47 protein-coding genes, 2 tRNA genes, 1 other RNA gene and 1 pseudogene (1 of these 51 running past the window's edge) are annotated in these 57,671 nt (G+C 35.9%); 19 read left to right on the top strand and 32 right to left on the bottom strand.

The features are described 5' to 3' along the window. The 9 genes from murD to U736_RS0104135 all read right to left on the bottom strand — a co-directional run. On the bottom strand, positions 1-1,253 hold the 5' portion of the coding sequence (gene murD / locus U736_RS0104170; RefSeq protein WP_015856643.1) for a UDP-N-acetylmuramoyl-L-alanine--D-glutamate ligase. The gene continues 142 nt to the left of window position 1, outside the view; the window shows 1,253 of its 1,395 coding nt (coding positions 1-1,253); it begins with the start codon at positions 1,251-1,253; the stop codon falls past the left edge of the window. 4 nt (positions 1,254-1,257) lie between these two features. Further along, complete coding sequence (gene mraY / locus U736_RS0104165) at positions 1,258-2,328, bottom strand: phospho-N-acetylmuramoyl-pentapeptide-transferase (RefSeq protein ID WP_015856644.1); 1,071 nt, start codon at positions 2,326-2,328, stop codon at positions 1,258-1,260. Between the two features lie 21 nt (positions 2,329-2,349). Further along, positions 2,350-3,771: a UDP-N-acetylmuramoyl-tripeptide--D-alanyl-D-alanine ligase gene (locus U736_RS0104160; RefSeq protein WP_026500340.1), complete on the bottom strand. Its 1,422-nt coding sequence runs from the start codon at positions 3,769-3,771 to the stop codon at positions 2,350-2,352. Further along, positions 3,768-5,219 (bottom strand): UDP-N-acetylmuramoyl-L-alanyl-D-glutamate--2,6-diaminopimelate ligase, encoded by a 1,452-nt coding sequence (locus tag U736_RS0104155; RefSeq protein WP_015856646.1) that lies wholly within the window; start codon positions 5,217-5,219, stop codon positions 3,768-3,770. The genes U736_RS0104160 and U736_RS0104155 overlap by 4 nt, the downstream gene beginning before the upstream one ends. Before the next feature lie 22 nt (positions 5,220-5,241). Continuing rightward, a complete protein-coding gene (locus tag U736_RS0104150; RefSeq protein ID WP_015856647.1) occupies positions 5,242-6,984 on the bottom strand; it encodes a peptidoglycan D,D-transpeptidase FtsI family protein in 1,743 nt (580 codons plus the stop codon). Further along, the gene (ftsL, locus tag U736_RS0104145) at positions 6,984-7,388 is read right to left on the bottom strand and encodes a cell division protein FtsL (RefSeq protein ID WP_015856648.1); all 405 of its coding nucleotides are present in this window, start codon (positions 7,386-7,388) and stop codon (positions 6,984-6,986) included. The genes U736_RS0104150 and ftsL overlap by 1 nt, the downstream gene beginning before the upstream one ends. Then, on the bottom strand, positions 7,385-8,383 hold the full coding sequence (gene rsmH / locus U736_RS0104140; protein ID WP_015856649.1) for a 16S rRNA (cytosine(1402)-N(4))-methyltransferase RsmH: 999 nt from the start codon (positions 8,381-8,383) through the stop codon (positions 7,385-7,387). Before rsmH ends, ftsL begins: the two co-directional genes overlap by 4 nt. 262 nt (positions 8,384-8,645) lie before the next feature. Next, an RNA gene (rnpB, locus tag U736_RS11550) (RNase P RNA component class A) lies at positions 8,646-9,036 on the bottom strand. 83 nt (positions 9,037-9,119) lie between these two features. Beyond that, positions 9,120-9,629, bottom strand: a complete 510-nt coding sequence (locus U736_RS0104135) for a lytic transglycosylase domain-containing protein (protein ID WP_015856650.1) — start codon at positions 9,627-9,629, stop codon at positions 9,120-9,122. Between the two features lie 1,040 nt (positions 9,630-10,669). Between U736_RS0104135 and U736_RS12175 the strand changes: the two genes are divergently transcribed. Then, entirely contained in the window at positions 10,670-10,825 is a 156-nt protein-coding gene (locus U736_RS12175) for a hypothetical protein (RefSeq protein ID WP_114647959.1), read from the top strand. 112 nt (positions 10,826-10,937) lie between these two features. On the opposite strand, the gene U736_RS0104130 is transcribed toward U736_RS12175, so the two are convergent. The 4 genes from U736_RS0104130 to ettA form a co-directional block, all read right to left on the bottom strand. Next, entirely contained in the window at positions 10,938-11,315 is a 378-nt protein-coding gene (locus U736_RS0104130; protein ID WP_015856651.1) for a hypothetical protein, read from the bottom strand. 1,648 nt (positions 11,316-12,963) lie between these two features. After that, a complete protein-coding gene (locus tag U736_RS0104120) occupies positions 12,964-13,224 on the bottom strand; it encodes a hypothetical protein (RefSeq protein ID WP_026500339.1) in 261 nt (86 codons plus the stop codon). A 651-nt stretch (positions 13,225-13,875) separates the two neighbouring features. Then, positions 13,876-14,814: an ArsR/SmtB family transcription factor gene (locus tag U736_RS0104115; protein ID WP_015856652.1), complete on the bottom strand. Its 939-nt coding sequence runs from the start codon at positions 14,812-14,814 to the stop codon at positions 13,876-13,878. Between the two features lie 671 nt (positions 14,815-15,485). After that, positions 15,486-17,135: an energy-dependent translational throttle protein EttA gene (gene ettA, locus U736_RS0104110; protein ID WP_026500338.1), complete on the bottom strand. Its 1,650-nt coding sequence runs from the start codon at positions 17,133-17,135 to the stop codon at positions 15,486-15,488. Between the two features lie 162 nt (positions 17,136-17,297). Here ettA and U736_RS0104105 point away from each other — a divergent pair, with 162 nt between their 5' ends. Next, positions 17,298-17,834, top strand: coding sequence for a hypothetical protein (locus U736_RS0104105; protein WP_015856654.1), 537 nt, complete (start codon positions 17,298-17,300; stop codon positions 17,832-17,834). Positions 17,835-17,880: 46 nt separating this feature from the next. After that, positions 17,881-18,489, top strand: coding sequence for a bifunctional nicotinamidase/pyrazinamidase (gene pncA, locus U736_RS0104100; protein ID WP_026500337.1), 609 nt, complete (start codon positions 17,881-17,883; stop codon positions 18,487-18,489). Between the two features lie 460 nt (positions 18,490-18,949). Here the strand turns inward: pncA and U736_RS0104095 are convergent, their stop codons facing one another. Beyond that, positions 18,950-20,002, bottom strand: coding sequence for a DUF475 domain-containing protein (locus U736_RS0104095; protein ID WP_026500336.1), 1,053 nt, complete (start codon positions 20,000-20,002; stop codon positions 18,950-18,952). A gap of 361 nt (positions 20,003-20,363) precedes the next feature. Between U736_RS0104095 and U736_RS0104085 the strand changes: the two genes are divergently transcribed. After that, positions 20,364-20,903, top strand: coding sequence for a helix-turn-helix domain-containing protein (locus U736_RS0104085; RefSeq protein WP_026500335.1), 540 nt, complete (start codon positions 20,364-20,366; stop codon positions 20,901-20,903). A gap of 392 nt (positions 20,904-21,295) precedes the next feature. Continuing rightward, entirely contained in the window at positions 21,296-21,475 is a 180-nt protein-coding gene (locus U736_RS0104075; RefSeq protein ID WP_015856658.1) for a YegP family protein, read from the top strand. A gap of 507 nt (positions 21,476-21,982) precedes the next feature. Here the strand turns inward: U736_RS0104075 and U736_RS0104070 are convergent. The 3 genes from U736_RS0104070 to U736_RS0104060 form a co-directional block, all read right to left on the bottom strand. After that, positions 21,983-22,165: a hypothetical protein gene (locus U736_RS0104070; protein ID WP_026500334.1), complete on the bottom strand. Its 183-nt coding sequence runs from the start codon at positions 22,163-22,165 to the stop codon at positions 21,983-21,985. 53 nt (positions 22,166-22,218) lie between these two features. Beyond that, entirely contained in the window at positions 22,219-22,530 is a 312-nt protein-coding gene (locus U736_RS0104065; protein WP_026500333.1) for a hypothetical protein, read from the bottom strand. Positions 22,531-22,837: 307 nt separating this feature from the next. Next, positions 22,838-23,086 carry a hypothetical protein gene (locus U736_RS0104060; protein WP_026500332.1) on the bottom strand — a complete coding sequence of 83 codons (249 nt, stop codon included), beginning with the start codon at positions 23,084-23,086 and terminating at the stop codon, positions 22,838-22,840. Between the two features lie 759 nt (positions 23,087-23,845). Between U736_RS0104060 and U736_RS0104055 the strand changes: the two genes are divergently transcribed. Beyond that, positions 23,846-24,160 (top strand): helix-turn-helix domain-containing protein, encoded by a 315-nt coding sequence (locus U736_RS0104055; RefSeq protein ID WP_007347852.1) that lies wholly within the window; start codon positions 23,846-23,848, stop codon positions 24,158-24,160. Here U736_RS0104055 and U736_RS12740 read toward each other — a convergent pair. Together U736_RS12740 and U736_RS0104045 are read right to left on the bottom strand one after the other, a co-directional pair. Continuing rightward, positions 24,084-24,266: a hypothetical protein gene (locus U736_RS12740; RefSeq protein WP_015856659.1), complete on the bottom strand. Its 183-nt coding sequence runs from the start codon at positions 24,264-24,266 to the stop codon at positions 24,084-24,086. The genes U736_RS0104055 and U736_RS12740 overlap by 77 nt on opposite strands. A gap of 1,690 nt (positions 24,267-25,956) precedes the next feature. Next, positions 25,957-26,033 (bottom strand) — tRNA-Ile (locus tag U736_RS0104045). A 172-nt stretch (positions 26,034-26,205) separates the two neighbouring features. Here U736_RS0104045 and U736_RS0104040 point away from each other — a divergent pair. Then, positions 26,206-26,949, top strand: coding sequence for an SIMPL domain-containing protein (locus U736_RS0104040; RefSeq protein WP_015856660.1), 744 nt, complete (start codon positions 26,206-26,208; stop codon positions 26,947-26,949). 28 nt (positions 26,950-26,977) lie between these two features. Here the strand turns inward: U736_RS0104040 and U736_RS0104035 are convergent, their stop codons facing one another. The 3 genes from U736_RS0104035 to dnaG all read right to left on the bottom strand — a co-directional run bounded on the left by U736_RS0104035 (position 26,978) and on the right by dnaG (position 32,373). Next, entirely contained in the window at positions 26,978-27,439 is a 462-nt protein-coding gene (locus U736_RS0104035; RefSeq protein WP_015856661.1) for a YcgN family cysteine cluster protein, read from the bottom strand. 591 nt (positions 27,440-28,030) lie between these two features. After that, positions 28,031-30,046: an RNA polymerase sigma factor RpoD gene (gene rpoD, locus U736_RS0104030; RefSeq protein ID WP_015856662.1), complete on the bottom strand. Its 2,016-nt coding sequence runs from the start codon at positions 30,044-30,046 to the stop codon at positions 28,031-28,033. A 389-nt stretch (positions 30,047-30,435) separates the two neighbouring features. Beyond that, complete coding sequence (dnaG, locus tag U736_RS0104020) at positions 30,436-32,373, bottom strand: DNA primase (RefSeq protein WP_015856663.1); 1,938 nt, start codon at positions 32,371-32,373, stop codon at positions 30,436-30,438. 135 nt (positions 32,374-32,508) lie between these two features. Here dnaG and U736_RS0104015 point away from each other — a divergent pair, with 135 nt between their 5' ends. The 4 genes from U736_RS0104015 (at position 32,509) to ubiC (ending at position 38,193) form a co-directional block, all read left to right on the top strand. Continuing rightward, positions 32,509-33,726, top strand: coding sequence for a mechanosensitive ion channel family protein (locus tag U736_RS0104015; protein ID WP_015856664.1), 1,218 nt, complete (start codon positions 32,509-32,511; stop codon positions 33,724-33,726). Between the two features lie 70 nt (positions 33,727-33,796). After that, the gene (locus U736_RS0104010) at positions 33,797-35,488 is read left to right on the top strand and encodes a Na/Pi cotransporter family protein (protein WP_015856665.1); all 1,692 of its coding nucleotides are present in this window, start codon (positions 33,797-33,799) and stop codon (positions 35,486-35,488) included. 862 nt (positions 35,489-36,350) lie between these two features. After that, positions 36,351-36,602, top strand: a complete 252-nt coding sequence (locus U736_RS0104005; protein ID WP_015856666.1) for a GlsB/YeaQ/YmgE family stress response membrane protein — start codon at positions 36,351-36,353, stop codon at positions 36,600-36,602. Between the two features lie 1,081 nt (positions 36,603-37,683). Then, positions 37,684-38,193 carry a chorismate lyase gene (ubiC, locus tag U736_RS0104000; RefSeq protein ID WP_015856667.1) on the top strand — a complete coding sequence of 170 codons (510 nt, stop codon included), beginning with the start codon at positions 37,684-37,686 and terminating at the stop codon, positions 38,191-38,193. A gap of 675 nt (positions 38,194-38,868) precedes the next feature. Here ubiC and U736_RS0103995 read toward each other — a convergent pair. After that, the gene (locus U736_RS0103995) at positions 38,869-39,321 is read right to left on the bottom strand and encodes a GatB/YqeY domain-containing protein (protein WP_015856668.1); all 453 of its coding nucleotides are present in this window, start codon (positions 39,319-39,321) and stop codon (positions 38,869-38,871) included. Between the two features lie 257 nt (positions 39,322-39,578). On the opposite strand from U736_RS0103995, the gene carA reads away from it, so the two are divergent. Continuing rightward, positions 39,579-40,775, top strand: a complete 1,197-nt coding sequence (gene carA / locus U736_RS0103990; protein WP_015856669.1) for a glutamine-hydrolyzing carbamoyl-phosphate synthase small subunit — start codon at positions 39,579-39,581, stop codon at positions 40,773-40,775. Between the two features lie 971 nt (positions 40,776-41,746). On the opposite strand, the gene U736_RS0103980 is transcribed toward carA, so the two are convergent. Next, a complete protein-coding gene (locus tag U736_RS0103980; protein ID WP_015856670.1) occupies positions 41,747-42,967 on the bottom strand; it encodes a tetracycline resistance MFS efflux pump in 1,221 nt (406 codons plus the stop codon). Between the two features lie 770 nt (positions 42,968-43,737). Between U736_RS0103980 and U736_RS0103975 the strand changes: the two genes are divergently transcribed. Further along, positions 43,738-44,574, top strand: a complete 837-nt coding sequence (locus U736_RS0103975; RefSeq protein ID WP_015856671.1) for a DUF1460 domain-containing protein — start codon at positions 43,738-43,740, stop codon at positions 44,572-44,574. A gap of 1,248 nt (positions 44,575-45,822) precedes the next feature. Here U736_RS0103975 and U736_RS0103970 read toward each other — a convergent pair. Continuing rightward, positions 45,823-46,731 (bottom strand): cation diffusion facilitator family transporter, encoded by a 909-nt coding sequence (locus U736_RS0103970; protein WP_015856672.1) that lies wholly within the window; start codon positions 46,729-46,731, stop codon positions 45,823-45,825. 761 nt (positions 46,732-47,492) lie between these two features. On the opposite strand from U736_RS0103970, the gene U736_RS0103965 reads away from it, so the two are divergent. Then, a complete protein-coding gene (locus U736_RS0103965; RefSeq protein ID WP_015856673.1) occupies positions 47,493-48,302 on the top strand; it encodes a TrmH family RNA methyltransferase in 810 nt (269 codons plus the stop codon). Positions 48,303-48,574: 272 nt separating this feature from the next. On the opposite strand, the gene mnmA is transcribed toward U736_RS0103965, so the two are convergent. Together mnmA and U736_RS12585 are read right to left on the bottom strand one after the other, a co-directional pair. Beyond that, positions 48,575-49,804, bottom strand: a complete 1,230-nt coding sequence (gene mnmA, locus U736_RS0103960) for a tRNA 2-thiouridine(34) synthase MnmA (RefSeq protein WP_015856674.1) — start codon at positions 49,802-49,804, stop codon at positions 48,575-48,577. A gap of 139 nt (positions 49,805-49,943) precedes the next feature. After that, a complete protein-coding gene (locus U736_RS12585) occupies positions 49,944-50,147 on the bottom strand; it encodes a hypothetical protein (RefSeq protein ID WP_026500329.1) in 204 nt (67 codons plus the stop codon). Positions 50,148-50,192: 45 nt separating this feature from the next. Between U736_RS12585 and sciP the strand changes: the two genes are divergently transcribed. Further along, the gene (gene sciP / locus U736_RS0103950) at positions 50,193-50,468 is read left to right on the top strand and encodes a CtrA inhibitor SciP (protein WP_015856675.1); all 276 of its coding nucleotides are present in this window, start codon (positions 50,193-50,195) and stop codon (positions 50,466-50,468) included. A 146-nt stretch (positions 50,469-50,614) separates the two neighbouring features. On the opposite strand, the gene U736_RS0103945 is transcribed toward sciP, so the two are convergent. Beyond that, the gene (locus U736_RS0103945; protein ID WP_015856676.1) at positions 50,615-51,001 is read right to left on the bottom strand and encodes a hypothetical protein; all 387 of its coding nucleotides are present in this window, start codon (positions 50,999-51,001) and stop codon (positions 50,615-50,617) included. A 564-nt stretch (positions 51,002-51,565) separates the two neighbouring features. Here U736_RS0103945 and ctrA point away from each other — a divergent pair. Next, positions 51,566-52,267, top strand: coding sequence for a response regulator transcription factor CtrA (ctrA, locus tag U736_RS0103940; protein ID WP_015856677.1), 702 nt, complete (start codon positions 51,566-51,568; stop codon positions 52,265-52,267). Positions 52,268-52,491: 224 nt separating this feature from the next. Here the strand turns inward: ctrA and chpT are convergent, their stop codons facing one another. Continuing rightward, a complete protein-coding gene (gene chpT, locus U736_RS0103935) occupies positions 52,492-53,130 on the bottom strand; it encodes a histidine phosphotransferase ChpT (protein WP_015856678.1) in 639 nt (212 codons plus the stop codon). Between the two features lie 216 nt (positions 53,131-53,346). On the opposite strand from chpT, the gene U736_RS0103930 reads away from it, so the two are divergent. Both U736_RS0103930 and U736_RS12735 read left to right on the top strand, forming a co-directional pair. Next, complete coding sequence (locus U736_RS0103930; protein ID WP_015856679.1) at positions 53,347-53,943, top strand: DUF1134 domain-containing protein; 597 nt, start codon at positions 53,347-53,349, stop codon at positions 53,941-53,943. Positions 53,944-53,970: 27 nt separating this feature from the next. Continuing rightward, positions 53,971-54,613: pseudogene (locus U736_RS12735) on the top strand (hypothetical protein). Positions 54,614-54,939: 326 nt separating this feature from the next. On the opposite strand, the gene U736_RS0103915 reads toward U736_RS12735, so the two are convergent. Together U736_RS0103915 and U736_RS0103910 are read right to left on the bottom strand one after the other, a co-directional pair. Further along, positions 54,940-56,058, bottom strand: coding sequence for a DegT/DnrJ/EryC1/StrS family aminotransferase (locus U736_RS0103915; protein WP_015856680.1), 1,119 nt, complete (start codon positions 56,056-56,058; stop codon positions 54,940-54,942). 49 nt (positions 56,059-56,107) lie between these two features. Continuing rightward, complete coding sequence (locus tag U736_RS0103910) at positions 56,108-57,064, bottom strand: Gfo/Idh/MocA family protein (RefSeq protein ID WP_015856681.1); 957 nt, start codon at positions 57,062-57,064, stop codon at positions 56,108-56,110. Positions 57,065-57,227: 163 nt separating this feature from the next. On the opposite strand from U736_RS0103910, the gene U736_RS0103905 reads away from it, so the two are divergent. After that, positions 57,228-57,304, top strand: a tRNA-Met gene (locus tag U736_RS0103905). Positions 57,305-57,498: 194 nt separating this feature from the next. Here the strand turns inward: U736_RS0103905 and U736_RS11760 are convergent. After that, positions 57,499-57,671, bottom strand: a 173-nt coding sequence (locus tag U736_RS11760) for a DnaB-like helicase C-terminal domain-containing protein (protein WP_280939966.1), incomplete at its 5' end; no start/stop codon positions are given.

Raw genomic sequence — 57,671 nt, 5'->3', positions numbered from 1 at the left:
CGCACCGCATTTTTCAAAGTTAAGCTCATAGAAAAGGGAAAAGCAGATCCAATAGTGCGAGCAAATTCTTCCGCCGCGCTCCCAATCAAATAGGCTTTACGAATTTTAGGAAAAAATTTTCTAAGAGACTCTATTCCTCCCTTTTTTGCCTGTCCCCCAACAATCCAAAAAATATCATTAAAGGTGGAAAGCGCAGGAGCTGTTGCATCTGCATTAGTCGCCTTGCTGTCATTGATAAACAAAACCGCCCCCATTTTACGCACCTGCTGCATACGATGATCCAGCCCTTTATAACTTGCTAAATGCTTGTTCATAGAAGGATCGGTTATTTTTAAAGCCTGCAACGTTGCTAATGCCATAAGGGCATTTTGCGCATTATGACGTCCGCGCAAAGCAGTCATAGACGTCAGATCTGCAAGCATATGACGCTGTCCTTGATAAACAGCAAAGAGCTTAGTCCCATCTGCATAAAAACCATTTTCAACAAAATGATCCTTGGAAATTGCCCCAATTTTCTTCCCTTCATGAAGCAACTGTTGATATAAAAACCTACAAGCTGCATCATCAACTGAAATAAAAGCCTGTGAAGCCTGAGCAATCAGATGCCTTTTGGTTTGCACATAACAGGCAAAACTCCCATGTCGATCAATATGATCAGGTGTTAAATTCAATAAAAGTCCAATGGTCGGCTGAAGAGAGGGTGTAAGATCAATTTGAAATGATGAACATTCAATCACATAGATACGTTTTTTAACAAATGGCTTAAGCGTCAATATTGCCTTTCCGATATTCCCCCCCACCTGCACATCATAACCCATTTTTTCCAACAAATGCGCAAGTAAAACCGTTGTGGTTGACTTTCCATTCGTCCCCGTAATCGCAATGAAAGGAACATCTTGGTCACAAAAACCATAATGCTGTAAAAAATGCTGGCGCGCACGAACAAATAATTCAATATCACCGATAATTTCTATATTTTTTTTTCGTGCTTTTTCAACAACCCAATGGGGTTGAGGATAATTTAAAGGAACTCCAGGAGCTACAATCAATGCAACAAATTCTGACCAATCTTCATAACGGAGATCTCGCGTTGGAATATTGTGCCGGAAAGCCATCTGCACGCTTGAAGGACTATCATCCCACGCCACCACTTCTGCACCGCCACGCATCAATGCTTGTGCCGTTGCTAGTCCAGACTTTCCTAATCCAAATAAAGCAACTTTTTGTCCTTTATAACACGCAACAGAAATCAAAATCTCACCGCAATTTAAGTGTTGAAAGACCAATAAGAGCAAGAACAATTGAAATAATCCAAAAGCGTATCACGACTTGGCTTTCAGTCCAGCCTTTTTTCTCAAAATGATGATGTATCGGTGCCATAAGAAACACTCGTTTTCTTGTTAATTTGAAATAACCAACCTGAATAACGACCGAAAAAGCTTCCACAACAAAAAGCCCACCAATAAGAGCCAAAACAATTTCGTGCTTCGTAGCGACTGCAACAGTCCCCAATAATCCTCCAAGAGCCAACGAACCAGTATCTCCCATAAAAATAGCTGCAGGTGGTGCATTAAACCATAAAAAACCAAGCCCTGCCCCAACAACAGCTCCCAGTAAAACAGCCAATTCACCTGCTCCCGATACATAATGGATTTGGAGATAATCAGCAAAATTCATATTACCAGAAAGATAAGCAATCAGAGCAAAAGATAAGGCTGCAACCATCACAGGAACAATAGCAAGGCCATCAAGTCCATCCGTCAAATTAACCGCATTACCCGTCGCGACAATAACAAAAGCAGAAAAAGGAATAAAAAACCAGCCCAAATTGATAAGATAATCTTTCAAAAAAGGCAAAGCGAATCCAGATGAGCCAATTTGTAGGATGACAAAAGCAGCAATTGCGGCAACACAAAACTCCAAACTTAACCGTGCTTTCCCAGAAAATCCTTTGTCTGTTTGTTTTGTGACCTTAAGATAATCGTCATAAAATCCAATTGCCCCAAAAGAAAGCATAACCAATAGCGATACCCAAAAATAAATATTCGATAAATTACACCACAAAAATGCCGATACCACAATGCCGGTTAAAATCATCAATCCACCCATTGTAGGTGTTCCAGCCTTTTTAAAATGTGTTTGAGGACCATCCGCACGAATCGGTTGCCCCTTACCCTGCCGCAATTTAAGAGAAGCAATGATGCTAGGTCCAAACAAAAAGACGATGAGCCCCGAAGTAAGCATAGCCGCTATCGTGCGAAAAGTAATATAACGAAATACATTCACACCTGGAAGCCAATCACTAAACGAAGAAAAAAACAGCATCATGGTACAAAAAACCTCTTAAAATTATGAAGAAACCGCTTTATAGCGGTCAAGCAATGCAGTCACAATATTTGATGAACAAAGGCTATTGGATGATTTAACCATAAGCAGATCCCCAGAAGAAATTTCTGCTAAAAGGAGAGATAAAATTTTCTCAATATTTTCAGCATAATGAACCTTAACACCAGCAGACAAATCACTAACTAAAGATTTCATCGCCTCACCAAATAGAAAAACCGGATTAGCACCGGAAAGACGTATTGGCTTTATTAAATCACGATGAAGCTTTTCACTATACTCCCCTAACTCTAGCATATCTCCTAAAATAGCAATTCGCCGCCCCTCTTCCCCGACTGGTCCTGTAGCAAGAAGCTCAAGCGCAGCACGCATAGAAGCAGGATTTGCATTATAGCTTTCATCAATGAGATAAAATTCACCCCCATTTGATAAAGACAGTCGATAACGAACACCTCGCCCCTTTTGAGAAGAAAAATGGCGAAAAGAAAGAAGAACAGGCTCTAACTCAACTCCCATAGCATCACAAGCAGCAATAACCCCTAAACTATTTTGCACAATATGGCGTCCGGGAGCACCAATTTGAACCTCCCTATCCCGTTCCCTAATACGTACAATCATAGAAGAACGATCAGTTAGAAGACGTATATCTCGCGCTTGATAATCAGCATTTTTGCTCTCACCAAAGCTTAAGATATTCTTTACACCGCATTTCTTTGCTTTTTGAACGAGATAAGAAAAAAAATCACTATCCGCATTTAAAATGGCAATGCCTTTCTCATCTAATCCTTCAAAAATTTCAGCTTTTGCCTTTGCTATTTCTTCAAGATTTTTGAAAAAACCCATATGTCCTGCACAAATATGCGTAATGAGAGCAACATGCGGACAAACCAGTTTGACCAGAGGGCGAATTTCATCTCTATGATTCATGCCAATTTCAAAGATACCATAATCACTCTCTATAGGCATCCGCGCTAAAGTGAGTGGAACCCCCCAGCAATTGTTTAAAGAAGCAAGATTCGCATGAACGTTCCCAGTCATTGCAAGTGCTTGTTTCAAAGTTTCTTTTGTCGTTGTTTTTCCCACCGATCCTGTTATCGCAATAATCTTAGCTCTTGAACGTTTCCGTGCAGCTTGTGCAAGTTTTTCTAGGGCTTGCAAAACATCAGGAACAACAATAAGTGGAGCAGATATTTTTTTCATATCCCTCAAACGGTGTTCCGCAACGATAAGAACGCCTGCACCTCGTTCATAAGCTTGCGCAGCAAAATCATGACCATCAAGATGATGCCCCTTAATGCAGAAAAAAATATCACCTTCCGCAAGAGTACGGCTATCAATGGAAACCCCAGAAAAAGTTTCTGGCATGCTTCCCATTACAACACCATTAATTGCAGCAACAAGTGCTTTCTTATCCCATAAAGCTGTCATTTCTTTCGGTCCTCTAGAGCTTCTATCGCTTTCAGACGATCTGAAAAAGGATAAGTTGTCTGCCCTATAATTTGGCCATCCTCATGACCTTTTCCAGCAATGATTAATGTATCACCAGCTTTCAAAAGCTCCACCGCGTAAGAAATAGCCTCACCACGATCTGCTATCTCTATTGCTGTTGGCACTGCCTGTAAAATATCCTTGCGTATTTTTTCTGGCATTTCTGTGCGAGGATTATCATCCGTTACAATAACAATATCCGCTTTATCCGCCGCAATTTTTCCCATCAAAGGTCTTTTTCCTTGATCACGATCTCCTCCACAACCAAAAACAACGATCAAACGCCCTTGTGTAAAGGGACGAACAGAAAGCAAAACCTGCTCCAAAGCTTCTGGTTTATGGGCATAATCAATATAAACAGGCGCATTATTTTCTGTCTTTCCGACAAATTCTAACCGCCCAGGTGCCCCCTGCAAAGTTTCAAGCGCAGAAAAAACCTTACGAGGTGAAACACCCGTTGCAATTGCTAACCCCGCTGCCATAAGCGCATTGGCTACCTGAAAATCTCCAGCCAAAGGCAAATCAAATGTATAAATATTATTTTCCACACGACACTCAATACACTGTTTTGAGCGTTGATGTTCAACACGATTAATCGTGATAAATTGCCCCTTACGACCAATTGTCAAGACACGGCGGCGCGCTTGTGTAACAACATCAATAACCTTTTGTGAATAGACATCATCAGCAAAAATCAAAGCGGGAGCAGATACAGGCAAAAGTGTATCAAACAACTTCATTTTAGCCCGCAAATAATCCTCTACCCCCGTGTGATAATCCATGTGATCTCGCCCTAAATTGGTAAAGGCACCAGCCGTTAAACGAACTCCATCAAGTCGTCCTTGATCAAGCCCATGCGAAGATGCTTCAAGGGCTGCATGCGTCACACCTTCATGAGAAATTTCACAAAGAAGACGGTGCAAGGCAACCGGATCAGGTGTTGTGAGAGAACCATAAACATTCTGTTTAGGAGAAACAACACCAACTGTTCCTATACTCGCAGCACAAAATCCAACATGAGTCCAAATTTGCCGAATAAAAGAGACAACAGATGTTTTACCACTTGTACCAGTCACAGCAACGACCGTTTCAGGCTGAGAACCGTAAAAACGTGCAGCTGCCAACGCTAAACTATGACGAACATTAGAAACACGTAAAATGGGAACAGGTAAATCCTCAAGAACAGCATGACAATCTGTAACAATTGCTCGTGCACCACGCTTTATCGCATCATCTATATAGTGTCTTCCATCACTTTTTTTTCCTTGAACAGCGACAAAAACATAGCCTGGCAAGACTTGTCGAGAATCTGCACTGATTCCTGTTATTTCCATTGAAGAAAGATTCTGATCTTCAAGACATTCTGTAAAAACTGTTCCAAACAACATAACGATGCACCTTTTATTCATTTTACCGTTGTTTAACGAAACTTGAATTGCTCTTTTTACTTAAAAGAGGCTCATATTCTTTTTTAAAATCGGGTTTTACACCAAGAAAACTAGCTGTGCGACGAACAATATTAGCAAGCATTGGTCCAGCATTCATCCCCGCTGTTGCTGAACGCTGTCCTTCTGCAGGCTTTGGTTCATCAATAATTGTTAAAACAACGTAAACAGGATCATCAATAGGAAAAGCAGCAAGAAAACTATTGAAATTTTTTGTTTTAGAATATTTTCCATTTTCAACTTTTTCAGCTGTTCCTGTCTTACCACCTACACGATAACCTTCGACTTTTGCATTACGTCCAGAACCAATATCACTATTTAATTTATAAAGGTAACGCATATTTTGACTTGTTTTAGCCTGCAAAACCCGTTTTGCATGGTGCAACGTTTGTCCTTTTGTACGTTTTAAAAATGTCGGAGCAATTAACCAACCACCATTCATTAAAGCAGCAGCCCCAACAGCTGTTTGCAAAGGTGTTGTTGCCATACCATGCCCAAAAGAAATCGTCATAGAATGGATATCCTTCCAATGATGTGGCACAATAGGATGGGCAACTTCAGGCAACTCTGTTGTAAGACGATCCAGTAACCCAAGTTTTTGCAAAAAACCACGATGTTTATCAATCCCTATCGCCAATGCCTCTTTAGCAGAACCAATATTGGAGGAATAAATAAAAACCTCCCATAACGTTAAGGGACGATTTTTCCCATGAAAATCATGAATAGTATACCCACTACTTGCTTTTATTGGCTTTGAAGCATCAATAATACTGTTTAAATGAAAAATATCAGAATCAAGAGCCATGGCTGTCGTAAAACTTTTAATGATCGATCCCATTTCAAAAGCTCCTGCCGTCATCCGATTGAGACGATCACTTTTTAAAGCTTCAATAGGATTTCCAGGATCAAAATCTGGTAGTGATGCCAAAGCCAAAACTTCCCCCGTATGTATATTTAAAATAACAGCTCCTGCAGCAATTGCCCTATAACGCTTCATAGCCTGAATAAGTTCATCATGAACAATTGCCTGAACACGCACATCAATCGAAAGTTGAACTTGTTTTAATGATTCTTCCATGGCAAGACCAGCGGCACGTAAAGCACTCAACCCCGCATCATCAATATATTTTTCCATACCTGCAATGCCCTGATTATCAACATTCACCATACCGAGAATATGGGAAGTTACAGGTCCATCAGGATAAAAACGACGAATTTCAGTTCGAAAACCAATTCCTGGTATACCAAGAGCCATAATTTGCGTCTTCTGCATTGGTGTTAACCCACGCTGTATCCAAGAAAAACCAGATTTTCTTTTTAAGCGCTTATAGGTTTCCTGCCAATTAAGATCAGGCAAAACTGTTGAGAGCAATTCAATTGTTTCATCCACATCAATAATACGTCGTGGCTCAGCAAAAAGTGAATAAGTTTTAATATCTGTTGCCAATAAACGACCATTACGATCAACAATATCAGGCCGTGCCATCAATTGAAGAACTCCTGGCCCCTTTGCTTCTTCAATCTGTCCACCTTCCAACCCGTAAGAAATAAGGCAAGCCCCCATGATGCCATATAAAATTAAAAAGCAGAACAACGAAAAAAGCAAACGTGGACGACTAGAATAAGGACGACGAACAGAAACATTATGATTATTCAACGAATTCTTTAAGTGCTTTTTCTTCTGTGAGAATAAAAAAGTCGATTTCATTACTGCGCGCCTTTTTGGACAACACCATTTATCTGAGAAGCCCGATTATTTGTCAAAATATCCTGATTATCTTCCAAGATATTTTGTTTAATCACTTCTTCAATTTGATCATGTATCCGTACCGGAATATCTTTAAACGCCACGATTTGACGCGGCTGTATAACCTCTAACTCAAGTTCTTTTTGATAACGTTTTGCAAGTTTTTGCATGCGTGAAGGCCTTATCATCACAGCCCACTCAGCACGAAGCAAACTTACCGTATTTTTTGCTGCAGCAATTTCATGCTCAAGATGACGAACTTCGTTCATTCGTTTTTGAACATCATATTTTACTTTATAAGTAAGACCTGCCATACAAATCATAATCATCACTAAGATCATATCAAATGTACGAAAAACTGTCATTTCTTGCCGCCTTCAAAACTGGCAATCTCTGCTAAACCAAATAATTTCATATCTGCTGCAAGAGCCTCTGCTTCAGTTCGTACACCAATACGCAACCGCGCAGAACGTGAACGAGGATTTTGCTGTAACTCCTCTTCACTTGCAGTTATCCCCCCTTTAAACAAAGGGAAAAATGTTGCTGGAGCCGTTTTTATTTCAGGAAGATAGCGTGATCTCATACACTCTCCTGAACGAAAAGAAAAAAATCTTTTGACCATACGATCTTCAAGAGAATGAAAACTGACAACACCCAAACGACCACCCGGTTTCAAAATGCGTTCAGCAGCAAATAAGCCACGTGCAAGTTCACCAATTTCATCATTAACATAAATGCGAAGAGCCTGAAATACACGTGTTGCAGGATGAATACGATCTCCCGGCTTACGTCCTATCAACGCTTCGATAGCATACGCCAAATCACCTGTACGCAAAAAAGGCTGAACAACACGACGCTTTTCAATCATCCGTGCAATTCGCCCCGCATAACGCTCTTCTCCTAATATCTTAAAGATACGTGCCAAATCCCTTGCTTTTAAGTGATTTACAACATCCCCAGCAGTAAAACCAGTCTGAGCCATTCGCATATCTAATGGACCATCTTTTTGAAAAGAAAATCCCCTTTCAGCTTCATCAAGCTGCATTGAAGAGACACCAATATCCAAAATAACAGCGTCTACCTTCTCTTCAACAACGCGATCCAACTGTGAAAATTCCATTTGCACCAAACGAAGTCGTGGAAAAAATTCTTCAACAAGCGATTGTCCCGCACTAATAGCATGAGGATCACGATCAAGAGCGATCACCTCCGCCCCTGCCTTTAACAAAGCGCACGTGTAACCACCAGCACCAAAGGTGCCATCAATCACTTTTGCTCCAACCAATGGCATAAGCCCAGCCAAAACTGGCTGCAACAACACTGGAATATGGCGTTCAGCTCTTTGATCCTGCTTTATCAAAATAATCCGTCTTGAAGTTATGCTGTCTCAAATCAACAGCTCTCTCATAGCAACTGATTTTAGAGTAACCTAGCCTTCAACTTTCATATTAATCACAATGAACGAAAAAACTAAAGTTATCCCAAGACAGATCCTAACGCATTATACTTAAAGAAATGTTATAATTTTTTAAAATACTCTTTGCTCAAGTGTCCATTTCAAACACATAGACTCCATAAAAGATCATATAATCGATCTTATAAAATATCGCGTATCATCATGAAATATCAGTCGGCCTATAAGCCGGGTTCTGTAGAGTAAAGCTTACACTTTACATGGCAACCATTCATCTGGGACGGATGTTACCATCCGCCTCGTGCAACCTACCCGAATGACTCGCCCGGAAATCGGCTGCAAATTAAATTTTGCACGTCATTTCTATTTGGTCTTGCTCCCGGTGGGGTTTACCTTGCCACATTCATTACTGAATGCGCGGTGGGCTCTTACTCCACCCTTTCACCCTTACCTATAAAAATAGGCGGTTTACTTTCTGTGGCACTTTCCCTAGGGTCACCCCCGCCGGGTGTTACCCGGCACCGTCTTTCCATGGAGCCCGGACTTTCCTCACCTGCCGCATTTTAGCATTAGACAAGCGCGGCTGCCCAGCCGACTGACGCATTAATTTATAAAACATTTTCTGCTCCGTGAAAATAGCCTCTTAAAATATTTTACAACAAACCTGTCTAAAAAGATGTTTTTATTTTAATGAAGCCAGATAAGTTTTCACTTTTGCGCAATATTTCGCCGAAATGGAATTCATTTTTTTTGCAGCATGACCTGCGTTATATTTAAGGATTGTACCACACGTACTTCCACCACTGAGTTTATACGCCCGTGCCAAATAACGCATACCATATTCAAGGTTGGTCGCAGGATCGTACAAATCCTGTACAGAACCACTAAAGCCCAACCCTCGTGCCGTAGAGGGTTTAATTTGCATCAAACCTATTTCGCCAGCAGCCCCCTTTATACCTGCCTTATAATTACTTTCAACTTTTACAACAGCATGTGCTAAATTAACGGGAACATTATATTTATTCGCAAGTTTCTGAATAAGAAACTCATAAGGACGATCAGAAATCTTAGAAGCAACAATTACTGAAGCTTCTCCTGATTCCGCAACATTTAAGACACTATGAGTCCAACTTATATCAATTACAAAAAATACAGCACACGCTGTATTTAACAAGATTTTCAAAAATTGCATTTTCTCTCTCTTCACTCAAACATTCTCAAATTCTAGCTGCAAATAATTTGCAAATGTATTGTACAAAAAAAGAAAGCAAAAGAACGGCTTGAAAAAGGAAAGAGTAAGACAATTTCAAGATAAAATTCTGCAACAAAAGAAAATCTCTTTATGCACAAATTATAGATTTATCTATATCATAAAATAAAAAAAATAAAGAGACTATAATTAATCTTATAGCGTATTAAATAAAATGATATAATCTGTAAATTTCTGCTATCACTATTGTATCACTCAATTTTTATATTAAAAAAATAGCATCTTAAAGAGAGACAAGAACATCTTTTTACCGAAGATCCTCAATATCAAAAAAGTTTCACAAAAAATATAAACTGTTATCAACACTTCTCTCTGGTTAATAAACACCCACAGCACTCTTTATGTCCGATAAAACCCCAACAAATCATAAAAAAATCCCCACTCCCATCATTGCGCATAAAAAATTCATAAATATACTAAAACCATCATACTCTTTACTAATTCAAAAGATTGCAACAGACTTTTAGCTCTCAAGATGCCTCAAAGAAGCTTTTTACTTCTTCTTTTGAAAGAGCTTTTATCCACACAAGCCTCTCACTTGTAGTGCACAAGAAACTAATTTTGATTTTTTCACCATGAATAAATTTAAAACGAGAGAATTTTACAATTCTTAAGATTCTCACTCAATATGAAAATGACAAATTATCATTATAAAACAATATGCTAAAAAAACTATATCCGTCTTTGTCCCTACAACAAAGCTTAACAATTACTTTTGTCTGTTTTTTGAAAAATGTTAGAAAACTCAATACCCCCAAAGCCCTTTAAATAAAAATAAACCCTCATCTTCATTCAAATATTTTTTTCTTTGTCACAAACTATCACCTTATCAGCCTTGCACCTCATTTTCAGAAATCATACAAATGAACAAATATCCTAAAATCCGTAGAACAAAGGAAGCCTAAATCCCTTAAAATTTTTTTATTTACCCATATCAAATAAAAAAACAACTGGCATATAAAATGCGATTAACGTGTTTTATTATAGTCAATACTGCTTTTGTCATTGTAGCGATTGATAATGCAATTAACTTGACCAATACCCTTGACAGACTTGCTTTCACTCCTGCAATGATTGCAACATTATCCTTATACTCCGATTGCCTATCTTTTGAGTAAGATAAACTTTGCTAATTATCTTACAAATTGATTATCTCCTCGGACTTTTCAACAATTCATGAAAAGCTCTTGCTGCTTAAAATAAAATCCAAAAGCGCGATTAAAAAAACAGCTAAAAATAAGCATTAGCAATGGAAGGACGAGAAATCGCTTTTGAAAGAGCCATAGCAACAGTTTCACCAGATTTGTGAGCCTGCTCACGACTCTGACCACTTTTAAAAGCAAGCGCAATTACATCACGACGCAGCTGCGCAATAAACAACTCTTGCTGTTGAGGACTCATCTTAGAAAGATGCTTGATAATATCTGGAAAAGATACAGACAATCTCTCTAACAACTCCTCCTCTGTTACATCAAGCTTCTGAGAAGAAAAAGAAGAGCGACCGGAAAAAAACTGATAAACAGCACTACTTTGAGAAGCAAAAAATACAGCGCCAAAAATAAAAAATACAAATAAAATAAAAACAATACGACGCGAAAAAGATTCCATTATCTCTTACCTAAAGATCACAGAACACAAACATAGATTCCTTTTATGATTCTCCTTATAGCATTCAACGATGCCTCAATAAAGAAAAATCAAATTATTGAAAATGAATACGCTAACACTATCTGCCCAACAAGACCTGCCCCCCATGTATTTAGGTAGTATAGGCGAAACAATAACAGATCTTACACTTCCCCCTAATAACACGCTACAACATCCCCTAAAACAATTATAAAAAGCCTGACTGAGGAAATCCTCAGTCAGGCCAGACAATCTAGGGGATCCACGCGGGGGGGGGGGAGGAGGTTCCCCGATCGTCCTCTCACATCAACCACTAAGATAGCCGATGCAATATTCTTGCTATGGAATAAAATTCTTTAAACAACAAGAAATTCTTATCATCTTCTACGCAAAAAAACATAAAAGAGTTATAAATTGTTTAAAAATGTTTAAATTTAGGCAAAAAAAGTTTAAAATGACCCAATTTGAAGCAATTTTATTTCAAGAAGCATCAATTAGAATCTACGATCATTATAACTTTTAAATAGTTTCTTTCATAATTCTGATGATCATAATTAAAAAAACCGTAATTTCTACGTATCCACCCTATAAAAATCAAACTATGTAAAAGTAGAATCACTTTTCCAACAGCAATCACCACAAAAAGAAAAATGTAGATTTTTAAAATCTTACATAAATAACCGTAAAAAATGAAAAACATCTTCTTGCAAGAAAACAATAAATTTAGAGAAATAAAATCTTATCTATCTTCATAAAAAATTTTGTAAATGATTATTAAAATATTGTCGCATCTCTCATGTAACAATCAATGAAGAATTTAAACAGCTTAATTTTATGAAAAAATGAGAACTCTGAAGATATTTGTTTCGAATCACGTCCTATAATCATTTCAAATAACGATAAACTATTTTACAATAACCAACAGGCTCTAACGCATTTTAACATAATAAACCGAGATCAATGCAGACAGTTTCTCTTAATCTCTATCATTTAAATGATCCCGTAAAATAATACACACAGTAGTTTCTATGCTCAAAAATTGTTATAGTCTGTTCTTCTAACGTAAATAATGCATTGATTTACAATCATAACTCATCATTTTACAACTTACATGAGAGATCTCAAGAACGTAAGATTCCCTTATTTTAAATCTTCGTCCATTGAATCAATGAATAGCCATACTATGGCACATCACAAACAAGAAAAAGCATATGGATAAAAAACATAAAACGATGATGCCCTATCAATTTTACGCTATACTAACGGGCTGCGTCATAAAATGAGCGGTAAGCATAAAAAGAAAAAATCACTTTTGGCAAGAAAAATGGACTTATTTAATAACCTTTTTAATAACCTTCATACTTCTCATGATAAAGAGATACGAAACTTTAGTGTAATATTACGCTTTTCTTTTCTACTTTCAGCCACGGACTATCCATAGATTATCGTCAATCTTATTTTTATGAATATAATGAAAAACACATAGACGAACGCCATATATGAATGCTTGTAAGAAGAAATAAACGTAAAGTCAGATACGCTATTATAACCATTGTTGTACAAAATGTTTTTAAAATTCAGAATATCACTCCAATCCATTACTAATTTATGAGTAATTTTATGGCGTCATCTACCAAGCTTTTACGTTTGCTATTACTTGTAAATCAACACCTGCTCCTAACATGGCAATATGCTTGAGGTAAAGACTAGAGCAAATGAGAACCATGTAAACAGTCCCAGCTTTTATATGCCCAATTAGAGTAAAAATATTTACGTCTGTTTGAGTAATATTAAAAAAACCATCATTTATTTTGAATGAAACATAAAAGCCCAAAGATAAAAACCTATTGCCATCTTTACCATCCCTTTCATTTGCCTTTACGACTTTCAAACACGCTCATAACGCTGTGTTTTAAATAATGAAAATCATGCATTGTCTTACCCTTTTACCCCTTCGTCTTTTTAGGGCATCTTTTTGCACCCCTCACTAAAAATTCCAAGGTACTTCTTATCTAAGCACCTGTTTTAAAGAGACATCGTAAGATCTATTGGGTACCACCATTTTTGACATTTATGAAGGTATGAGTCATCACTATATTATATTGTGCGCTACTACATCATATCGCCGCCGCTCTCATATTTAGAAATATGTATTTCCTTTTACAAACGGTATTATTTAGATAAATATCTTCTCTTGTAACAGACAAACAGACTCTTTTGGATTCTGAAACAGGAAATTTGAAATGAAAAAATATTCCTATATTCGAGCCTCTCATTGAAGTCTAAAAAATCAATATATTGGCTAATAAAACAAATATGATATCAAGACACCTTAAATAACGATCCTCATAGGCTTAACTCTATAGAAGGTGCTTTCATTACACAGTACATAGCCACCAAGCCCCTGTAAAACACCAATACTCTCATATAAAAACATAATACAAATGTAAAAAACAATAGATTATCAATGATTGAATAAAGTTTTATCTCTACGCTATTCCTTAAGAAAAATCAGAGAATAAAGCAGGTTAACAAACGCGATTTATGCAAAATCGACTTGTTTATCTTTGATATCGTCAACTAATAAACGCGGATCACGAGCAAGCCAAAGCGTAACCATACCCTTCTCACTGTTTTCATTTTGTATAGGAGTAAGACAAACCGTTTGTTCTGGAACAAGTCCCGTATTTTTAAGCCATTGTTCTATTTGTAAAGCCGAAAATCCAAAACGTATATGTGCTTGATCAGAATATGAAGACTCAATTTCATGATAACCAAAATCCACAATCAATAAACGTCCATGAGGACGCAAAACACTTGATATCTCATGAAGAAACATTTCAGGATTTTCAAGAAAATGTAAAACCCAATGAAGAATAACTAAATCAAAAGTTGTATCTCCAACAGACAAGTGAAAAACATTGCTATCAAGCACAACTTCAACCGCATCCGTATAAAGATTAGAAAACAATTTTAAGACAGAGTCTCCACCTATTCCAATATTCAGCATCGTTTGAAATGGTTTATCGCCAATGATTTCAAGTAAAGCGTTTTCCACACCATGATCTGCCATATAGGATGACCGTAATACATCCCATTGCAACGTATTTTGTAAAAAATGCTTCTTCCTCGTTTTTTGACGCTGCTTTTTAACATCCTTCAAACGTTCTAAATCATGCGCTAACAACATATCATGCTTTGGCAAAGCCGAAAGAACACCCATCACAATGTTTTTACCCCAAAAATCATGACAAAGCTTAAAATAAAGGCTATCTCCCTTCTGATAACGCTCAATCAATCGTGCTTCGTACAACAAACGTAAATATCGTGATATACACGCTTGCGACTGATCAAGAATAAAAATAAAATCAGAAATTGTTAAATCTTCATGACGCAAGAGCGTAAGAACACGTAAATGGTTTATTTCTGCGACCGCATTTAGCAGCACAATCATTGCATCTAAACTTGCACTTTTTTTCATAATTATCCCTTAAACATTCCTATAAACATTTGTTTACAGAAAAAAAAGTCAAGCATAAAACGCATATTCTCATCTATTTTGTTCTCTCTATTTTATTATACTATGAAAAAAATAGGCTACTGTAAAAAACGAACAGATTATCCCCCTGCTTCTCGTTATAATGATAATGCATTGATTTATAATAACAATTCATCATTTTCAACTTGAATAAAACATCGGAGTACCGTAAATTTTTCTCATTTCAAACCTATTCATGATAAATCAATCCAAATTATTCTCTTACAGCTCATAAACAGAGGAGACATATGGATAAAAATACTTTTTATAGCCATCTCAAAACAAGAACTGCACACTATTGAGAGAAAATAAATAACATGATGGTGCCAGCTTGCATTTTTATTAAGTAAAGATGATAATGCTCAATGACTAGAGCATTTGTAGAAATAGTGCTACACTCTTCATCTCCTCCTTTTCATTGCAATTTTACAAGCAATAGTCGGTTATATATCATGAGTAGAATAACCCTATCTAGGTCGTAATTTCATAAAGTATCTCTTACTATTTTCAATGAATAAAAACTTCCACAGAGTACACACACACTTTATTTATGAAATAACAAATGCAATAAAATACACCATTTTTTCAAAAACGTTGAGATAAGATAAGAAATTCTAGCGTGTAAGAGGTTTATAATTTGCATGCTTAGAATTAAGAGATTCCACCCCAAGACGACGAACTTTATCAGCCTCATATTCAGCAAAATTACCTTCAAACCATTCTACATGGCCATCACCTTCAAAGGCTAAAATATGTGTTGCCAATCGATCAAGAAACATACGGTCATGCGATATGATAACTGCACAACCAGCGAAATTTTCCAATGCATCTTCCAATGCACCCAATGTTTCAGTATCAAGATCATTTGTCGGTTCATCAAGAAGAAGCACATTCCCCCCCTCTTTTAGAAGTTTCGCCAAATGTACGCGATTGCGCTGCCCTCCTGATAAATTTGCCACCTTCTGCTGTTGATCTGCCCCCTTGAAATTAAAAGCCCCGCAATAAGCGCGACTATTCATCTCATATTTGCCTAATTTAATAATGTCATTTCCACCAGAAATTTCCTCCCAAACAGTTTTATTCCCCACCAAGGAATCGCGACTCTGATCCACATAACTCATGTGAACTGTTTCACCGATACGTATTTGACCTGAATCGGGCTGTTCCTGTCCCGTCAACATTTTAAACAAGGTCGACTTTCCCATACCATTGGCCCCAATAACGCCGACAATACCACCAGCAGGAAGTTTAAAAGAAAGAGAATCAATCAATACACGCTCACCATAAGCTTTAGAGAGATTATCAACTTCAATAACAACCTGTCCTAATCTTTCTCCAATAGGGATAATAATTTGTGCCTCTCCAGGACGACGCTCACGTGCTGCTTGAACCAACTCATCATAAGCCTTAATCCGAGCTTTTGACTTTGCTTGTCGCCCTTTTGGACTAGAAGCGATCCATTCTTGCTCACGTGATAAAGCACGTTGACGCGCTGCCTCTTCACGTCCTTCTTGAGCCAAACGCTTGGCTTTAGCCCCCAAATAAGCAGAATAGTTCCCCTCATAAGGAATACCTCTCCCGCGATCTAACTCTAAAATCCAACCCGTTACATTGTCGAGAAAATAACGATCATGGGTTATCAAAAGCACAGCCCCAGGATATTCACGTAGATGCCTTTCAAGCCAAGCCGTCGTTTCAGCATCTAAATGGTTTGTCGGTTCATCCAAAAGTAACAAATCAGGTTTTGACAAAAGCAATTTACAAAGTGCAACACGCCGCTTCTCACCACCCGAAAGTTTTGTTACATCCCCATCGGCTGGCGGACAACCAAGAGCAGCCATAGCCATTTCCACTTGACTTTCTAAATCCCAAAGATTCTGACTATCAATAATGTCCTGAAGCCGTGCACTTTCATCAGCCGTTTCCTCGCTATAATTCATCATCAATTCGTTATAACGCTCAAGAATTTCTTGTTTATCTGCAACACCTTCCATCACATTGCCACGCACATCTTTGCTCGCATCAAGCAAAGGTTCTTGTGGTAGATAGCCACAGCGTGCTCCTTCAGAAATCCATGCTTCTCCCGTATATTCCTTATCTAGCCCAGCCATAATACGTAAAATAGTTGACTTCCCTGCACCATTCGGCCCTAAAATACCGATCTTCGCATCTGGATAAAAAGACAAATGAATATTTTCTAGAACTTTTTTATTGCCGTAAGACTTGTTAAGCCCAGCCATATGATAGATAAATTGACGTGCCATAAATTTCTCTTTATATTGTGCGATATTAAAGATTAGAATTTTGAAAAAAACTGCTTTTGCTTTTTGAAACTGTACAGTAAATAGCACTTACATCGTATCAAAAGCTTTTCACTTTATATTGGTACATTTTTTCTAATCTCACAAGCCCCAGTATGGTCCTGAATGCAAAAAAACATCCCCCAAAAAAGCAAAAAGCAAATCTTTTTAGCTGTACCTGAAACCTGTTATCAAACATTGCCTCTCTTTTCCATACCAGATATAACATTGTATTTTTATCGTATTAAACCAACTTATCAATGTAATATGGTACCAAAAAGAAAAGCAATTCTCTATGCGCCTTCTTTTTTCGCTTTATGGGCTTTATATTACGCAGTAAAAAATCCTTCCCTTTTTTCATCGATTTTTTGCTACGGGAAACAATGGTCTTCCCCCCTTGCCTTGACATGGCTTAAATTACGTTTACAAAACGATCGCCGCCTTATGGGATCTGACGTCCCAAGCCCAATGATCATGAAAGCTTTGCATCAACACATAGCAACAAATGACTACAGTGCACTTCCCATTGGTACGTGGTTACAATTCGTAAAAAACTATAAAACCAATTGTAAAAACTTATCCATCCCCCTCTTTTGGCTTGATAATTATAAAAATAATATCAATATTCAGCAAATCATTTCAAAACTTCAAGACGAAATATAGCTTTTTAAAAATACGATAAAAGATCATCTCATATAGGAATATATTTATGGAAAAAAAAGCCTTAATCGTCATTGATGTTCAAAATGACTTCTTACTAGGTGGAGCACTTGCCGTACCACAAGGTGATGCTATTTTACCCGCCGTCAATAATCTCATAAATCATTTTGACCACGTTATCTTAACCCAAGACTGGCACCCAAAAAACCATTGCAGCTTTGCTTCCTGCTATCCTGAAAAAAAGCCCTATGATACCATCATTCTTGACTATGGTCCTCAAATACTCTGGCCTGATCATTGCATACGAGGAACAAAAGGAGCAGAATTTCATCCATCTCTTAGAGTAGAAAAAGCACAACTTATCCTTAGAAAAGGCTATAATCAAAAAATGGATAGCTATTCTGCTTTTCTTGAAAATGATCAAAAAACACCAACAGGTTTACAAGTTTATCTCAAAGAACATGGTTTTACCAAGCTTATTATGTGTGGCTTAGCAACTGATTTTTGTGTCGGATTTTCTGCTCTTCACGCTATACAATGCGGTTTTAAAGTCAGTGTTTCATTAAATGCCTGTGCTGGTATTGATGTAAACGGATCACTAAACACTATGCTTAAAACTATGAACGAAGCTGGTATAGAGCTTTTAATGGTCTCTTAAAATATTCTTCTCTAATCTACTACTATAATATACTGATTTATAAAGGATAAATTATTTTTCACATATTTAAGTGAGAGTCTAGAATATCGTAAATTCTCTCATTTCAAACCTGTTTCAAAACCATTCTCCTACACGTTACAAAGAGAATCAATGTATGAATAAAAATCATTCAAAAAAACAGTAAAAACACTTCTTATGAACCATTAGATGCAAGAGCTTGTCATACTATTGAAAGCTAGTAAAAAGTATAGCATCAGCTTTCTGTCTTAAATTTAGGTCAAAAAGCACCTTAGAGATTGTACACTATTCCCTTCATGAGTAGTATCATGCGATGGACTCAACTTTAAAACAAAAACGCAAATAAGCAATAAAATAGAATAGTATTTTATTTTGCATAAAAGACCTCTTTCTATTCAAAGATATGCGATAAACAAAAGCCTGAGAAAAGAAGAAATCTCCATTACTTAGACACAACATGTTTATCCAATTGACGATGCTTAAAACGAATCGAAGAATATAATGCCATTCCAATAATACAGACTCCTACAAGTCCTGTTAAAACTTCAGGAACCGATATAATCGTTTGCAGATACATAATCACTGCAAGAACCAAAATTGCATAAAAAGCCCCATGCTCCAAATAACGATAATGCAATAATGTTCCTGATTCAACCAACATAATTGTCATAGAACGAACGTAAAATGCACCGATACCAAGACCTATCGCAATAATAAAAAGGTTGTGTGAAAAGGCAAAAGCACCAACCACGCCATCGAAAGAAAAACTAGCATCAAGAACTTCTAAATAAAGAAACGCCCCTACTCCCCCGTGAGTTACTGTTGTTAAAGTCTTTTGAGGGGTATCCAAGAGATGACCGACAACTTCAACACCGATAAAGGTCAAAAGTCCATAAAGGGCTGCCAATAAAAAAGTTATTTTATCTTCTGTGTCAATCTGAGCTGAAACAAATAAGATCAAAATCAAAACAATTGCAATATCAATCCCAACAAGCGCCCCAAACTTTTGAGCAGGTCTCTCTATAACATTAAGCCAATGTACCTCTTTTTCAGAATCAAAAAAATATTTTAAGCCAACCATCATAAGGAAAGTGCCTCCAAAAGCAGCAATCCCCATATGTGCATCGGTTAAAACTTCAGCATATCGGTGTGGTTCCCATATCGCTAATTTGACTGCCGCAATTGGATTAATCCCAACAGCAACGACAACCACCAATAATGGAAAAACAATTCGCATCCCAAATACAGCTATCAAAATGCCCCATATAAGAAAACGACGACGCCACAACGGATCCATTCTACTAAGAACACGCGCATTGATAATAGAATTATCAAAAGATAAAGAAATTTCTAAAACTCCTAAAACAAAGCAAATAAAAAAATATTTAAGAAAACCAGTAATACTTTCCGTTTCAAACCAACCAATAACCCCTCCTAAAAAGACACCAATAATCGTGAAAAAAAAAGCAAACCCAAAATAGCGTAATAGGGCCATGATCATTCCTCAAAGTTTATTTTCTCATTCATCTAAAACACACCCAGTCCAAATTCAAAGTTTGCATCTCTTTAAAGTTGCATCTATTGATGCAGAAGTGTATAGAATATATATGGTAAAGTTACATGAAAATTCTCTCAAAAAAAGCAAGAGACAAATGTAGCAAACAGAGAATTTTGTTTTGAAATGAATATCAATTGTCAATACAACAAGCGAAAGATTTCTTTCTATCCACGAAAATAAAAAAATAAAAAGAAATTAAAGCTATAAATATTGACATTATATCATAGAATATTAATACATAGTGTGCTTTTATTATTTAATGATTTATACCATGATGATTTACTGAGGGAGATAATTCGTGGCACGTCCTGAAACTGAATCAAAAACCATATTTGGAAAACGTTTACGTTATGTACGTCTTGCTTTAGGCGATCCATCACGTGAAACCTTAGCTAAAAATTTTAGCATGACAAAAAATTCCATTGCTTTTTATGAGCGTGGAGAGAGAGAACCCAATCTTAGTGTCTTACAAACATACCGCACGTTATATGGTGTCAATATTAATTGGCTTTTAACTGGACAAGGAAAAATGTTTGACACCGAATATACAAAAGGTGATTTTGACTGGAATTATTTTATTAAAAAAATCGAAGGACTAGAAGAAACTCTTGCCAATAGTGATCGTAATGAAAAACCGAATCAAGAAAAAATCGACAGTTCTTATGAAAAATTGCAGCAATATTTGTCAAGACAAGGTTTATCAAATGGACTTAACCCCAAGACTACAACCTCTCTGATCGATATGAAAGCTAAAATGGCCAATTCTTATACTCTTAGCTTATTCATTGATTTACTCATTCGAAGCGTATCCCAAAAAGAGGTTATAGCTAATCAATAAACGTCTGTTTCAAAAGAAAAAGCAAGAAATGATAAAACTCTACCAGTATGGAGAAGAGTATTTTTTACTTTATCCATGCTGGTGAAATTTTGTATAATTTATAAAATTTATTTCTGTAATGACAATAAAAACATTCGCATTTTAAATGAAATTATAGTGTCTTTAAATTAAAAAAAATAATTTTATAGTATAAAATTCTCATTCATATCTTATTGACAAGATTTTTTTTCTTGTTAAAAGAATAATAGCTCTCATAGAAATTATTTTTTAAGGTCAGAAAATTTAAGGGGAATATATTGACGACTTCCTATAGAGACATACATTAGTGTTCACAGACGGATTAGTTAAATATTTATCCTGAAAATTATCAGCTATTTTATGAGGTGGGAAGCATGTATTTTGAGGTGTTTCAAGGAGTTCACAATCAATGGTACTGGCGTTTAATCTCAGGAGATGCACAAAAAATTGCTTTTTCTAGTAAAGGTTATCCAACAAAACAAGATATTCTAGTCAATATTGAACAAATCAAAGAAATTACACATAAGGCTCTTATTAGAGAACTACAGTCCTGACGTTCTTTACCATTAAAACAAACGTTTATTTTGTGTAATGGTATGGTGAGTTGCTTTTGTGACAAATAAAAAGTGATCGTTTTTCCCTCAGCGGGAGGAGGTTTTTGTGTTATTTCTGATACTCACAAATAACAATCACATTCTTGCAGTTTATTATGTTTGTTTTCAATCATACTTAAGTTTCTATAGCATTTATCAAAAAGAAAGTCTCTTAAGTCTTGTATTTTTCATAAAAAATAAACACACATGAAGAAAAGATAATTTATCAATGAGAATATAATTACTTTACAAGATATTAATATCTTTTATGCTCATATTCCTCTTCTGCATTTGATAATCATAACTGACTTACCCATTTCATCTTCATAAAAAGCAAATATCTCTTTCTTTCTATTATCATGCAATTTTTTAGACATATTAGCTGAAACTATCGTAGCATTTATACCTTATATCTAAAAGGAACGTGCAAAATTGTTTCCAGCATACTGGATTGTATAGACGCGCTTTTTAATAACCAGCATACCTATAAACTGGTTTATCACCATAACCTCTTATTTTATAATCAAAGGCGCTCTGTCTTATAAACTTAAATGTTTTCATAAAATCAGAGTAAACTTGAATATTCTCTTTCAATACAATCTCTCCATCAGCACCATAATTGGCTTCATTAAAGTTTATCTCTCTCGTCATTCCAATCTTCCTAACACATTTCCAAGCCCTTTAATGCAAAATATGAATACATATCACTCTTTATCATATTCAGATTTAAGCATTTTTTGATATTTCTTTTCATTTTTTTCATATTGTTTAATTTGTTTTTTCAGTTTTTCAATTGCTTGGTCTCGTCTTTTAATCACCATACTTTGCTCTCTAATAGCTCTATCTCGTTCTTCAGTCATCTTCATAGAATCTCTTAAAAACTCATGCTTTATTCTTCTAGATTCATCTTTTAAAACTTTCACTTGACTGCGATAATATAAAGAAAACCGAAATATAACCCCGCTGCACAACAAAACAACAACCATTGCTCCCAATAAAATTTCGTTTACACTCATTTGGATCTCCCTTAATTGTCGCTCAAGTGATCATCTTGACCAATTTGTTTCATCCTCAATCAAAAAAAGAATGCAATAAACCGCATGTTCCAAGTGTGAACAATCACTCTCGGCATTCTTATTTTCTCCATTAAAGTCATTGATAAATGACGCAAAAAAATCTCTGAAAGCAGCTAAATCTACACGCTTACACCAATTATTTGCGACACATTTATTGACACAAAAAACAAAAATAAGGAACGTCAAATAAAACTAACGACGCAACGCAATCGTACAAGCCTTGCCCAAATCGTTCCTATCTTCCTTTTTACGCCATGGGGAATGCGGCTATATATGAAAGTTTTTCATTATTACAAAAATCATCAGTGTCACAAAGCACAGCATTTCTGTAAAATTTTGCCTTCCCAAAAATCTTTACATCACCATAAATTAAAGCATCACTATAAACTCGAGCCTTTCTATAATCACGAGTATCACCATAAAATTCAATACATTGAGCATTCAAAACTTGATCAAAAAAGACCGCATTAGCGTAAACATATGCATCTCCACTCATATTCGAATAACTATAAAATTCTTATCTTTCATAAACATGCAAATTCTTACGAACGACTACACAACCATATGTTAATGCATTGTTATAAATAACAATATCATTGTAAACACAGACTTCATTATAAACTGCAGCTACCTTAAAACACACCTATCCCCGTAATGGCATTGATCGAATGTATACACCCTACCAAACAACCACCTATGTGACTCAGATTACCTTCCTGTTTAATAAAATATCCAAGATCACTTTTTTGATATTTCTCAAATTTTTTAACGCATATATACAATATACCATCTGATAGTGATCTAATTTATTACAATAAAGGAGAAATCAGTATTCTTTGCCTATGAATTTACATTTTTTCTACAGCCATTATCCTATCTCTTAAGGCTCTAAAGCTTCGTTATACTCACACACCACCTCAACACAGAATTTTTTTTACAAATTCTGATGTTGGGGTATATCTTGATTTATAATGCTGCTACGTATACTATCACAGTGAAATCTCATAAACATACGAGTGTGTATCGCCATTTCTGGTATACACGTTTATTTTTTCACAACCGTGGAACCAAGCAACCATTTTTTATTGATTCGAATCTGAAAGTGTATGGGGACATTTTGTTATTAGTTAAAAACAACTCTATATGCTTCATTAGCGAAGAGCTACACATGGATATTTTCACGCTCCTTGTATCATATATTCTGGATTCGCAACGCAATATTAACGCTATAGCGTAAATATGTAAAGGTCTAAAAATGACAAAGACTGAAAAAGATTGGTTCCAACGCTTAGTTGAATTGATTAAAAGTGACGGACGAACAATGATTGAAATAAGCAGAGCTGCAGGCTGTGGACAAAATTACGTCCAACAAATGATAAATGGAGGAAAGAGGCCTTCAGTAGATAAACTCATGGCTATTTTGAACACACTGGGAAATGCTAGTGCCATATATGTAATAACTGGTTTCAACATCTCCGATGAAGACTTAAAACTCATAACTTTGATTTCGTCTGGAGATAAAAAGAAGATTGAAGCCTTAAATGTTCTGTTGAATGAGCAGAATCTGTAGAATTTTCTACTCTATCCAATATCGCTTGCTTTTGAGACGTCGACAAAGACTCCCATTTCACAATAATATCAGATAAAGTTGTTTCAAATTTTTTATCATTCTTCATAGTCATACTCCATGTAGTCAAACTATATAACGCTAAAGCGTTTAAATATATCTCATACCTTAGAAAAAAATATTTGCAATAGGCAGTATGGAAGCAATTGTGTACAAACTTATTTTACAAAATCAGATGAAGTTCTATTAGTCATGTACCATGGTGAAACAGAAAGCATCACGCGATCCAGATCTTCTTACGAAAATTGGTATGATCTATCAAAAATGCGAATAATGTTACGCATATCTTGTGATTCGGACCAATAACAAACTAATGTGAAAATATCCCTGAAGACACTCCTGAACTCTATATAAGAGAACACGAAAAAGCTTTTTTGAAAAAAAATATATCACAATTTTATTCTACATAGCACCATCTATGTTTTTTAAACAATATTGCAAAGCAAGAATATAACAATGTTATAGGAATAAATTCTTATAAACAGAGCCACACTACCTAAAACTCTGTAACACGTTTATAGGTAACCTCCCCTCTAAACGCACCTTGTAAATACTAATATAAGTCTCTACCATAAGCAAAAATGATACTATTAAAAAATAAAACGAATCACCACGCATAATCCTTGTACGTAAATTGTATTGCAGATTTACAACAAGAGAGAAATTCCCTTCTGTAAATGAAGAATTATATTTTCAAAGTATGATTTTGAAGAAAAGTATACTTTTCCAAAAAAAAATTACCCTCTCTGCCAATAATTTTTCATAAGAGAGAAAACTCATAACAAAAATAAAACTCTCTACACAATCAATACGAGAAAAATGTTAGTAATACAAAAAAGTGCTAGGTTTACCGAAATATTGCCAATCCCTTATGAGAGTAAAATCAAAAAAGACTTCTGCTCTTCAATAATAATTCGGATTACATAAAAACTCTATAATTTGAGCATTAAGCAAAAAATACACAAAGACAGAAAACGGCATTTTAACGAATTTTCCAATATAATAGAAAACATTTCTTACAGAATAATAAAATGCTTATTACAATAAAATCTGGATGATGCAAAGCGATAGAAACAATCACTCAATTGACTTTTCAAAGAACAATTGATGAAATTCTTTTCAGAAAACACGCCACCGTCAATATTTCTCAAAAATCAAATAGAACTCCTCTTGGGAAAAAGAAAATATCAACAAATGTTATCATCGTTGACCCCATGATACATACGATCGCCTATGGATTACATCCTCTTATATACAACCTTTCATCACGATAATGCTATTCGAACATCTAAAAGACATTAACATCACTCAGAAAAAAGCAAATTTACACTAAATGTTTTTTGAGCCATTTGTTCTAAACAGATACAATCTTTAAAATTGGTTTTATTGGGATCTGTTTATTTACAGAACAAGCATAAATAAACTTATCCAATGAAGCTTTTAGCCTTCTATTTTATGAAGAACATCATGCAGAAAAAGTACGAAACAGTATATGAATTAAGAAAGTAAATAGCGTCACATATCAGTTAATCCAAATGCTACAATGTTTCAAATGAGAGCACTTCTTTAATGAGACTAAAAAACATACCATCACTTTATATTAAAGCGACTGATAGAAAAAAACAGCAACAAACAATGACAAAGGATTTTAGAACAAACAGGAAAATAAAAAAAACGAAAAAGGTAGAATCCCAAAATTTTTAATAAGCTACCCATTTTTCTATTGGCCATTTCCCTATTGGTGGGCCCGGAGGGACTCGAACCCCCAACCAAGCGGTTATGAGCCGCTGGCTCTAACCAATTGAGCTACAGGCCCCATATATAGGTTGTTTCTCTCTAAACTAAAATGCCCTATGATACAAGAGCTGACGAAGATTATAACCCATCTTTTTCTCTTTTCTATTGGTTTTTTTTTCAGTGCCCTAATTTCTTTACAAGAACTCTTAAAAATGAGAGAATAGTTAACTGACAAATATAAAGGTATAGATATGATAGAAAAGAAAATTCAACCACTGAAGGGTTCTCTGGTTAAAGCAGTTATATTAGCATTTACACTCTTAGCCACATCGTTGACTGTACGTGCTTATGCTGAAGAAAATAAAATGAAAAATGCAACTATTACAGTAACTGCAATCGGAGAAAGTCAAGCTGCACCGGATATGGCAATTATTAATCTAGCCGTTGTTACCTATGACAAAACTGCCCAAAAGGCATTAGCTTCCAATAATCAATCCATCAATGATATTATAAAAGCTTTTAAAAACGATGGCATCCAAGCAAATGATTTGCAAACATCAGGTTTATCCATTTATCAGTCGACTTCTGATAAACACCACGAAAAAAAGAATAATGAAAAACTCTATCATGTTTCAAATTCTTTAACCGTGCGCATTCGTGATCTTAATAATGCTGGTAAAATCTTTGATCAAGCGATGACTCTAGGTGTTAATTCAGTTAACGGCATTACTTTTACCAACGCAGATACAAAGCCGTTTTATCAAGAAGCACGTAAAAAAGCCATTACTGAAGCCATTGAAAAAGCGCAAACGATAGCGCAAGCAGCCGATTTAAAATTAGGAAAAATTATTGAAATCAATGAAAGGGATGATTACTACCACCCAACACCACGTCTCATGAGTAGAGCAGCAGATGCAAGCTACGAAAATACAAATTTTGCAGGTGGTGAATTAACTTATAATGTGAGCGTCACTGTCGTCTTTGCGATCGATTAAGTCGCCAACTGTTGTATAAAAAATCATATTACTGGCCTTTACATAGAAGACCAGTAATGTGATGAAGATAATCTTCCTCAGATAATAATTCGTCTTCGTAAACCTCTATCTGTCCGCGTGCAGAAATATGCGCTGTATGTACTGTCTGGCAATCTCCTGATACCAATGGATGCCACCAATGAAGATCTTTTCCCTCATAAATTAATCTATAAGCACAACTTTCTGGAAGCCAACGCGCTGTTTTAACTGTCGTAATGTCTAGCGATATACAATCTGGTACAATTGATTTACGATGAGCATAATCTCGACACCTACAAGTTTCCCCATCTAAAAGACGACAAGCAATACTGGTTGCATAAAGGTCACCCGTATCATCGTCCTCAACTTTATGGAGACAACAACGACCACAGCCATCACAAAGGCTCTCCCACTCAGAAATGGAAATCTCTTCTAATTTTTTTACTTTCCAAAAGGGAAGCTCTCCACTCATAAACTCAGACACACCTTTTTTAATTAAGACGATCTATAAAAATGAAACGTTTAATTTCTATAATTTCATCTATTTCTGTCTCTTAAAAAGATTCAACTCAATGTATGCTTTAAACCGTTTTCTTAAAATCTATCTGAATAAAAAGAGAATATTCAAAAAATAGCGCATATAAATGAACATAATCTATTGAAACATTCCTTTATAAACTGACGAAGAATAAAATGCGTCACCTAAAATGATAAAAAAATTCCGCAACGAATACACATTTCTCATCAAAAAGTCCGTATGTTGCAATATAAGTTTACTCTTAATAGATCCTATTTCTTAAGAAACGAGCCGCTACACGCAAGATAATGTTTTTCGTTCATTTTTTCAAATGACTACCACACCAGTATTTACCCTACATCTGTTATTTTCAGAAAGAGAAATACAAAATTCAAAAGCTAAGAAAAACATTAAACATCGTAAACTTTCTGGATTATTCAAATTCTTCCCATATTTTCTCAAAAAAGCATCCAAGTACAATGTGACACACCTCCCCTTCATTAAGAAGAAAGAGGGATTTATTAAAATACACACGAATTTCTTTATTTAAGAATCGAGAAAACTACGCAATTTTCGTGAACGGCTAGGATGTTTTAATTTACGAAGTGCCTTTGCTTCAATTTGACGAATACGCTCTCTTGTAACTGAAAATTGTTGTCCTACTTCTTCCAACGTGTGATCTGTATTCATCCCTATTCCAAAACGCATCCGCAAAACACGTTCTTCCCGCGGTGTTAATGAAGCAAGAACGCGTGTTGTCGTATCTCGCAGATTAGCTTGGATAGCTGCATCAATTGGTAATAACGCATTCCTATCCTCAATAAAATCACCTAAATGGGAATCATCTTCATCACCAACAGGCGTTTCGAGTGAAATGGGTTCTTTTGCAATTTTAAGAACTTTTCGTACTTTTTCCAACGGCATAGAAAGCTTGCTAGATAATTCTTCTGGTGTTGGTTCTCGTCCAATTTCATGGAGAATCTGACGCGATGTACGAACGATTTTATTAATTGTTTCAATCATATGAACAGGGATACGAATAGTACGCGCCTGATCAGCAATTGAACGTGTAATAGCCTGACGAATCCACCATGTTGCATAAGTTGAAAACTTGTAGCCGCGCCGATATTCAAACTTATCCACAGCCTTCATCAAACCAATATTACCCTCTTGAATAAGATCAAGAAACTGCAAACCACGATTAGTGTATTTTTTTGCAATTGAAATGACAAGACGCAAATTAGATTCTACCATCTCTTTTTTCGCAATTGTTGATTCGCGTTCGCCTTTCTGCACCTGCATAACAATCCGACGAAATTCACCAATCGAAATAGCCGTTTCTTGCGCAAGATTTTGTATCTCACTTCGCAGTTTTTGGATTTCTTTTGCTTCACGCATCGAAAATTCTCTCCAACCCGGTGTAGGCAAAGCAGCAATATAATTCATCCAGTCTGCGTCCAATTCACGCCCTTGGTATTCTTTTAAAAAATCCTCGTGGCCAATGCCATAGCTGTTGGCAATCCGTTTCAGCTTACCTTCATTATGAATCAATCTCTTATTGATGTCATAAAGCTGTTCAACCAAAGCTTCTATACGATTTTGATTTAAAGAAAGAGATTTTACTGCTTGAATCAACTCACCCTTTAATTGAATATATTTCTTCTTCTGAGAAGATGTAAGGGCCCCCTCTTTACGCTCTGCCAAACTGCTTTCAACATGCTGATCTTGTAATTTTCGTAATTTCACATAGGTTTGAGCAATAAAATCCAATGTTTCCATAACTTGAGGACAAAGTTCATTTTCCATTGCAGCAAGCGATAAGTTAACATCGTCATCGTCTTCTTCTTCATCATCTTCAATGTTTCTCTCTCCTGCGCTCTCCCCCATGTTACGTATACCAGAAGACATTTTTTCTTCTTCTGTCTTATTCACTTCACTTCGCTCAATAACAGGAGCCTGCTTTGCTTCTGGACCAGCATAAGTCGTTTCAAGATCAATAATTTCACGAAGAAGAATACGCTGTTCTTTTAACTCGTCACGCCATATAATAAGAGCCTGAAAAGTTAAAGGACTCTCACAAAGTCCCGCAATCATTGTCTCACGCCCTGCTTCAATACGCTTAGCAATGGCAATTTCACCTTCCCGTGAAAGAAGCTCAACAGCTCCCATTTCACGCAAATACATACGCACGGGATCATCCGTACGATCTGTTACTTCGCGTTTATTCGTTGTCGTTGCAATTGCGTGGCTAGAGGCTTCTACTAAATCACCACCCTCTACTGTAACTTCTTCTTCATAATTTTCAGACTCAACTTCATCCTCATCATCCACAACATTAACCCCCATCTCAGAGAACATCGCCAAGATATCTTCAATTTGTTCGGATGTAACCTCGTCAGAAGGAAGAACAGCATTGAGTTCATCCATTGTTACGTAACCATTTTTTTTGGCAAGTTTAATCATTTTCTTGATGGCATCATCAGAAAAATCAAGAAGAGGACCATCCAAACTCGCTTGGCTTGTTACTTCTGCATTATCTTTCTGTTTAACCCTTGTTGCCATACCATAACTCCACTCGACCACTTCACAGTTTCCATGTAACCATAGTTTCCATGTGACCAGTTTTTTTGCTCTCACTAAAATCTACCAATAATTTCTCATATATACTTCCTTTTAAGAGATTACTATTGGAAAGAATACATTTTGTATACGCCTTAACATCCAGACAAACTTGACATCCAGACAAAAACGCGGGAAAACTCCAGAAGTTTCCCCGACACCTCTCAGCCCTTCTGAGATAATCTCTGTACCCTATCGTAAGAACCAATTTCCCGCTTTTCCTAAAATTTACCCGCTTTTCCTAAAATTTAATTGCCATCTTTATGAAAATGTCACTCCCATAAACTTCCTCGTCTAAAATTTAAGTGACTGATTCGCATTAAAAAAGCGAATCATTTTATCGTATCTTGTGTATTCCCGTCTATTTTTTCATCCAACCAACTTCCAAACCCTTCAATTAACGCTTCTGTTGCCTGCATCTGCTCCAGCTCATTTTTTACCTCACGAAGCAGATCAAAAACCTCACTCTTAGGATTTTCTACAAGTTGCTCTTTAATATCCTGTAATCTCTTATGTAGGTGGTGTTCTTGAAGATGCAAGTAGACAGCTTGTTTTAATATCGCACGTGCATCCTCTATAGAAGCTCTACCAAAGATAATACGCATACCAATATTTTGCACAAGATGTTTCATACGCTCTAACAGAGCCTTTTGCCCTCTTTTTTCTAAGAGCGCAATCATCGTCTCCTTATCATGAAGCTGTTGATTCCCAAGAATTTCCAACATAGCTTGATGAAAGCACATCAATTGAGTATTTTTTAATTCTAACTCAGAAAGAATTTCAAAATTTTCATACCACAACTCAGGATAGTAAGCTAAAGTGAGTAAAATCACTGCTTCTCGCAAAGGAATAGATTGCGAAGAATTTCGTACTATTTCAGAATTTGCTAACAAAGAAAAGGATTGATCTTTAAAGATCCTATTTGATGAAGATTGATCATATCGCCCTTCTCCCTTTTTTTTCGAAAAAGAGGGACGAAAAAAATCAAAAAGGCGTTTTTTTACATCTTGCAAATAATAACGACGGACATCTTCATCCTTAATCGTAAAAATTTGTTGTTTTAGTTGTTTTTCTAGCGCTGCTCGTGTCTCTGGAGTTTCAAAATGCTTTCCATAGGTAGCTCGCCACCATAAAAGCTCACTCAAAGGAATTGCTTTTTGCAAAAAAGAAGAAAAAAGTTGTGCTCCACCAGCACAAACAATTTCATCAGGATCTTTTCCTTGTGGCAACAAAACAAAGCGTACACAAACCCCAGCCTTTAAAAGAGGCAACACACGATCAGCAACACGAAAAGCAGCGTTTAAACCAGCATCATCACCATCAAAACACAAAATGGGCTCCTTCCCCATCTGCCATAAAAGCTCAATTTGCGCTTCCGTTAATGCTGTCCCTAAGGGCGCTACAACTCCTTCAAAACCAGCTTTAGTCAATGCAATAACATCCATATACCCCTCAACAACAAGGAGTGAATGATTTTTTTCATCGCCAACAAAGCGACTGTTTTTGCGAGCTGCTACCGCGTTATAAAGTATATTTCCTTTATGAAACAGCACTGTTTCAGGGCTATTGAGATATTTTGCTCGTGTCTCTTTCTCTAATGCACGCCCTCCGAAAGCCACCACACGTCCGCGCAAATCTTCGATAGGAAACATAATGCGATTTCTAAATCGGTCATAAGAATCCGCACTCCCCTCACGCACTGTGAGAAGTCCACATTCTTCCATTTGCTTTATTGAAATGCCCCGTGCACTCAAAGCTTCTTTCAAAGCTGTACGCCTTACCGGTGCAAAACCAATGCGGAAACGCTCTACGAGCTCTGGTGTCACACCACGTGCATCCAAATAACGACGTGCTTGCACACCTCCTTTATCGCGTAAATTATATTGAAAAAAATCTGTAGCAATTTTCATCACATCATAAAGCTCAGCTTTTTCCAGTTGACGTTTATGACTTTGTGAATCCAAAATAGGGAGTTTCATTCCCGCAAAATCAGCCAAACGCTCTACACTTTCTGAAAAGTGCAATCCATCAAGCTCACACAAAAAGGTAAAAATATCTCCACTTACACCACAACCAAAACAATAATAGCGCCCTTTATGATCATCACAATGAAAACTTGGCGTTTTTTCACCATGAAATGGACAACAACACCAAAAGTCTCCCCGTGAAGGCTTACTTTTTCGAGGATCAAAATCCACCCGTTGACCAATCACTGTTGAAATTGGGAGTCTAGTACGCAGTTCATTAAGGAAATCGGGCGGGAAACGCATTATCTCTCACAGAGTTTGAAAATTCTTTTTTGCATATTTAACGACTTTAGAGCATAATTCCAATACTTCCTCTTAAGTAGTTGTAAAATTTTAAACTCTTAACTGCATATAATTTTAGAAATGGAGAGTGGAAAAGTGATCGAATTTATTGTTCAACATCCGTGGTTAGAGGCTATTTCTTGGCTTATTATTCTTACTATATTTGCCCTTTTAGTCAACTTTCTAGGAAGAAAATTACTTATTCACGGAGCCAAAAAACTCTCTTCTTTTCTCCCCAAAAATACAACGATCGATATTAATAATGCTATTCAATACATAGCGGATATCATTTCAGCCTTTATTATTTCGGTTGGTGTTAATTTTATACCAACATTGCCCAATGCATTCAGTACTGTCATCGGTAATGTTGCTAACGCCTTCATTATCTTTTTTGTTGTTCTGACAATTTCTGCCTGTCTGAATGTCATTAACATCCTCTACGAACAACGACCAACAGCACGGTTAAAACCAATAAAAGGTTATATTCAAATTGCTAAAATTGCACTTTTTGCTGTTGCGACAGTTTTAATGGTCGCTACATTGATTGACCGCTCCCCTCTTATTCTTTTCTCCGGTCTTGGTGCAATGGCCGCGGTTCTCATGTTAATTTTTCAAGATACGCTTCTTTCTCTCGTTGCCGGTATTCAAATTTCATCCACTGACATGGTTCGCGTTGGTGATTGGATTGAAATTCCCAATCTCGGTGCCGATGGTGATGTTATTGAAATTGCCCTGCATACTGTTAAAGTTCAAAATTTCGACAACACCATCACCTCAGTTCCTATCCGTAAACTTGTGACCGACCCTTTTAAAAATTGGCGTGGAATGCAAGAATCGGGTGGAAGACGCATCAAACGCTCCCTTTTTATTGATCAATCAAGTATCCATTTTCTCACAGAAGAAGAACAAAAATATCTTTCCCGATTTAATTTATTAGAAAATTATTTCACGCAAAAATTAGCAGAAATTGACCAATGGAACGCTCAATTAGATAAAAATCATGATGTCTTAGCCAATACGCGCCGTTTAACCAACATTGGAACTTTTCGTGCTTATGTTTTTGCTTATCTACAACAACATATAAACATCAACCCTAATATGACCTTTATGGCACGGCAATTACCTCCTACAGAAAATGGTTTACCATTGGAAATTTATTGCTTTACGAACACCACCGTTTGGATAGACTACGAACAAATTCAAGGTGATATTTTTGATCACCTTTATTCCATTCTTCCCTGTTTTGGTCTAAAGGTTTTTCAAAATCCAAGCGGTTATGATTTTAATCAAGTATTAAAAGCAAAAACGAAATAAAAACGATAAACTTTAATTTATCAATTTTGAGGCAAACATACTCATAACAACAGAGAAAGAATAAAGTATCATGAATGGTTCATTGGTACTCCTTCATCTTGCCGGCGCTATTTCTTTACTTCTCTGGGCCACACGCATGGTGCGCACAGGAATTGAACGCGCCTATGGTGACAGACTTAAATATAAAATGTGCCACGTCATTTCAAAACCATTGTTTGCGGTAAGTTTTGGGCTTTTTACAGCAATGATTTTACAAAGCTCTACAGCAATAACGCTCCTTGTTGGTTCTTTCGTTGAATCTGGTTTTGTCTCTGGAGTAGCGGGACTTATGGCTGTACGCGGAGGAGAATTAGGATCAGCAATCGTTGTTAAAATTCTCACCTATGATCTCACACTTGTTGTGCCCCTTTGTCTTTTAATTGGCACTTGTATCTTCATGACAACAGAAAAACGTGAGTGGCGTCAAATAGGACGTATTATCATCGGTATTGCTCTGTTAATTTTATCTTTAGAGATGATAAGTACAGCGACAGAACCTTTACGTGAAAGCGAAATTTTGCCTAGCATCATTCGTTATCTTTCAACCGATCCTGTTTCCACTTTTTTGTTGGCGGCTGGCTTAACCTACCTCTTACATTCATCCATTGCAGGAATCATTTTGCTGGTCAATTTTGCCAACTACGATCTTATCCATACACAACTCTGTGTTGTCATGGTTCTTGGTGTCAACTTTGGCTCTTCTCTTATAGCTCCACTTTTAACGCGCAACGCCTCTCCTAATACCCGCCTCGTTCCCTTAGGAAATTTACTCATGCGTGGGGCCGGTTCAATCCTTGTACTTATCTTATTTATCTCCTTTCGCCCTCCCATCACATGGCTTGGCAATAACGCCCCTACTCAAGTGATCAACGCCCACATTATTTTTAATGTTTTCATTCTCCTTGCTGGAATACCGCTTTCAAAATGGGTTTTAAAATTAACCACTCAAATTGTTCATATAAGTGCAAAAAAAACGCAAGCCGACAAAACGCTCAATTTATCGGATCAAACAGCTCTTGATGACAGTGTGCTTGAACGCCCCTCTCTCGCTCTCTCAAATGTCATGCGTGAAGTCATTCATATTTGTGATCTTGTAGACATCATGCTAGAAAAAATCATGGGACTTTATGAAAATCCTGATCCCAATATTATTCGTGAACTCAACCAACTCAACACCATATTGGACAAAAAACATATCGCCATCAAACTTTATCTTGCACGATTAGCGGGACAAAAATTATCTGACGAAGAAGCTCTTCAAACGCAAGAACTTCTAGGCGCCTGTATAAAATTAGACCAAGCAGGCGATATCATTATTCATAATATGCTGATGCTGGTTAAAAAGAAACAACAAAAAGGTTTACAGTTCAGCAGTGAGGGCTGGAATGATCTCCTTCGTTTCCACGCCATTGTACTAGCCAACGCGCACATAGCATTTAACGTTCTCGTCTCACGTGATACACACACTGCACACCTATTGGTACAAAAAAAAGATCAACTACGAAACTTAGAAAAGGAGATGAGTTTAAAACATTTTAAACGTTTGCGTGAAGGGGATCTCAAAAATGTAGAATCATCCAGTCTTCATCTCGACACTGTCCGCGACCTCAAACAAATCAACTCTCTTTTGACCTCAATGATCTACCCCATTTTAGAAGAACAGGGACTTCTTCAAAGTTCTCGCCTACGCAACCCTGCTGAAGAACAAACAGAAAAACCTTAAACTTTTAAATAACTTGAATAAGAAATACATCATATCGATTACTCAATTTTGAATATGATCAAGATATTGATTTAATTAAAATATTTTGTTATTTGACAATTTAAATGAGCTTTCTTCATCGTAAATTTCTTTCATTTAAAATCTATTCATGATGAATTACTCAAAGTCATTTGCTTGCACATTATAAACAAAGCAGCATGTAGAATAGAACTCTTGAAGAAAGACGTAAAAATGCCTAATCATCTCAAAGCCAAGACTGTTAAACACATAAAGAGAAAGTCAAGAGTATAATGGTTCCAACCTAAACTCGCCTTGTAAAAAGGAATTGCCCCACAGTAGCAGCAAAAACAGAAATACTCTATAAGGAATGCAAAACTCCACAAAAATGCAACATTTATATCAAGATTGGTAGAGGCTCAACCTATGCAGCCATTCTATAACGTGTCAACACAACAGTTTTAATTTCATTTCAAACATCATTGATATCAATTGGCAAGCTCCAAACTTTTAAATATCCATTTTACTTATTGCTTTAATCACAATTGTTTTTTTAAACTTAAGAGAGAGATTAAAAAAGCTTATAAATAAACTTTATGACTTCTTAAAGCATTTTAACTAATATTTTCTTCTTTTATTCATATTTTCTCAACTAATTAATTTATTTATAAATTAAAATGTGTTATATATTTATACTTGTTAAGTATTATTATGATATAAATGTAAGTATTATTTTAATATAAAGGAAAATAATAAGTAAAATTTCTAACAGAAATATCCTTTCCACTGGATAAAAAAGGGATAAATCTTGATTTTTATAAAGTTTACTCTAGTTACAGTTTAAGTTCAGGCAAAGGAGGGTATCATGGAAGATGCAAACATCGGTTGGATTGCAGCTATTATTATCGGCGGGATTGCAGGTTGGGCTGCACAGTATATTATGAAAAGCCAAACAGGAATATTGTTAAATATCATCTTAGGGATCATTGGCGCTGCGCTAGCAAGCTTTCTTTTTAGTCTTTTAGGTGTAAGTTTTGCTGGTTGGCTTGGCTATCTTATTTCAGGTTTTATAGGAGCCTGTATTCTTATATGGATAGGACAAAAAATTCGATCATAGAGCATTTATTTTTTTACACCTTTTTAGGGATTCAATAAAAAACTGGGAAACAACTAGAAAAGTTTGAAATATTTCCCTGTAACTCGTTGTTACCAGTTTTGATATGATGGTGAGATGCTTAATCTGCGATTTTGGGCATACACCATCGTCGTATTTTAAAACGAAATGCAGTAAAAACCTTTATAACGCACCCTTTCATACCTATATAAACTTACGCATATCAGGAGAGATATGTTGCGTTATTTTAACGAAATACGAACTTATTTTTGTACCGTGTGCGCAAATCTAGCTCATCTCACTGTAATAACAATCCATAAGGTTACAAAAATCACTAACGATGATTAAAGATTCTACCGCACAGCACTTAACGCCTATACACTTCATCAACAATACCCTTTTTACCGAAAAAATCGAAGAGCTCTTTTGCATTCTTAAGAAGTAAAGAGAGAAGGTAAGAAAAAAATGATAAAGAAATTTTTTCTAATCTGTTAAATAAAAGAATATCTAAAGTAGATATACTATAAATACATATGAATATAACTTTATTATAAAATGACTACACATTCTGTAATACGAAGTAATTTATTACAATTTAAATAATATAATCTATTTTAAAGTTTTCAAGAATATATGTATTACTATAAAATTATTTATTATAAAGAATACGATCTTCTTTACATCTCAATTCAAAAGGTTTGAATATCTCTTCACTTTCCAAAGTATAAAATAAAGTTTTGTTTCTCTTAAAGCTTCCTCTTTATATCATCTTACATAGATGATTTTTTATATGCGTTACAAACGAATTTTAAAGCACAAAACATTTTTCCCATTGCTCTCATGCGATAAAGAAATTTCCGTAATGCATTGTGTGAAAGCGTCTTGAATAAAACATAATACCTTATTTTGCTTTTTTAATGAAAATGATCCTATAATATGTATTTTCCGCATATCTTCTTTTAAAGACCTTTGATATCTTCCTGTTAAAATCTTGCTGCTTTTATACTCCTTGTATTACAATAGAGCTATTTATTTTAGTTCGTCCAACATAACATATGGAATAAGACTTTAAATGTGGAGTAAAATGATGTCTGATCTTGAAGATTCCATCTTACCACCTCTAAAGTGGCTCTCTGATCAAAATCCTCCAATACCAGAAAATATTCGCGATTGGCTCATGGAATCGGGTTCAATGACGCTTCGATTAAAAAAATATTGTACCTGCCTCCAAGTTCAACCACAACGCGAATGTTTTATTACGCGAGATAAATTAACAGACGAAGCAGAGCATCTCCCCGAAAGTGCGCGTTATTGGCTACGCGAAATCATATTGATGGGAGATAATAAACCTTGGCTTTTTGGACGCACTGTAATTCCACAAGAAACCCTCCTACACAATCAAGCCTTGATGCATTTGGGAACTGTACCTCTAGGACATTATTTATTTAACCATGACCAATTAACCCGCGATTACATTCATATTGGTCAACAAGGTGTGCTATGGGCACGCCGTTCCCGTTTACGGTTAACGGGTAAGCCATTGTTGCTAACTGAACTATTTTTAACAGATTCACCACTGTATCCCCACAAATAGAGGTTACTCATTTTATTCTGCATAATTTATAGATTTTATATAGCTTATAAGGGATTTAAGCAGAGAAAAGAATTTCAAAATCAGCTCAAAACACATTACAAACAAAGACTTATTTTAAAAATATCTTTTCATTTCATCAACTCAGCTTAATAATGTCTTCTATAGAAAAAACGTTTTAAAGTTCTGATTTTCTTATCATTAAAACCAGCGCTTGAATTAAGAAGATACGCACCATATTATAAATATCATCTACATTTAAATTTCTTACCGAATAATCACCACTCTAAAAAATACGGCAACTCTTTATCAAAAAAATGCTTTGAAACAGCAAAAAAGATAACAACACACTCCCCAAAATTGGAAATCTGTATCAATTAGCTTAATCATCCTATTTTAAAATTTTTAACAGTGCAGACAATAGATTTTTTTTAAGTAGAGACTCTATAATTTTTTTATTGTGTTAATGATCTAACAGCTTTGAAAAACAGAAAATATAATACATAAAAGATGTTTTTATTGCCCTATGAGCTCCAAAAAAGATTCGTTTATTTTAAAAAAATATTTTTTGATAATAGTATATATGTACAAGGTAAATGATATTTATCAACATCCTACTGACTTACAAAGGCGAAGCACAATAAAAAATATTTTCCAATCCCCTTGAATTAATAAGATCTATTGCAATTTCTTACGAAGACTATTGCACACTTTAGAAAAATTCATTTGCCCCGCATACCGTTCCTTAAGCCATGCCATCACCTTACCGATATCGCGTAATTTTTCAGCTTTTGTTTGTGCTAAAGCTTCACAGAGAACCTGTTCTACTTCCATCTCCTTAAGTTGATAAGGAAGAAACTCACGAATAACTTCTATTTCTGCTTGTCCTCTCTCTGCCAATTCTAGGCAACCAGACTCTTTATAGACTCGCATCAATTCCTCACGCTGTTGAAGCATTTTAGTGAAAACAGACTGTATCTGCTGATCATCCACTTCTAACTTCCCTTGATCATAATAAAGAATATCACGATCCCTAACTGCAGCATTCATTAAACGAAGTGTAGCAAGACGCGCACTATCTTGCGCTTTCAAAGCAGCCCTAAGTGCCCCATCAATCTGGTTACGCAACATAAATTTATCCAATTTTGTTCAAGAAAAAAAGCCTTTTAACCAATCTTTATCCATCTTGCAATGAAGGATAAAAAAATAATTAAGGACTCGATCTTCGAAAAGCTAAAACAAGACTTTACCTCTTCATGGAATGTACTTATACTGCCTATTTCAAGCGAAACATTACCAGAATAATATACACAGCATCTGTTAAAGGTATGATTTTTGTGTAAAGTTGATCATTATACCTTTCAGAGAATAAATTGTGGATACATACTATGATACAAACGACTTCACTCAGCCACCCTTGGAGTATCAAAAAACCTACAGCCCTCTTAGTCTTAGCTGATGGAACCGTTATTGAAGGCAAAGGAGCAGGTGCTACAGGTATTGCTGAAGCTGAAGTGTGTTTTAACACCGCCATCACAGGCTATGAAGAAATCCTCACAGACCCGTCATACACACAACAAATCGTTAATTTTACTTTTCCTCATATAGGAAATGTAGGGGCAAATAGCGAAGATATTGAAGATCTCTCCCCTCTCAATTGTCATGGTGCTGTTGGCGCTATTTTCAAGGCAGACATTACACATCCCTCAAATTATCGTGCCAATGAAAATCTTCATCAATGGCTTAAAACGCGTAAAATTATTGCACTTTGTGGTATTGATACACGTGCGCTCACAATTCTTATTCGTGAAAAAGGTGCGCAAAATGCTGTCATTGCACATGATTCTAATGGAATTTTTGATATTCCTTCATTAAAGAAACGTGCGCAAAAATGGCACGGTCTCGTCAATCTTGACCTTACGAAAGACGTGACATCTCAATCATCAATGCAATGGGATGAAAAACCATGGAGTTGGAATAAAGGATACGGTACAAACAATGTGCACAATCTTCATATCATTGCAATTAACTATGGTATTAAACGCAATATTCTTCGCCTTATGGCAACACAAAAAGCACGCATTACTGTTGTACCTGCCCACACAACTGCAAAAGAAATTCTAGCAATGAACCCTGATGGCGTTTTTCTTTCTAATGGACCAGGGGACCCCGCAGCTACGGCTCAATATGCCGTTCCAACGATCAAAACATTAATTGATCATAATTTACCAATTTTTGGAATATGTCTTGGTCACCAACTTCTTGCTCTTACGGTTGGTGCAAAAACCGTGAAAATGCACCAAGGACATCATGGTGCCAACCACCCAGTTAAAGACCTCAACACTGGAAAAGTTGAGATTGTATCGATGAATCACGGTTTCGCCGTAGATTCTGCCTCTTTACCACAACATGTTCAAGAAACACATATTTCTCTCTTTGATGGTTCAAACTGTGGTATTCGAATCATTGGAAAACCAGTTTTTTCTGTTCAATATCACCCCGAAGCTTCTCCTGGACCACAAGATAGCCACTACCTCTTTCAGCATTTCTGTGATCTCATTATGAATTATAAAAAAATATCTTAAAATAAAATATCTCACTTTCTAGCTTCTCTCCTTTAAATTATATCATCTTCCCATACACAACTATATTATTTGTATACCTACAACTTATTGAATAAGTGTTATTATTTATCATTTTGCAACTAAGATGAGAGCACTGAATAACTTGAATTTTTCTCATGACCTCTCCTCTTAGAATTGTATTCATCAAAATCATTGGCTTCCCCCTAAGCAAGATAAGTGTGTCGATAAAAAACATTTTTAAAAAGAGTAAAGCACCTAACCGTACCAAGAGCTCAGAGCTATCGGAACATTAGAAACTAGCAAAGTGAATGTTTGGTGCTGCATCTTTTATATACGTAAAGCAAGTAGTGTACAGCAGATCTTATACCATTGACAGTGACTTTTACCTTATATTCTTTATTGGCACTATCATGAAATTAGCGCAAACACATTGAAAGCTATTCCTTCAAATAAGTATTAGATTCACAATACAATTTTAAGCATTCTATTTTGCATGAGAAGCATAATTCCTATTAAAGAATAAAAAAACTAAAGTGTGAGACCATGCAACAAATCTCTACTTTTAAAAAGATATTACCGTAGATGGTTTTGAAAGCTGTAAAGCCGAATAAAAAAGTGATGGCAAAACAGGAAACGGTTTTTCAATTTTACAACTTTATATTCTTCCAAAATGAGTTTTTTTGATTCCAGAGGTGATGCAAACAAATATACGCAATATTTTACTTCCAACTTGCCATATAAAATTTGGAATTGTTTGCACAGTACTAATACATCTAACGCAGATACATTTTAATCTTTGTTTTCAATATGCTGCTGCATTAGCACTGAATATTAATTTGCAAGCAACAGAAAAAATACGGACTCTACTATACAAACAATATCACAAAAAACTTTTTACCTATAAAATGATGCATTTTGTTTATCTTGTGCATTCTTTAGCAAAATAGTACGTACCAGCTCTCCTCAACAAATTAACGTACCCGCAAGACAAAAATAACTGTCGCAACGACAAGAAGAAAAAAGCCTCCAACAAAAGGAGCACCAGAAAAATAAAACTGTGCATTTTTATCTGTAAAACATTCAAAAAGAAACACATAAAAAACAGAACCAAATATTAAACTTAACGAAATAACAGATGTCATCGCTCCTTGCAGTTCTCCTTGTACATTTGTTGGTACCTGCGCTGAAGCAATAGCACGTATAGGTGCATGAACAAGATATTCAAGCATTGTACACGCACAAACCATATAAACCATCCACCCCTGCGTTGCGAATGTATAGCCTAGCATAGCAACGGAGGCAAACAAAAGCCCCACTATAACAATATGCCAATCACTCCATCGTTTAGAAAAATAAGGCAAAATGAGAGCAACTACAATAAATTGGCCTATCCCAAAAACACTATAGGAGAGCCCAATAGAAAAAGAACTCCAATCATAGCGTTCTTTTGCAATGAAAGACCAAATGCTTAACCATACAGATTCCGCAAACCAATAAAGAAAAAAGACCAATAACACCCAAAGAACCATCGGATATTGTTTCAGGTGCCAAAAAGCACCTAAGGGATTTGCCCGCTTAATATCAAAAAAGCGCCTATTCCATAGAGAAAGAGTTTCTGGAAGCATAAGCCAAGAAAAAATAAAATTAATGAGTGAAAAACCAGCAGCAAAATAAAACGGAATACGCGGACCAAACTGACCTAAAAAACCACCAATAAACGATCCTAAAATAAACCCCAATGCGGATGCAACGCCTAACAGACCAAAATTGCGTGTACGGGTTTTATCATCGGATATATCCGCAAGATAAGCTGTACAAGTTGCAAAACTAGCACCACTCATCCCTGACAAAAGACGCCCGATAAATAACATAGAATAACTCCATGCTATAGCACATATGAGGTTATCAAGAGCAAAGCAGATAATAGAGAGAAGCAAAATAGGACGACGACCATAACGATCAGAAAGATTGCCAATAACAGGAGCAAACAAAAACTGCATCACTGAATAAGCTGCAAGTAATTTTCCTCTTTCTACAAAAGATGTACTGACATCTTTTCCAGTTAATTGAGAAAAATATTCAGGCAAAACAGGACAAATAATCGCAATGCCAAGAATATCTAACAATAAAGTGATGAACACTAAAACGAGCCCACGCTGAACAAAATTCGGATTGAGCATTTGGTCTTGCATAACATACACACTATTTTACGCATACAATTACTCCCCCGCTATCTTTTTACTCCCTTTTCCTTTTAAAAGTATTCTATACCATATACTTGTCACATATAAAATAATAACAAAGTAAAAATTTAAGTAAGAGTCAAGATAAAAATATAAAATTACATTTTAATTAGTATATCTTTAATTGATATATCATTGTCAAAGCATAAAAATATTTTTTTGCATTATACGAATAAAATATTTGTGCGACCAACTCATAAACAAAATTTCATGAAACACAGAGTATTTCCAATAGTTTTAGAGACATTATGATGGATTTTATCAGACATCATTTCCTCTTTTCATACCACCGTTTTCAGGAATCTCAATTCCATTTGATACGTTAGATATCCTCTAGCAATTGAAATCTTTTATAATGATAAGCTCTTAAAAATTTTTCTCACCCTCAGAATGTGCTATAAGGTTAAAGCAGCATCACCCGAACAGCTTAACAACATAAAAAGCTCATCATATTTTTAAAAGTATTTATCTGACAATCATTTTATTTAAAAAATAAGTATATTATAGAGAAATATTCTTTGATTCTATAATCTTAGAAACTATTCATATTGCTTGCAATTTGTGTAACCTTAAAAACCATGATTATATCTTTATATTCATTGATGCTCTTAATGATTATATGCTACCGTTAAATCTAATGATAATCATGATACGCATTTAAAAATAGCACTTTTAGAAATAGTTAGTCATGAATTGTTAATGCAAAAATGGTGTATAGAATGCGAAAAATATCCCTATTAGTTCTCATTTTAATATTGGTAACAGGATGTGATGTTCAGGATTCTGATTCACAAGAGAGTATTTTAGGAAACAAAATAGAAACACAACAAACAACCAACGTAAACCTAGATCCCTATACTCTAAATAAATTAAATGCTCTTCTCAAAAAACGTTCAGAAACAAATTATCAGGAAAAAGGGGCAGTAATTGACTTTCTTTCTGAAGCTTTTTTAGGGACACCTTACCAAGCAAATATGTTACATGGCTCAGAAAATACACCAGAAAAACTGATTATTGATTTTAGAGGCTTAGATTGCTTCACTTATCTGGATTATGTTGAAGCATTGCGCAAATCAACATCCCAAACAGAATTCATAAATAACGTCATAAAAACGCGTTATATTAAAGGTAATGTTCATTTTTTAAATCGCAAACATTTTTTTACAGACTGGGCTTATAGAGAATATAAACTCGCCACTGATATTACCGCTGAAATAAGTCCCCATGCGGTAAAAATAGAAAAATATCTCAACAAAAAAGCTGATGGTGGAAGCTATCTACCTGGGTTGCCAGTTGTGAAACGCACGATAACATATATTCCAAGCAACTTTATTAATGAGGAGGTTATAGGTCGTTTACAGTCTGGTGATTTTATTGGTATTTATACAAAACTTGCTGGATTGGATGTAACACACGTGGGCTTCTTTATCATGACAGATAAAGGTCCAATGTTAAGAAATGCTTCTTCACGAAAAGCAAACGAAAAAGTCGTTGATTCTCCTTTTATGGATTATGTTGCAAAAACACCAGGAATCATTGTTTTAAGAGCTCTTTAATAACATCATAGTGATATGAAATATCTTCTCTATTCTTAAAATATATACTGTAGTTATTCAGGTAAACATCTAACTTCGTTTATAGGTATGATAAAATCACTTGTGACGAAATCACAGATTTGTGATCACTTTTACTGGTTAAACGATAAAGACAGGCAAAATTCTACTATAGTATCACGCTTTCCTTTCATATTCTCAACCAAGAGTTATCTATAGATAACCGCTAATCTGATCTTTACGAATATAACGCAAAAGACATAAACGAACGTTTGTAAAAATAAGTAAAAGTAAAGCCAGATATGTTTGGTTGTTGTCTCATAAAGTATTTTATAAAAATTCGATCTATCTCTCTAATTTATTGTGTATAAATTTTTGACTTTATAGCATTATTTTCCTCATAAAGTCTTTGCTTTTTCTTGTTGTCTATACATTAAAATAGCTCTGATATAGCAGCATATTTATGATTAGGATGCACCAGTACTGTACGCGTCATTGTAAAATTTTTGATGCTAGATTGAAATCAAAATATGAAGGCATCAATTAAAAACCAGTATCTATCTTTAGCATCATTCTTTAGTCCAGCTTTGCGATTTTCTAAAGCAACGACAATAATATCCTTTAAAGAGTAGAGATATGAGCATTATTTTTTGTTTTTTCATTCTTTAATGAGTCCCCTATCCTTCATGCAATAAAGAACACTTAAAACAGAACACATTTTATCGATAGAATAACACATTTATTAGCAACAATAATGATTGATCTATGATCACAAACTTTAAAATTCTATTCATAACTTTTATATAAAATTTATAATATATAAAATTTATAATTAAATCTCATTAAACTTATTACGAAAGCTTCATTCTTCTTTGCCCTAAGAAACGAAACATCTACTCCCAACAGTCTGTAAACAATCCGTTCTCTTAAGTGAATTTAAGCGGCTAACCATTTCATGAGATTCACTTACACAAGAATACATCGGCAAGCCCTATTTTGAATATTTACTCCACACTCTAAAAACACTTAATAGATCAAATTTTATATGCCTTATCTCCCCCCACCTTAAATGACAGTATTTTAACGAAATAGAATAAATCTTGCCTTAAATACTCTGTTTAACCTTTTATAATTGATTGATGCAAAAATTAAATCAACGAAAGAGATTCATTGTATTTTCGAGAGGTATGAATCGCCCCATCATAAAAAACAATCTCCATAACATGACAGGAAATTTGAAAAAAAATCTTTTTATATAAAAGGTACCACCGTTGTACCGGGAGGCAATTTTGCCTCATCTTCAGGCTCGACATGAATAGAAATACGCACATTATCAAATTCTTTTTGAAGAACACCTTCGATTTTATCACAAATTTTATGTGCTTCTCCTACCTGCATTACAGCAGGCACAACCAAATGAAACTCTATAAAAGTAACCCTCCCAGCAACACGCGTTCGTAAATCATGAACCTCAAGCGCACCAGATGCATTTGCAGAAATCAGCTCCCGAATCCGCATGCTTTCATTCAATTCAACGCCGACATCCATTAACCCCTGAACAGCATTTCTAATCACCTTCCATCCCTGCAAGAGAATATTAACGGCAACGATTATCGCTAAAATTGGATCTAAAACTCCCCATCCTCCTACAAAACCAGCAATCAGACCAATTAAAATTGCAAGCGAAGTAAAAACATCTGTTATAAAATGGACTCCATCAGCTTTAAGAGCCGGTGAGCGATGATGTTTTCCCTGCCAAATAAGGACCATTCCCCACATACAATTTATAACAGTTGCAATAAGATGAATAACAAGCCATATTCCAGGCTTCTGCAATAATTGAACGGTAGAAAGAGCTATCCATGCTTCTCTTAAAATAACAATTGCCGCAATAATAATGAGTATCCCTTCAAGAATTGCGGAAAAATATTCTGCTTTATGATGCCCAAAGGGATGATCCTGATCCGCTGGCTTCATACTCACTTTAACAGCCCACCATGCTGCCAATGACGCAAGAATATTAACTATTGATTCCAATGCATCAGAATAAAGTGCAACCGAACCTGTGATGTGATATGCCCAATATTTCAAAGCAAAAACAATACACGCAATAAAAATAGAGTATAAAGTTAAGCTTTGTATATTGATTTTTACATCCATGAACCTCATCCTTTTCTTCACGAAATAAGGGATTAATATTTTCAACCATATAATTATACTTTTGGCATATCGACAATATTTCCTCAATATTACAGAAGCTTCAGCATACAATAAACGCTTCAGCTCACATTATTATCGTAAAAACTGCTCAGTTACACGAATAGAATCAATAAAGGAAGAAGAGAGGAACAGAATAAACAAAGAGCTTTCCCAAGAGCAATCAAACACATCACCTTCATTATTAATCGTTTTCTGAATAACTTAAAGCCATCTCACATCTCATAAATGAAAAACTTTTTTGCTCAAATGTATCAAGATCATGCATTATTTTTCAGTCTTATGATGCGCATTATAACCCATCTATAAGCCATCTTTGCACCTTAGAAAAATATCTTAGCACTCTACTGTAACCTTACAGGTCAACCGCATTTTAAAATATGATTTACTAAAAAATTGAGATATAAAAAAGAAGAACAGTGATACCCTCAAAAAAAGAATCTGGGCATTGGGGACCCAGATTCTTTTCCCTTAGAAATTAAGGGCATACAGAACTTGGGAAATAGCGGGGACCCAAGACACTGCACCCGATACGAGAAAAATATATGATTCCGTACCAGTATTTTTATATTATACCTATGGTTGTATATTGTCAACATAAATTCTACCATAAGTTTTAAAATAATGTTTTTTTATCTCTTTTTTTTAAATAAAATAAATTCTAACATCTGGAAATCATAAGAAAAAAGCACTAAAAATCTCGCATGCATTTGAATATCATAACAATCAATAAAACAGATGATCCACGCCTAAAAGCCTATCATAATATCCGTGAAAAAGATCTTGTTGGACGGCAACATCAATTTATTGCTGAAGGCAAAGTAACATTGTCCGCTTTACTGCACTCGAAAGATTTTTCTGCCATCTCACTGCTCATCGTAGCAAACCGTCTCTCTGGACTTCTACCGCTTTTAGAAAAAACACAGCCTCTATGTCCCATTTATTGTGTTCCACAAAAAGTCATGGATAATATCACCGGCTTCCATGTTCATCGTGGTGTTCTGGGTATTGGTAAACGCAAAACACTGCCATCCTTACAAAGTTTTCTACAACATCTTCCAGAAAAAGCTTTGATTCTTGTTTTATGTGGTATCTCGAATCACGATAATATGGGATCAATTTTTCGTAATGCAGCAGCCTTTGCCAGTAATGGCATTATTGTCGACAAAACCTCATGCGATCCACTTTATCGTAAATCAATAAGAGTTTCTGCCGGCGCTGCTTTAAAAGTACCCTATACGCAAAACGCTGATATAAATGACATTATAGCTGCTCTAAAGGATAAAAACTTTCATCTTTATGCACTCTCCCCTTCTGCTTCACACACTCTCAAGCAAGCCAACAAAACTAAAAGAATGGCACTTATTTTTGGAACAGAAGGCGATGGCTTACCGACCCATATACTACAACAATCAAAAACTTTACGTATTCCCATGACTAACGGTTTTGACAGCCTTAATGTTGCCACAGCCTCAGGTATTGCACTTGCCCATTTTATCAACTTTGACCACTAAAAATGATAACACTTTAAGTTGTAAAACATATCCGATGTTGTATGTTATCCATCAGTCCCAATAATGTTGCTGTTCCCTAGCATTTGAAAGCATTGATTAAAAAACATTTTATATTTTTCTTATCAATGCTTTCCACACCCTAACCCCGCTCATGACGTGCAAAAGACATAATTTTGATGGATCCAATCATAAAACAAACTCTCAATGAAAAAACCTTCTGGAAGTCTCTCATTCAAGTTTAAGGTTAAAAATTATCGTTATAAATCAATTGACTATGTTTTATGAAGCTGTTGTTTTAGTTCAGAGGAAACAGAATCTTTTGTTTCGAGATTACATAAAACGCGCTTCAACATCATTTCAGTATCGGCCGCACGTTCTGAATGTGTTACAAATCCTCCCCCAAGAATACGCGCCTCATGACCATTTCCATCATAAAGAACGCAAGCTTGCCCTGGTGCCACACCATTTTCACATTCCAATAAATCAACGGAAAAAATACCTTCTTTATAATGTAAGCGCGCAAGGTGAGGAGGACGCGTTGAACGCACCTTTACAGCTACCTCAATACCTTGAGAAGGAAATTTATCTAACGACTCATCACCAAGCCAATTCACATCACGTAAAAAAAGCTTATGCGTTTCTAACATTTCACGCGGTCCAACAATAACACGTGCATTTTCCACATCGAGATAAACTACATAAAGCGCTTCACCCGTTGACACCCCAATACCACGACGTTGACCAACCGTATAATTAACAATTCCCGAATGTTTACCTAAAATCTTTCCATCAATATGGACAATAACGCCAGGATTAGCGGCTTCTGGGCGCAGTTTTGCGATAACATCTGAATATTTTCCTTGTGGAACAAAACAAATATCCTGACTATCATGCTTATTGGCAACCACAAATCCCATTTCTGCTGCCATTTCACGAACGCGGGCTTTTGGAAGGTCACCAAGTGGAAAACGCAAATAATCAATCTGTTCTTGTGTCGTTGCAAAGAGAAAATAACTCTGATCACGATCATTATCGAGAGGACGAAAGAGTGCTCGATGCGCTCCGTGGGAACGCGAACGAATATAATGTCCCGTAGCCAAAGCATCTGCCCCCAATTCACGTGCTGTTGCTAATAAATCAGCAAACTTAACCGTTTGATTACATGCAATACATGGTACTGGTGTCTCTCCATGAGCATAGCTTTCTGCAAAAGGGTCAATAACAGCTTCGCGAAAACGCTTTTCATAATCAAGAACATAATGCGGTATTCCTAATGTTTCTGCTACGCGGCGAGCATCCTCAATATCTTGTCCTGCACAACATGCCCCCACCCGATGCGTTGCTGCCCCGTGATCATAAAGCTGCAACGTAATGCCAATAACATTATACCCTTCCTTTTTCAAAAGACCTGCAACAACCGATGAATCAACCCCTCCCGACATTGCAACAACAATGCGAGAATCCTCAGGTTGTCCTGGTAAATCAAGACTGTTTAAAAACATGTATTCATTCTCTATTTAATGCTCTGTTTAATGGCTACCCATATGTTAACATTTTGATGTACGCTCTTCAGCACTTTTACACGATTGATTGTCTTTATATTGTTTTTTTATCTTTTCCACAACCATAGGCATTACTTTCTTAAAGGCTGCTGCAAACAAAAAAAGAATGATAGAAATAAGGCATAATGGCAATCGTTTGGGAGAAAACCTTTTTTGCTCTTTTTAAAATCTGAAAAATATTACAAGAAGCTCTTCTACACACTTCACTTAAGCTTCTTTTTACGTTCCCAATCACTTTATTAATTTTTTCTTTCAGCGTGTTTAGCTCTTTTTTAAATTTCATGCTCTATAAACGAATCAAGTCCTTGACTAAAGGTAGAGGATACGAATGACCAATTTGATAAAAACACAAATGAAATATGTTATTGGGCCAGATGGAAGTCCGCTTACAATTGCCGACCTACCGCCGCAAACAACACGACGCTGGGTGATTCGTCGCAAAGCTGAAGTTGTTGCGGCTGTCAGAGGTGGATTGTTAAGTCTTGACGAAGCGTGCCAACGTTATACTTTGACTGTAGAAGAATTTCTTTCATGGCAAAGTTTGATCGATGAACACGGTTTAGCGGGATTACGAACGACCAAGATTCAAAACTACAGGCATTAAATTGCCATTGATTACGATTCGATAACATAAAAAAACTTATAAAACAGCCAAATTTGATAAAAATTTGGCTGTTTTATACTATACCCAAAAGATAAATCTAAAAGAATGGATTTTTCAATAATTGCTTTTATCATCCAACCGTTAAATTAGCCAACCATTGAATTAGATTGAATCAAAATATCCTCATCATCCGCAGCAATCTTCTTTTCTCGTGCTTCCAAAAGCTGTGCACGTTGCAGCTCTGTATTAGCTTCATGGAGAGCAATTTCAGCGTTTGTTTTTTGAAGCTGTAAATCACGAATTGAATTGATCAGATTATCACGTCTTTGCCGCGCTGCACGCGCAAAAGCAGAATAAGCAAAATGGTGAACATCATTGTTTCCAGATTTACGTTCTTCATGAGTAATCTGTGCTTCCAGCTCTAACACCATTCGTTCAAATTCTGCGATCATCATCTCAAGCTGTGCAATTTCACGGCGTTTTCCACGCACTTGAAACATCCTCAATCGCACCATATTTTCTCGTGGCTTCATACTCACTACTCCTTGATTGCGCCAACTCAAAACTCGCATTTACACCCAATAAATATCTTTTAGTTATATGTCTATCCGACAAAAACAGTCTATTGACTTGAAATTATAATAATTTTCGCCTTTCATTAAAGCGTCTGAAAATACAATCTGCTTTAAAGAGCAATAACTATTTCTTTACTTTTCCCCACATTATAAAATGAAGAGATTTAAAGCTCAGTAAACAAACACTGAAATTGTAAAAAAGTAATTTATAATGCTCTTTTACAATTTTTTTTAAGTTAAAGTTTATAGAAAAAGCCCTTCTTTTTTATTATGTTAAAAAATATGCGATTTTTCTAAAATAATTTTGTAGCCTCTTTCAAAAATAAAAATATTTTGTTAACCACTATCATGGATAGTGGGGAATTTAGTAGTGATTGTTACGCGTACTACTGAAATATACATAAACACTTTGTTATAAGTGTTTGATTTCATGAATTGTTTTTATAACAGTGGCTTTGCTAACTGATTATAAAATAGAAATGCTCCTTATGATTCGTGAAGGAGCGAAGTGAGGGATCTAAAATGCGCGTATTATTAATTGAAGATGATAGAGCAGTTACTCAAAGCATTGAGTTAATGTTAAAGTCAGCTAACTTTAATGTTTATATCACTGATCTGGGTGAAGAAGGTATCGATTTAGGAAAACTCTATGATTATGATATCATTTTGCTTGATCTGAATTTGCCTGACATGTCAGGGTATGATGTCTTGCGGACTCTAAGGTTGGCAAAAATAAAAACTCCTGTCCTAATCCTTTCTGGTATGAATGCCATTGAAGACAAGGTCCGTGGTTTTGGCTTTGGAGCTGACGACTATATGACAAAGCCTTTTCATAAGGATGAGCTCATTGCACGTATCCATGCAGTTGTTCGTCGTTCTAAAGGACATGCACAATCGGTTATTGTTACCGGTGATCTCACTGTTAACCTTGATGCAAAAACCGTCGAAGTTGCAGGGCGCCCCGTTCATTTAACCGGAAAAGAGTATCAAATGCTAGAGCTTCTCTCTTTACGCAAAGGCACCACCCTTACCAAGGAAATGTTTCTCAATCATCTCTATGGTGGAATGGATGAACCAGAACTAAAGATTATCGATGTTTTTATCTGTAAATTGCGGAAAAAATTGGAAGCAGTCTCTTCTAGTGTAAATTACATTGATACAGTTTGGGGACGTGGTTATGTATTACGTGATCCAGTTGAAGAGAACGTACGAAAAACCGCTTAAGCAATGAACATGCACTTTGTAAAATCTCGGAGTGTAGCGGGCCGAGATTTTTTCCCGAGATCTGTTCTCTGTTAAAAGTAGAAAACTCGCACACCAAGAATCTCATATAGAAAGCGCTTAAAGCTTAAGAAGTAACCACACAGAATTTACATATATAACCCTATTGCTCATAAGTTCAATCGAAGCCACTTTTCCCAACACGGCTTAAGCGCTTCTCTCTTATTTCAAAGCTTTTTTACACTTTCTAAAACAATACAATGATCATTTTCATCAATATTTATTTTCATCTCTGTCATCTGAGAAAGTAACATTGTGTAATAAAATTGGATGACATGTGCATCAATAAGCTCTTCTTGAACTTCTCCACGAAATAACGCAAGAAAATGAGGGGGTATACGGAGAGTTTTACCGAAAACCTCAAATCGAAAAGAGCGTTTATTTTCTTCTTGCAAAATCATAACAACAATTTCACCACCACGAGAAACTGTTGCGTTTGCAATCAATAATAAATTAAGCAAAAGTTTAACTTCATCTTTTGGTAACAATAAAGAAGAAGCTTGCCATTTTAAAGTTGCTTTTTCTTCTTTCATATATTGTTGAGCAACCTGCTCTGCAGCCCGTGTATCTATTTGTCCTCCACTTGCACCAGCAAAACCAAAAGCCAATCGCGCAAATTGTAGACGTGCAGCAGCACTCGCAACGGATAAACGCACCAATTGTAAAGCATCTTCTTCAGCTCCTCCTTCATCATAAAGCTCCATTGCATTTTGAATAGCCCCCACAGGTGAGATCAAATCATGGCAAATACGACTACAAAGCAAAGCAGCAAGATCCGTAGGATTCAAAGAAATATCTAACGTCATAATGATTGAAAACTCCTAGATTCAAAAAAACAAACTTTATTTTAAAGAAAAACTCTTAATATCTGATGCATAATAGGAAACATTAACAATCATGCTAAAAAAAATTCAGAAATAAATTCAAGAATTTAAATAACCTTATATCTTATTTTTTATTTGAATAGAATGAAAATTCTAATATTATCTTTTTGTTTATCACTAATAAAAGGAGAAAACTTCATGGCTCTCTCTCTGCTCAAATACTGGTACAAAAATATTATATCTTTAATCCTCCTTTTATTCATCACCATAAACACTGCACATGCTCAACTACAACCAATAGAGCAAAACGAACCCCATTATTCACTCCAAGAAATTATTGATTCTGGTCATCTTTTTTTTGGAAAAACAGCTAGTGGTCTGGCTGTTGCAATTCAAAATATTTTTTCACAATACGGTTATCCCAATGCCTATATTTTAGGAGAAGAAGCTTCTGGTGCCTTTTTTGCTGGATTAACCTATGGCGAAGGAAAGGTTTTTACCAAAAGCTATGGTCAACATAAAGTTTTTTGGCAAGGTCCCTCAGTAGGATGGGATTTTGGTGGCCAAGGCTCCCGTTTAATGATCTTAGTTTACAACCTTAATAGCATAAATAATTTATGGAAACGCTATGGTGGTATTTCAGGTTCGGCCTATTTAATTGCAGGTGTTGGTTTTCATGTCCTCAAATACCATAATACCTTGTTAATCCCAATACGTACAGGAATCGGCGCACGCCTTGGTATCAATATAGGATATTTAAAATTAACACCTAGACCGACATGGAATCCGTTTTAAACGTATTCTTATTTGAAAAGGGGTATTATGCTTATTCAATCGTTTCTTTTTTTTATTCTTGGAGTTGCTTTCACTTCTTGGGTACTGGTGCTTTTGTCTCCTTTTATTTGGCGTAAAGCCGTTCATTTTGCGTATAAAGATGTTTGTGCGCAAATGCCATTATCACTCGCGGAAATAGAAGCAAATCAAGATTTTCTTCGTGCACAACATGCTGTAGAATTAGCAAACAACCAACAAAAGTACGAGTTTTTGCAAAAAAAATACGCCCAACAAAAAATACAACTGAGCCAAATAACAGAACAATTTTATCGGCTATGCCTCCCCACACAAGACACTCTCACCAAAGAAGCGATAGCAATCAAACAAAATATCGCCACAATACACACTTTCAAAGGAAAGAAAAATGATGCGTGAAAAAATCGCACACTATCAGCAACGTTTACAAAAAATCCAAACTCATGAGCTTGACACGACTGCTAACCACCAATTGCTGGAAGAACTCCGTGAAGAAACAAAAGAACTTGCAGCAACATTGGCAGCTCAAATAGCGCTACAAGAGGGGAATACATCACCCATCAATACATTGATTCAAAAATCAAAAAGCAAAAATGACCTCGCATCACGTATTCGCAAAAAAATCACTTGTCTCTCCAAAAGCCCCGTTAAATAAGTTATCTTTTAAAACACCTTGAATGAAGAGTAAAACCAACAAAGGTTCATTGTAACTTTCATAACCCAAATCCTTTTTATTAAACGTGACTTTCTTGCTAAGCTAAAGGACAAGGTTTCTTAACCCATACCATTCTGTTAAAAGGCATCTTCTTGTCTAGCAGATTCCACTTGCTAATCATATCACCGCCCTAAAGGACAACATTTCATAGGTCCTAGAAAGCAAATAATACCAAAAACATTGGTCACACACTCTAACAAAAGGTAACTTCTAAGATGAGTCACCAATAGAGCTTTGACCATAATTTTAAGGATAAAAATACGCTCTCAAGAGTGATAAAAATCTCTTATTTTTTGGATAATCATATCCTGATCCGTTTGTGTCAAGTAAGGATGCATTGGTAAACTTAAAACACACTCTCCTAAAGACTCTGAAACAGAAAGGGAATCTTTTATATAAGGAAAGTGTTTATAAGCTGGCTGTTGATGTAAAGGAGTTTTATAATAAATCATTGTAGGGATAGAATTTTTTTGTAAAAAATCTTTTAATTTATCACGTTCTTTTACCTTAATCGTATATTGTGCATAAGCAGAACGAATATTTTCTCCTATTTCTGGAACTGTAACAATATCTCTTAAGCCATTGGAATAGCGTTGAGCAATTTCTACACGCTTTTCCATTTCATCTTCAAAGATCGCAAACTTTTCTAGTAAAATTGCAGCCTGAATGCTATCTAAGCGCGAATTCATGCCAATACGTACATTATCATATTGCGTTTCACCTTTACCATGAAACAAAATAGAGCGTAAAAGTTCTGCAAAATGATCATCATTGGTCATCATAGCGCCTCCATCGCCATAACATCCTAATGGTTTTGCAGGATAAAAACTTGTAGCAGCCACATCACCAAAAGCACCGCACATAGTATTACCGCTTCTTCCACCCATAGATTGAGCAGCATCTTCAATTACAAAAAGATTTTCCTTTGCTGCCACTTGAGCAATTTGCACATAGTCAGCAGAAAGCCCAAATAAATCAACAGCAATAATAGCCTTTGGCTTTAAACCTCCCTCTTTTTTTACCATTTCGATAGCGTGAGAAAGTTTTTCAACATCAATATTGAATGTATCAGGTAAAACATCAACAAAAACAGGCTTAGCCCCCACTAAAGCAACCACTTCAGCCGTTGCTGAAAATGTAAAACTAGGACAAAACACAGCATCCCCTGGACCAATATTTTTAGCCATAAGAGGCATCTTCAAAGCATCTGTTCCATTAGCACATGCAATCACATGTTTAACGCCGAGATATTCTGCCAATTTCTCTTCAAATTCTGTTACTTCTGGTCCCAAAATATACTTACCACTAGCGACCACATGTGCAATTGCAGAATTAATTTTATCTTCAATACGCGCACGCTGCGCCCCAAGGTCGATGAATTGCATATTAACTCCATTGATCATCACAAGAATGCAAAAGCGCTACCTATCTCTTTTATCTATCATAATTGACACCAGCAGCTGTTAAAATCCGTAAAACCGCAATAGCATCATCACCATTTGTACGAGGTGATTGACGCGTTTCAATACAATGAAGAAAGTGCCGTAATTCGCAAGTAAGCGGCAAATCTTCACAAACATCAATATAATTCAGCTCATCCATGCTAAAAGCCCACTCTTGATTTTCTTTCCAAACGGCAAAATGGTGCATTGCCAATTTACGGCTCCACGGTTCCATATCATCAAAAACGAGCATAGCTTTTGTTCCAACAACAGTTAAACGTCTCTCACGATAAGAACTCAAGCGTGAAGTAAAAAGATGACTACGCACACCATTTGGAAAAGTCATATGAATATGAGAAAAATCAGAAATCTGATCAACGACAGCAGCCCCCTCACCGCGAATTTCGGAAGGTTCACACCCTGTCAACGCCAAAATCATTGAGAGATCATGAGGCGCAAGATCCCATAAAGCATCGCTGTGTGTGTGAAATTTCCCAAAGCCTAATCTATGAGAATAAATATATCGCACATCTCCCACTTCTCCATTTTTCACCAATTCACACATTTTTTCAAAAGCCGGATGAAAACGTAAAATATGGCCCACCATAAAAACTCGCTCATAAGCCTCAGCCTCCTGAACTTGGCGTTTAGCATCAGAAACATTCAAGGCTATTGGTTTTTCCACCAAAACATCTTTACCATTTTTAACAGCACGGAGCACATTTTGCGTATGCAATTGTGGCGGCAGTGCTAATACCAGCGCATCAATATCTCGATGCGTAAAAAGATCATCTGGTGTAACAAGCTCTACACCATACATCGTTGCAAAACTAGCAGCACGATCATTATCAATATCAGAGACTGCTGCCAAAGCCCCGAGAGAGTGGAGTGTCCGTATATGATTTTCACCCCAATGACCGCATCCTAAAACCGCTACACGTGGCACCATTTTCATGCCTTACCTTACTTTATCATATAAAATTACACTTTTACATATCGAGGATAAAATAGAATGACAAGAGAAAAGCTTAAAAACGATGCTTGACATCTTACTATTCTACCCCTTATATCCGCAAAAGATGTAATTCTTTACAATTATGATTGCTTATTTTGGCGGAGTAGCTCAGTAGGTTAGAGCAGAGGAATCATAATCCTTGTGTCGGGGGTTCAAATCCCTCCTCCGCTACCATTACTTTTTTTGTTGTGTAGTTTTAGCTTATTTGTAGCTGTAGCTTGTGTAGCTTGCCAGCAGGTTTTGTATAATTTGCCACTAGGTTTTGTACCAATTTATTTTTTCTCAAAGAGTTTTAAAGATGTTCTCAAAGGGTCTTCAAATGCCTTTCAAAGGGTATTTAAAGCTCCCTTTAACGCATTTTTCTGCTCCTATTTTTCCAAATCACTAAAGCGTGTAAAATCCGATTGAAATGCCAGTGGGACGATTCCTGTCGGACCATGGCGTTGTTTTGCTATAATAACCTCAGCTTTGCCCTTGGCTTGCTCCATTGCCTCTTGCCATTTGCTATACTCAGCAGTGCCTTCTTTGGGTTCTTCATTTT

The organism is Bartonella grahamii ATCC 700132, assembly GCF_000518085.1.
In the GTDB taxonomy this organism is placed as follows: Bacteria; Pseudomonadota; Alphaproteobacteria; order Rhizobiales; family Rhizobiaceae; genus Bartonella; species Bartonella grahamii.
This window is presented reverse-complemented; position numbering and strand designations above follow the sequence as displayed.

Excerpts from the sequence above, each read along its gene's own strand:
- mraY (WP_015856644.1), bottom strand. The coding sequence starts at position 2,328 with ATGATGCTGTTTTTTTCTTCGTTTAGTGATTGGCTTCCAGGTGTGAAT.
- U736_RS0104160 (WP_026500340.1), bottom strand. The coding sequence starts at position 3,771 with ATGACAGCTTTATGGGATAAGAAAGCACTTGTTGCTGCAATTAATGGT.
- U736_RS0104155 (WP_015856646.1), bottom strand. The coding sequence starts at position 5,219 with ATGTTGTTTGGAACAGTTTTTACAGAATGTCTTGAAGATCAGAATCTT.
- U736_RS0104150 (WP_015856647.1), bottom strand. The coding sequence starts at position 6,984 with ATGAAATCGACTTTTTTATTCTCACAGAAGAAAAAGCACTTAAAGAAT.
- ftsL (WP_015856648.1), bottom strand. The coding sequence starts at position 7,388 with ATGACAGTTTTTCGTACATTTGATATGATCTTAGTGATGATTATGATT.
- U736_RS0104135 (WP_015856650.1), bottom strand. The coding sequence starts at position 9,629 with ATGCAATTTTTGAAAATCTTGTTAAATACAGCGTGTGCTGTATTTTTT.
- U736_RS12175 (WP_114647959.1), top strand. The coding sequence starts at position 10,670 with ATGCGATTAACGTGTTTTATTATAGTCAATACTGCTTTTGTCATTGTA.
- U736_RS0104130 (WP_015856651.1), bottom strand. The coding sequence starts at position 11,315 with ATGGAATCTTTTTCGCGTCGTATTGTTTTTATTTTATTTGTATTTTTT.
- U736_RS0104115 (WP_015856652.1), bottom strand. The coding sequence starts at position 14,814 with ATGAAAAAAAGTGCAAGTTTAGATGCAATGATTGTGCTGCTAAATGCG.
- ettA (WP_026500338.1), bottom strand. The coding sequence starts at position 17,135 with ATGGCACGTCAATTTATCTATCATATGGCTGGGCTTAACAAGTCTTAC.
- U736_RS0104105 (WP_015856654.1), top strand. The coding sequence starts at position 17,298 with ATGCAAAAAAACATCCCCCAAAAAAGCAAAAAGCAAATCTTTTTAGCT.
- pncA (WP_026500337.1), top strand. The coding sequence starts at position 17,881 with ATGGAAAAAAAAGCCTTAATCGTCATTGATGTTCAAAATGACTTCTTA.
- U736_RS0104095 (WP_026500336.1), bottom strand. The coding sequence starts at position 20,002 with ATGGCCCTATTACGCTATTTTGGGTTTGCTTTTTTTTTCACGATTATT.
- U736_RS0104075 (WP_015856658.1), top strand. The coding sequence starts at position 21,296 with ATGTATTTTGAGGTGTTTCAAGGAGTTCACAATCAATGGTACTGGCGT.
- U736_RS0104070 (WP_026500334.1), bottom strand. The coding sequence starts at position 22,165 with ATGACGAGAGAGATAAACTTTAATGAAGCCAATTATGGTGCTGATGGA.
- U736_RS0104065 (WP_026500333.1), bottom strand. The coding sequence starts at position 22,530 with ATGAGTGTAAACGAAATTTTATTGGGAGCAATGGTTGTTGTTTTGTTG.
- U736_RS0104060 (WP_026500332.1), bottom strand. The coding sequence starts at position 23,086 with ATGAGTGGAGATGCATATGTTTACGCTAATGCGGTCTTTTTTGATCAA.
- U736_RS0104055 (WP_007347852.1), top strand. The coding sequence starts at position 23,846 with ATGACAAAGACTGAAAAAGATTGGTTCCAACGCTTAGTTGAATTGATT.
- U736_RS12740 (WP_015856659.1), bottom strand. The coding sequence starts at position 24,266 with ATGAAGAATGATAAAAAATTTGAAACAACTTTATCTGATATTATTGTG.
- U736_RS0104040 (WP_015856660.1), top strand. The coding sequence starts at position 26,206 with ATGATAGAAAAGAAAATTCAACCACTGAAGGGTTCTCTGGTTAAAGCA.
- U736_RS0104035 (WP_015856661.1), bottom strand. The coding sequence starts at position 27,439 with ATGAGTGGAGAGCTTCCCTTTTGGAAAGTAAAAAAATTAGAAGAGATT.
- rpoD (WP_015856662.1), bottom strand. The coding sequence starts at position 30,046 with ATGGCAACAAGGGTTAAACAGAAAGATAATGCAGAAGTAACAAGCCAA.
- dnaG (WP_015856663.1), bottom strand. The coding sequence starts at position 32,373 with ATGCGTTTCCCGCCCGATTTCCTTAATGAACTGCGTACTAGACTCCCA.
- U736_RS0104010 (WP_015856665.1), top strand. The coding sequence starts at position 33,797 with ATGAATGGTTCATTGGTACTCCTTCATCTTGCCGGCGCTATTTCTTTA.
- U736_RS0104005 (WP_015856666.1), top strand. The coding sequence starts at position 36,351 with ATGGAAGATGCAAACATCGGTTGGATTGCAGCTATTATTATCGGCGGG.
- ubiC (WP_015856667.1), top strand. The coding sequence starts at position 37,684 with ATGATGTCTGATCTTGAAGATTCCATCTTACCACCTCTAAAGTGGCTC.
- U736_RS0103995 (WP_015856668.1), bottom strand. The coding sequence starts at position 39,321 with ATGTTGCGTAACCAGATTGATGGGGCACTTAGGGCTGCTTTGAAAGCG.
- carA (WP_015856669.1), top strand. The coding sequence starts at position 39,579 with ATGATACAAACGACTTCACTCAGCCACCCTTGGAGTATCAAAAAACCT.
- U736_RS0103980 (WP_015856670.1), bottom strand. The coding sequence starts at position 42,967 with ATGCAAGACCAAATGCTCAATCCGAATTTTGTTCAGCGTGGGCTCGTT.
- U736_RS0103975 (WP_015856671.1), top strand. The coding sequence starts at position 43,738 with ATGCGAAAAATATCCCTATTAGTTCTCATTTTAATATTGGTAACAGGA.
- U736_RS0103970 (WP_015856672.1), bottom strand. The coding sequence starts at position 46,731 with ATGGATGTAAAAATCAATATACAAAGCTTAACTTTATACTCTATTTTT.
- U736_RS0103965 (WP_015856673.1), top strand. The coding sequence starts at position 47,493 with ATGCATTTGAATATCATAACAATCAATAAAACAGATGATCCACGCCTA.
- mnmA (WP_015856674.1), bottom strand. The coding sequence starts at position 49,804 with ATGTTTTTAAACAGTCTTGATTTACCAGGACAACCTGAGGATTCTCGC.
- U736_RS12585 (WP_026500329.1), bottom strand. The coding sequence starts at position 50,147 with ATGAAATTTAAAAAAGAGCTAAACACGCTGAAAGAAAAAATTAATAAA.
- sciP (WP_015856675.1), top strand. The coding sequence starts at position 50,193 with ATGACCAATTTGATAAAAACACAAATGAAATATGTTATTGGGCCAGAT.
- U736_RS0103945 (WP_015856676.1), bottom strand. The coding sequence starts at position 51,001 with ATGAAGCCACGAGAAAATATGGTGCGATTGAGGATGTTTCAAGTGCGT.
- ctrA (WP_015856677.1), top strand. The coding sequence starts at position 51,566 with ATGCGCGTATTATTAATTGAAGATGATAGAGCAGTTACTCAAAGCATT.
- chpT (WP_015856678.1), bottom strand. The coding sequence starts at position 53,130 with ATGACGTTAGATATTTCTTTGAATCCTACGGATCTTGCTGCTTTGCTT.
- U736_RS0103930 (WP_015856679.1), top strand. The coding sequence starts at position 53,347 with ATGGCTCTCTCTCTGCTCAAATACTGGTACAAAAATATTATATCTTTA.
- U736_RS0103915 (WP_015856680.1), bottom strand. The coding sequence starts at position 56,058 with ATGCAATTCATCGACCTTGGGGCGCAGCGTGCGCGTATTGAAGATAAA.
- U736_RS0103910 (WP_015856681.1), bottom strand. The coding sequence starts at position 57,064 with ATGGTGCCACGTGTAGCGGTTTTAGGATGCGGTCATTGGGGTGAAAAT.